This window comes from Neobacillus citreus (assembly GCF_018343545.2).
GTDB lineage: Bacteria > Bacillota > Bacilli > Bacillales > Cytobacillaceae > Neobacillus > Neobacillus citreus.
Map to the genome: position 1 here is coordinate 1 of NZ_JAGYPE020000020.1, position 57,671 is coordinate 57,671.

At 40.5% G+C, this 57,671-nt stretch carries 54 protein-coding genes and 1 pseudogene (1 of these 55 running past the window's edge); 41 read left to right on the top strand and 14 right to left on the bottom strand.

What is annotated here, in order from left to right; translation table 11 throughout:
* A partial coding sequence (locus tag KHB02_RS12635) for an amino acid permease (RefSeq protein WP_241113839.1) occupies nt 1-491 on the bottom strand: 491 nt, incomplete at its 3' end.
* A 348-nt stretch (nt 492-839) separates the two neighbouring features.
* Between KHB02_RS12635 and KHB02_RS12640 the strand changes: the two genes are divergently transcribed.
* Genes KHB02_RS12640 through KHB02_RS12655 form a run of 4 tightly spaced genes read left to right on the top strand, consistent with a single transcriptional unit; the run spans nt 840 to nt 4,032 of the window.
* A complete protein-coding gene (locus KHB02_RS12640; protein WP_213145524.1) occupies nt 840-1,514 on the top strand; it encodes a GntR family transcriptional regulator in 675 nt (224 codons plus the stop codon).
* A gap of 3 nt (nt 1,515-1,517) precedes the next feature.
* Nucleotides 1,518-2,360, top strand: a complete 843-nt coding sequence (locus KHB02_RS12645) for a fumarate hydratase (RefSeq protein ID WP_213145525.1) — start codon at nt 1,518-1,520, stop codon at nt 2,358-2,360.
* A gap of 15 nt (nt 2,361-2,375) precedes the next feature.
* Entirely contained in the window at nt 2,376-2,960 is a 585-nt protein-coding gene (locus KHB02_RS12650; protein WP_213145526.1) for a FumA C-terminus/TtdB family hydratase beta subunit, read from the top strand.
* Nucleotide 2,961: 1 nt separating this feature from the next.
* On the top strand, nt 2,962-4,032 hold the full coding sequence (locus tag KHB02_RS12655; RefSeq protein WP_213145527.1) for a tartrate dehydrogenase: 1,071 nt from the start codon (nt 2,962-2,964) through the stop codon (nt 4,030-4,032).
* Nucleotides 4,033-4,306: 274 nt separating this feature from the next.
* On the opposite strand, the gene KHB02_RS12660 is transcribed toward KHB02_RS12655, so the two are convergent.
* The 3 genes and pseudogenes from KHB02_RS12660 to KHB02_RS12670 form a co-directional block, all read right to left on the bottom strand.
* On the bottom strand, nt 4,307-5,365 hold the full coding sequence (locus KHB02_RS12660) for a DctP family TRAP transporter solute-binding subunit (protein WP_213145528.1): 1,059 nt from the start codon (nt 5,363-5,365) through the stop codon (nt 4,307-4,309).
* Complete coding sequence (locus KHB02_RS12665) at nt 5,310-6,263, bottom strand: NAD(P)-dependent oxidoreductase (protein ID WP_213145529.1); 954 nt, start codon at nt 6,261-6,263, stop codon at nt 5,310-5,312. The genes KHB02_RS12660 and KHB02_RS12665 overlap by 56 nt, the downstream gene beginning before the upstream one ends.
* Nucleotides 6,260-6,775, bottom strand: a pseudogene (locus tag KHB02_RS12670) (amino acid synthesis family protein); the annotation flags it as partial. The pseudogene KHB02_RS12670 and the gene KHB02_RS12665, both read right to left, overlap by 4 nt.
* A gap of 293 nt (nt 6,776-7,068) precedes the next feature.
* Between KHB02_RS12670 and KHB02_RS12675 the strand changes: the two are divergent.
* The 16 genes from KHB02_RS12675 to KHB02_RS12750 all read left to right on the top strand — a co-directional run bounded on the left by KHB02_RS12675 (nt 7,069) and on the right by KHB02_RS12750 (nt 24,240).
* Nucleotides 7,069-7,626, top strand: coding sequence for a TRAP transporter small permease (locus KHB02_RS12675; protein ID WP_213145530.1), 558 nt, complete (start codon nt 7,069-7,071; stop codon nt 7,624-7,626).
* A complete protein-coding gene (locus KHB02_RS12680) occupies nt 7,623-8,891 on the top strand; it encodes a TRAP transporter large permease (RefSeq protein WP_213145531.1) in 1,269 nt (422 codons plus the stop codon). The genes KHB02_RS12675 and KHB02_RS12680 overlap by 4 nt, the downstream gene beginning before the upstream one ends.
* A 91-nt stretch (nt 8,892-8,982) precedes the next feature.
* Nucleotides 8,983-9,843 (top strand): HpcH/HpaI aldolase/citrate lyase family protein, encoded by an 861-nt coding sequence (locus KHB02_RS12685; RefSeq protein WP_213145532.1) that lies wholly within the window; start codon nt 8,983-8,985, stop codon nt 9,841-9,843.
* A 25-nt stretch (nt 9,844-9,868) separates the two neighbouring features.
* Nucleotides 9,869-11,221 carry an MmgE/PrpD family protein gene (locus KHB02_RS12690; RefSeq protein ID WP_213145533.1) on the top strand — a complete coding sequence of 451 codons (1,353 nt, stop codon included), beginning with the start codon at nt 9,869-9,871 and terminating at the stop codon, nt 11,219-11,221.
* Nucleotides 11,222-11,292: 71 nt separating this feature from the next.
* Nucleotides 11,293-12,759, top strand: coding sequence for an SLC13 family permease (locus tag KHB02_RS12695; protein WP_213145534.1), 1,467 nt, complete (start codon nt 11,293-11,295; stop codon nt 12,757-12,759).
* A 91-nt stretch (nt 12,760-12,850) separates the two neighbouring features.
* Nucleotides 12,851-13,516, top strand: coding sequence for a GntR family transcriptional regulator (locus KHB02_RS12700; protein ID WP_213145535.1), 666 nt, complete (start codon nt 12,851-12,853; stop codon nt 13,514-13,516).
* 60 nt (nt 13,517-13,576) lie between these two features.
* Nucleotides 13,577-14,932: an MmgE/PrpD family protein gene (locus KHB02_RS12705; RefSeq protein ID WP_213145536.1), complete on the top strand. Its 1,356-nt coding sequence runs from the start codon at nt 13,577-13,579 to the stop codon at nt 14,930-14,932.
* 53 nt (nt 14,933-14,985) lie between these two features.
* Entirely contained in the window at nt 14,986-16,503 is a 1,518-nt protein-coding gene (locus tag KHB02_RS12710; RefSeq protein WP_213145537.1) for an FAD-binding protein, read from the top strand.
* A gap of 22 nt (nt 16,504-16,525) precedes the next feature.
* Nucleotides 16,526-17,377: a fumarate hydratase gene (locus tag KHB02_RS12715; RefSeq protein ID WP_277398243.1), complete on the top strand. Its 852-nt coding sequence runs from the start codon at nt 16,526-16,528 to the stop codon at nt 17,375-17,377.
* A gap of 12 nt (nt 17,378-17,389) precedes the next feature.
* Nucleotides 17,390-17,968, top strand: coding sequence for a Fe-S-containing hydro-lyase (locus KHB02_RS12720; RefSeq protein ID WP_241113840.1), 579 nt, complete (start codon nt 17,390-17,392; stop codon nt 17,966-17,968).
* 133 nt (nt 17,969-18,101) lie between these two features.
* Nucleotides 18,102-19,043 (top strand): hydroxymethylglutaryl-CoA lyase, encoded by a 942-nt coding sequence (locus KHB02_RS12725; protein ID WP_213145538.1) that lies wholly within the window; start codon nt 18,102-18,104, stop codon nt 19,041-19,043.
* A 14-nt stretch (nt 19,044-19,057) separates the two neighbouring features.
* The gene (locus KHB02_RS12730; protein WP_213145539.1) at nt 19,058-19,858 is read left to right on the top strand and encodes an enoyl-CoA hydratase/isomerase family protein; all 801 of its coding nucleotides are present in this window, start codon (nt 19,058-19,060) and stop codon (nt 19,856-19,858) included.
* Nucleotides 19,859-20,108: 250 nt separating this feature from the next.
* A complete protein-coding gene (locus KHB02_RS12735; protein WP_213145540.1) occupies nt 20,109-21,278 on the top strand; it encodes an acyl-CoA dehydrogenase family protein in 1,170 nt (389 codons plus the stop codon).
* Nucleotides 21,279-21,339: 61 nt separating this feature from the next.
* A complete protein-coding gene (locus KHB02_RS12740; RefSeq protein WP_213145541.1) occupies nt 21,340-22,557 on the top strand; it encodes a CaiB/BaiF CoA transferase family protein in 1,218 nt (405 codons plus the stop codon).
* 114 nt (nt 22,558-22,671) lie between these two features.
* The gene (locus KHB02_RS12745) at nt 22,672-23,655 is read left to right on the top strand and encodes a quinone oxidoreductase family protein (RefSeq protein WP_213145542.1); all 984 of its coding nucleotides are present in this window, start codon (nt 22,672-22,674) and stop codon (nt 23,653-23,655) included.
* A gap of 72 nt (nt 23,656-23,727) precedes the next feature.
* Nucleotides 23,728-24,240, top strand: a complete 513-nt coding sequence (locus tag KHB02_RS12750) for a DUF3189 family protein (protein ID WP_213145543.1) — start codon at nt 23,728-23,730, stop codon at nt 24,238-24,240.
* A gap of 213 nt (nt 24,241-24,453) precedes the next feature.
* Here the strand turns inward: KHB02_RS12750 and KHB02_RS12755 are convergent, their stop codons facing one another.
* The gene (locus KHB02_RS12755; RefSeq protein WP_213145544.1) at nt 24,454-24,825 is read right to left on the bottom strand and encodes a winged helix-turn-helix transcriptional regulator; all 372 of its coding nucleotides are present in this window, start codon (nt 24,823-24,825) and stop codon (nt 24,454-24,456) included.
* Between the two features lie 197 nt (nt 24,826-25,022).
* On the opposite strand from KHB02_RS12755, the gene KHB02_RS12760 reads away from it, so the two are divergent.
* The 3 genes from KHB02_RS12760 to KHB02_RS12770 all read left to right on the top strand — a co-directional run bounded on the left by KHB02_RS12760 (nt 25,023) and on the right by KHB02_RS12770 (nt 29,280).
* On the top strand, nt 25,023-26,246 hold the full coding sequence (locus KHB02_RS12760; protein ID WP_213145545.1) for an MFS transporter: 1,224 nt from the start codon (nt 25,023-25,025) through the stop codon (nt 26,244-26,246).
* Between the two features lie 12 nt (nt 26,247-26,258).
* Nucleotides 26,259-27,104 carry an aldo/keto reductase gene (locus tag KHB02_RS12765; RefSeq protein ID WP_213145546.1) on the top strand — a complete coding sequence of 282 codons (846 nt, stop codon included), beginning with the start codon at nt 26,259-26,261 and terminating at the stop codon, nt 27,102-27,104.
* A gap of 334 nt (nt 27,105-27,438) precedes the next feature.
* Nucleotides 27,439-29,280 (top strand): S9 family peptidase, encoded by a 1,842-nt coding sequence (locus tag KHB02_RS12770; protein WP_213145547.1) that lies wholly within the window; start codon nt 27,439-27,441, stop codon nt 29,278-29,280.
* Nucleotides 29,281-29,354: 74 nt separating this feature from the next.
* Here KHB02_RS12770 and KHB02_RS12775 read toward each other — a convergent pair whose 3' ends face one another.
* The 3 genes from KHB02_RS12775 to KHB02_RS12785 form a co-directional block, all read right to left on the bottom strand.
* The gene (locus KHB02_RS12775) at nt 29,355-29,888 is read right to left on the bottom strand and encodes a phosphatase PAP2 family protein (protein ID WP_213145548.1); all 534 of its coding nucleotides are present in this window, start codon (nt 29,886-29,888) and stop codon (nt 29,355-29,357) included.
* A gap of 104 nt (nt 29,889-29,992) precedes the next feature.
* Nucleotides 29,993-31,168, bottom strand: coding sequence for an MGDG synthase family glycosyltransferase (locus KHB02_RS12780; RefSeq protein ID WP_213145549.1), 1,176 nt, complete (start codon nt 31,166-31,168; stop codon nt 29,993-29,995).
* Nucleotides 31,169-31,307: 139 nt separating this feature from the next.
* Nucleotides 31,308-31,478: a hypothetical protein gene (locus KHB02_RS12785; RefSeq protein ID WP_213145550.1), complete on the bottom strand. Its 171-nt coding sequence runs from the start codon at nt 31,476-31,478 to the stop codon at nt 31,308-31,310.
* A gap of 298 nt (nt 31,479-31,776) precedes the next feature.
* Here KHB02_RS12785 and KHB02_RS12790 point away from each other — a divergent pair, with 298 nt between their 5' ends.
* The 4 genes from KHB02_RS12790 (at nt 31,777) to KHB02_RS12805 (ending at nt 36,318) form a co-directional block, all read left to right on the top strand.
* Nucleotides 31,777-32,550, top strand: coding sequence for a MurR/RpiR family transcriptional regulator (locus KHB02_RS12790; protein WP_213145551.1), 774 nt, complete (start codon nt 31,777-31,779; stop codon nt 32,548-32,550).
* 127 nt (nt 32,551-32,677) lie between these two features.
* Nucleotides 32,678-34,279: a PTS transporter subunit EIIC gene (locus KHB02_RS12795; protein ID WP_213145552.1), complete on the top strand. Its 1,602-nt coding sequence runs from the start codon at nt 32,678-32,680 to the stop codon at nt 34,277-34,279.
* Between the two features lie 69 nt (nt 34,280-34,348).
* Nucleotides 34,349-35,674 carry a 6-phospho-alpha-glucosidase gene (locus KHB02_RS12800; RefSeq protein WP_213145553.1) on the top strand — a complete coding sequence of 442 codons (1,326 nt, stop codon included), beginning with the start codon at nt 34,349-34,351 and terminating at the stop codon, nt 35,672-35,674.
* Between the two features lie 152 nt (nt 35,675-35,826).
* Nucleotides 35,827-36,318, top strand: coding sequence for a PTS sugar transporter subunit IIA (locus tag KHB02_RS12805; protein WP_213145554.1), 492 nt, complete (start codon nt 35,827-35,829; stop codon nt 36,316-36,318).
* Between the two features lie 229 nt (nt 36,319-36,547).
* On the opposite strand, the gene KHB02_RS12810 is transcribed toward KHB02_RS12805, so the two are convergent.
* The 4 genes from KHB02_RS12810 to KHB02_RS12825 all read right to left on the bottom strand — a co-directional run bounded on the left by KHB02_RS12810 (nt 36,548) and on the right by KHB02_RS12825 (nt 39,614).
* Nucleotides 36,548-37,084: an NAD(P)H-dependent oxidoreductase gene (locus KHB02_RS12810; RefSeq protein WP_213145555.1), complete on the bottom strand. Its 537-nt coding sequence runs from the start codon at nt 37,082-37,084 to the stop codon at nt 36,548-36,550.
* 81 nt (nt 37,085-37,165) lie between these two features.
* Nucleotides 37,166-37,813 (bottom strand): SDR family oxidoreductase, encoded by a 648-nt coding sequence (locus KHB02_RS12815; protein ID WP_213145556.1) that lies wholly within the window; start codon nt 37,811-37,813, stop codon nt 37,166-37,168.
* A gap of 50 nt (nt 37,814-37,863) precedes the next feature.
* Complete coding sequence (locus KHB02_RS12820; protein ID WP_213145557.1) at nt 37,864-38,298, bottom strand: MarR family winged helix-turn-helix transcriptional regulator; 435 nt, start codon at nt 38,296-38,298, stop codon at nt 37,864-37,866.
* A gap of 599 nt (nt 38,299-38,897) precedes the next feature.
* Entirely contained in the window at nt 38,898-39,614 is a 717-nt protein-coding gene (locus KHB02_RS12825) for an urease accessory protein UreH domain-containing protein (RefSeq protein ID WP_213145558.1), read from the bottom strand.
* 537 nt (nt 39,615-40,151) lie between these two features.
* Between KHB02_RS12825 and KHB02_RS12830 the strand changes: the two genes are divergently transcribed.
* Complete coding sequence (locus tag KHB02_RS12830; RefSeq protein ID WP_213145559.1) at nt 40,152-40,658, top strand: sugar O-acetyltransferase; 507 nt, start codon at nt 40,152-40,154, stop codon at nt 40,656-40,658.
* Nucleotides 40,659-40,771: 113 nt separating this feature from the next.
* On the opposite strand, the gene KHB02_RS12835 is transcribed toward KHB02_RS12830, so the two are convergent.
* Nucleotides 40,772-41,320: a TetR/AcrR family transcriptional regulator gene (locus KHB02_RS12835; protein WP_213145560.1), complete on the bottom strand. Its 549-nt coding sequence runs from the start codon at nt 41,318-41,320 to the stop codon at nt 40,772-40,774.
* A gap of 213 nt (nt 41,321-41,533) precedes the next feature.
* Between KHB02_RS12835 and KHB02_RS12840 the strand changes: the two genes are divergently transcribed.
* The 6 genes from KHB02_RS12840 to KHB02_RS12865 all read left to right on the top strand — a co-directional run bounded on the left by KHB02_RS12840 (nt 41,534) and on the right by KHB02_RS12865 (nt 47,817).
* Nucleotides 41,534-42,289 carry a carboxymuconolactone decarboxylase family protein gene (locus tag KHB02_RS12840; RefSeq protein WP_213145561.1) on the top strand — a complete coding sequence of 252 codons (756 nt, stop codon included), beginning with the start codon at nt 41,534-41,536 and terminating at the stop codon, nt 42,287-42,289.
* 116 nt (nt 42,290-42,405) lie between these two features.
* On the top strand, nt 42,406-43,269 hold the full coding sequence (locus KHB02_RS12845; protein ID WP_213145562.1) for an aldo/keto reductase: 864 nt from the start codon (nt 42,406-42,408) through the stop codon (nt 43,267-43,269).
* Nucleotides 43,270-43,283: 14 nt separating this feature from the next.
* Complete coding sequence (locus KHB02_RS12850; RefSeq protein ID WP_213145563.1) at nt 43,284-44,261, top strand: aldo/keto reductase; 978 nt, start codon at nt 43,284-43,286, stop codon at nt 44,259-44,261.
* A gap of 99 nt (nt 44,262-44,360) precedes the next feature.
* Nucleotides 44,361-45,494: an MBL fold metallo-hydrolase gene (locus KHB02_RS12855; RefSeq protein WP_213145564.1), complete on the top strand. Its 1,134-nt coding sequence runs from the start codon at nt 44,361-44,363 to the stop codon at nt 45,492-45,494.
* Nucleotides 45,495-45,796: 302 nt separating this feature from the next.
* Entirely contained in the window at nt 45,797-47,203 is a 1,407-nt protein-coding gene (locus tag KHB02_RS12860; protein WP_213145565.1) for a M28 family peptidase, read from the top strand.
* Nucleotides 47,204-47,442: 239 nt separating this feature from the next.
* On the top strand, nt 47,443-47,817 hold the full coding sequence (locus tag KHB02_RS12865; protein ID WP_213145566.1) for a nuclear transport factor 2 family protein: 375 nt from the start codon (nt 47,443-47,445) through the stop codon (nt 47,815-47,817).
* A gap of 136 nt (nt 47,818-47,953) precedes the next feature.
* On the opposite strand, the gene KHB02_RS12870 is transcribed toward KHB02_RS12865, so the two are convergent.
* The gene (locus KHB02_RS12870; RefSeq protein ID WP_213145567.1) at nt 47,954-49,435 is read right to left on the bottom strand and encodes an aldehyde dehydrogenase family protein; all 1,482 of its coding nucleotides are present in this window, start codon (nt 49,433-49,435) and stop codon (nt 47,954-47,956) included.
* Nucleotides 49,436-50,053: 618 nt separating this feature from the next.
* On the opposite strand from KHB02_RS12870, the gene KHB02_RS12875 reads away from it, so the two are divergent.
* The 7 genes from KHB02_RS12875 to KHB02_RS12905 form a co-directional block, all read left to right on the top strand.
* Nucleotides 50,054-51,664, top strand: a complete 1,611-nt coding sequence (locus tag KHB02_RS12875) for an ABC transporter substrate-binding protein (protein ID WP_213145568.1) — start codon at nt 50,054-50,056, stop codon at nt 51,662-51,664.
* A 95-nt stretch (nt 51,665-51,759) separates the two neighbouring features.
* Nucleotides 51,760-52,695 (top strand): ABC transporter permease, encoded by a 936-nt coding sequence (locus KHB02_RS12880; protein WP_213145569.1) that lies wholly within the window; start codon nt 51,760-51,762, stop codon nt 52,693-52,695.
* A gap of 36 nt (nt 52,696-52,731) precedes the next feature.
* Nucleotides 52,732-53,649, top strand: coding sequence for an ABC transporter permease (locus KHB02_RS12885; protein ID WP_213145570.1), 918 nt, complete (start codon nt 52,732-52,734; stop codon nt 53,647-53,649).
* Nucleotides 53,650-53,658: 9 nt separating this feature from the next.
* Entirely contained in the window at nt 53,659-54,621 is a 963-nt protein-coding gene (locus KHB02_RS12890; RefSeq protein ID WP_213145571.1) for an ABC transporter ATP-binding protein, read from the top strand.
* On the top strand, nt 54,603-55,595 hold the full coding sequence (locus KHB02_RS12895; RefSeq protein WP_213145572.1) for an ABC transporter ATP-binding protein: 993 nt from the start codon (nt 54,603-54,605) through the stop codon (nt 55,593-55,595). The genes KHB02_RS12890 and KHB02_RS12895 overlap by 19 nt, the downstream gene beginning before the upstream one ends.
* Before the next feature lie 247 nt (nt 55,596-55,842).
* The gene (locus tag KHB02_RS12900) at nt 55,843-56,610 is read left to right on the top strand and encodes a carboxymuconolactone decarboxylase family protein (RefSeq protein WP_213145573.1); all 768 of its coding nucleotides are present in this window, start codon (nt 55,843-55,845) and stop codon (nt 56,608-56,610) included.
* A gap of 24 nt (nt 56,611-56,634) precedes the next feature.
* Nucleotides 56,635-57,671, top strand: the 5' portion of a protein-coding gene (locus KHB02_RS12905) for a TRAP transporter substrate-binding protein (RefSeq protein WP_213145574.1). Its footprint extends 49 nt past the window's final position; only the first 1,037 of its 1,086 coding nucleotides appear in the window; its start codon is at nt 56,635-56,637; the stop codon falls past the right edge of the window.

The window sequence follows — 57,671 nt, forward strand, 5'->3', positions numbered from 1 at the left end:
ATCATAGCAATCAGGTCAACTTTATGGCCGGCGCCTGTTCCTGGAGCCCCCTGTGCCCACACAGGAACATGAATGCCGATTTGCTGTAATATTTCTTGCATATACCCTGACCATCCAATCGCCACTACTGCAATGACCAGGGTATATTCAAGCAATAAATCCCACCCAATCAGCCAAGCGGCTCCCTCACCCAAGACAGCGTAGCTATAGGTATAAGCACTTCCCGCAACCGGAATTAAGCCGGCAAATTCCGCATAGCATAATGCCGCAGCCGCACTGGCAAGCCCCGCGATCATAAATGATAGGATGACGGCAGGTCCTGCATGTTCTGCAGCTGCCACTCCAGTCAGAACGAAAATTCCTACACCAATGATTCCTCCTAACCCGATGGCTGTCAACTGCCATAATCCCAAGATACGTTGAAGTCCGGTACTATTTGTGCCTTCTTGCTGTAGTTCGTTAATGGACTTCTTTCTCATAAAAGATTTCATTGATTACCTCCATTTCTACCTTAAAAAGTAACAACCTATTATTTTGATTGAAGTTTTTAAGGTTAATAAAACAACTATGTTTTAAAAAATGGAGATATACAAAAGTTGCCTAATACTAATCTGTTTGAAAAAAATGAAGTGAACTTACAAAAATGTTTTCACGAATACGTAATACTTGTAAAACTTAAATTTGAACCGCCTGTTTTTTTGCTGAAAAAGCCTAAAATATGCCAGAAAATGAAAATTTAGATTTGAAATATCTGAATTTTTCAATTATAATAAAAATATAACACTCGACTGTCGACACAAAAATCAAAACGAATTTAAAAGTGGAAAAGAGGTGTGCAAATGTTGGAATGCAATCCATTGCAAAAGCCGTTACCTTACTATCAACAAATTCAACAATCGATAAAAGAAAGCATCTTCAATGGTACGTATAAACCTGGCGATCGCTTGTATGAAGCACAAATTGCGACGTTTTATAATACTAGCCGGAGTCCGGTTAGGGAAGCGATTCGGGCACTGGTAATTGAGGGGCTGCTGGTAATGGATCAAAAGTCACAAATATCCGTCTACAAACCAAATTTACAGGATGTACGGGATATTTACGAATGCAGGATTTCCCTTGAATCCACTGCTGTTGAACTGACAGCGGAACGAGCAACAGAGGAGCAGCTGCAGGAGTTGGAAAAAACGTTAGAAGAAACAGAGCAAGCAATAAATGAAGATAAGCCTGAAACTATAGTAGCGTATAATGCCCATTTCCACGAACAAATTATCCAGTATAGCGGGAATACAAGATTAAAGATGCTTGTAGAGGGTTTAAATGGCTTAATCCATTATTACCGTGTTTTAAACATCCAAGGGGAAGACCGCGCTTATGAGATTTTAAAAGGACATAAGGATATTTACCTGGCGATTAAAGAGAGAAATCCAAAAAGAGCAGTTGATAGATTGAGAGAGCATACGCAAGAGGATCTAAAAAACATCGTTCATGTAATTGAACAATTTGAGGAGAGATAATTTTTGCGAATCGTTCATGTTGATCAAGTCATTGAAACCGTTGCCAAGCTTTGCTGGGAGGCATGCTATTACCTTCCTGAAGATGTATTAGCAGGATTTAGAAGGGCTGAGAAGACGGAAGCATCGCCGATTGGGAAAACAATCTTGCAGCAGCTTCTGGAAAATGCTGAAGAAGCTAAGGTGAATCACATGCCTTATTGTCATGATACTGGGATGGCCGTTGTGTTTGTAGAGGTAGGCCAAGATGTCCATATAACAGGCGGGAACTATTTGGATGCGATTCAAGAAGGTGTGCGCACCGGATATCGGGAGGGGTATCTAAGAAAATCAGTTGTCGGGGACCCGCTCATTCGCGTGAACACAGGGGATAATACACCAGCAGTGGTACATACTGAAATCGTTCCAGGTGACCAGATTAAATTCACCGTCCTACCAAAAGGCGGGGGCAGTGAAAATATGAGTGCGATGAAATTCTTGCTTCCTGGTGAAGGGATGCAAGGGGTTAAAAATTTTGTTTTACAAACGATTAAGGAAGCAGGTGGGAAGGCCTGTCCGCCTGTCGTCGTCGGAGTGGGCATCGGTGGAAGCTTTGATAAAGTAACCTCTCTGGCGAAACATGCCGTTTTGAGGGAAATCGGTGTTCATCATCATGAACCGCATATTGCGCAGCTGGAAAAAGAACTCCTCGAGGAAATTAACAACACAGGTATAGGGCCGCAAGGGTTAGGCGGGACTAGTACGGCGCTATGGGTGCCAATTGAAACATATGCCTGTCATATAACTGCCCTGCCGGTTGCGGTAAATATTCAATGTCATGCTGCCCGTAAAAAGACCGCTGTACTCTAGGAGGGGAAGAGTGAAATGGCAGAATATCGGTTAAAAACACCTTTAACAGATGATGATATTCAAAAACTGCAAATAGGTGATCAAGTCTTCTTAACAGGGACCATCTATATGGCCCGTGACGCCGCCCATAAAAGAATGGTAGACCTGCTTGAAGCAGGCCAGTCTTTGCCAGTTGATTTAAGGGGCGAAGTCATTTTCTATGCCGGTCCGTGTCCGCCAAAACCGGGGCAAATCATAGGGCCGGTTGCTCCGACAACAGCCTATCGTATGGACCCTTATGCTCCTGCCATGTATGAATATGGGGTAAAAGGAACGATTGGTAAAGGGCCAAGGAGAGAAATGGTCAAAGAAGCGTGTAAGCAATATGGAGCCATTTCCTTTGCTGCCGTCGGCGGGCTCTCTACGATTTTAAGCAGACGGGTAACAGCAGTTGAGGTAGTGGCCTATGAGGATTTAGGGCCAGAAGCAATCAGACGGCTTGAGGTAGAAGATTTCCCGTTACTTGTTGCCTATGATGCGCACGGTCAAGATTTGTATGAACAGGAAATAGCCAAATATGAAAATTACAATAAAAATACGAATAAGGAAGTAGGTATATAATATGAAGAAACTAGAAATTGCTGTCATTCCAGGGGATGGTATTGGAAAAGAAGTAGTGCCAGTTGCCACAAAAGTTTTGGATACAGTAGCCGAAATACATGGCGGTTTAAAGTTTGAGTACAATGAGTTTCCATGGAGCTGTGATTACTACCTAGAGCATGGAAAAATGATGCCAGATAACGGACTAGATATCTTGAAAAACTTTGATGCTATTTTCCTGGGGGCAATTGGAAACCCTCAGGTTGTTGCAGATCATGTTTCTTTATGGGGGTTATTAATTAAGATTCGCAGAGAATTTGAGCAATCGATTAATATTCGCCCAGCTAAATTTTTTAAAGGATTGAAATCATCTTTAGTTAATCCAAATGACTTTGATTTAATCGTTGTCAGGGAAAATAGTGAGGGTGAATATAGTGAAGTGGGCGGAAGGATCCATCGAGGGGAAGATGAAGTCGCCATCCAAAATGCGGTTTTTACAAAAAAAGGTACGGAACGCGCCATGCGTTATGCATTTGAACTGGCGAAACAGAGAAGAGGCCATGTCACGTCAGCGACAAAGTCAAACGGGATTGTCCATTCGATGCCGTTTTGGGATGAGGTTTTTAATGAGGTAAAAGGAGATTATGCGGATATTCAAACTGCTTCCTATCATATCGATGCGCTCGCTGCCTTTTTCGTGACAAGACCGCAAATTTTTGACGTAATTGTCGCTAGTAACTTATTCGGGGATATTTTAACGGATATTGGCGGGGCCATCATGGGCAGTATCGGGATTGCGCCTGCAGCCAATATAAATTTAAATGGAAAGTACCCATCCATGTTCGAGCCTGTTCATGGCTCAGCGCCAGATATTTATGGTAAAGGAATTGCCAATCCAATCGGTCAGGTGTGGACTGCAAAGATGATGCTCGATCACTTTGGCGAGCAAGAACTGGGTCAAAAGCTTTTGGATGCTATCGAAGATGTTACCAACGAGGGAATTAAAACTCCGGATATTGGCGGCACATCCTCTACCAATGAGGTTGGGGAAGCTATTTGCAGCCGGTTGAAAGAGGTTTGTTCGGTATCTTAATATCATATTTTGAAAAGTGAGGCTGTCTCAATGGGCGTTATTCGTTAACGACATTGGGCAGCCTCATATTAATTTTTGCTCTAATGTCATGAGCATATCGGATAGGGAGCGCCAACTGTCGGAAAGGGTGGGCTAACTGTCGCATAAGGAGGTCCAACTGTCGTAAAGCACTCCAACTGTCGTATAGGTGCCACCAACTGTCGCAAAGCATCACATTACAAACAAAAACCCCTAATCTATAAAAACCACATAGATTGGGGGCTTGAACTAACTATTATTTATTCTTGCTTTCTGCATCCTTAATGATATCTTCGCCGATTTTCTTAGCCCATTCATCATAGACTGGCTGAAGTTCTTTCTTAAATGCTTCAATTTCTGCTGGTGAAAGCTCATTAATCTTGGTTTGGCCGCGGTCCTTTAGTTTTTTCAATGCATCTTCATTTAATTTTGCTGCAGAATCACGGGCAACCTTTGTTCCTGCTTCAACACCTTTTTGAACAATTTCCTTCGTTTTTTCATTCAGGCTATCCCAGAATTTCGTATTGGTTAATAAAGCGTAGTCCACTCGAGTATGACCCATTACAGTTGTATACTTCTGCACTTCGTCGAATTTCTTTGATTCGATATTACTAAAAGTGTTTTCTTCGCCATCAACTGTACCTTGCTGTAGGGCAGTGTAAAGCTCGTTGAATGGAATGGATACGGAACCAGCATTAAGCTTGCCGTAAATTTCTTCGAGCAACTGTCCGCCTTGAGTCCGAATCTTTAAGCCTTTTAAGTCTTCCGGTTTCGAAATGGCTTTCTTGTTATTTGTCATGTGTTTAGCACCGTTTGGCCACATGGCAAGACCATGCACGCCGTCCTTTTCTAAACGTTTAAAGATCTCTTGTCCTTTTTCGCCATCCCAGAAAGCTTCTGCAGCTGCATCATCTTTAAACAAGAAAGGCATCGCAGGGACGTTAAAGCCAGGGTCGTTACCAACCATCTTGGACATGTCTGGAATAATGAACTGGACGTTGTTGGCTACTAAGTTCTGATATTCATCTTTATCACCAAATAGCTGGCTGTTTGGATAAACTTGAACCTTGATTTTACCGCCGGATTCTTTTTCAATATATTCCTTCATTGCAATGGCACCGGCTTGTTTAGGTGTATTTTCTGCCACAACGTGGGAGATTTTGATTGTCAATTCTTGAATGTCATCACCAGATTTGCCTTTTTCACCGCCGGATGAGCTGCTGCTTGTTTCTTTTGAGGAAGACCCGCAGGCTGCAAGGCTAAATACCAACAGAAGTGTTACTGCTACTACTAATAGTTTCTGAATCTTTTTCATTTGATTTCCCCCTTAATAAATAACTTGATACAAATTGATAGATTTCAGTATGGTCCGCATCCTGATCTAGTGCAACACTTGCTTCATGGAATCTGTCAAACACGAGCTGCGGCAGATTTGTCGCCGCCTCCGCATTTAAAAATAGCCCATTCGCCATTTCTAGATCTTTTCTTAACAGCTCCAGACTAAACCCGGAATCAAAACTTTCCGTTAAGATAAAGGATGGGAATTTATACTCTGTTGAACCGCTCCGGCCTGTACTATGATTTAATACATGAATCGCTTTCTCCGGTTCCACATCAAATCTCTGGAGCAATTGAACGGCCTCACAGCTCGCTAATAGATGAGTAGCAGAAAGATAGTTATTAATGGCCTTGATTAAGTGACCGCTTCCAATTGGACCAACATGAAAGAGGTTAGTGCCCATTGAACCTAGCAAACGCTTACATCTAGTAAATGATTCCACCGGTCCACCAATCATGATAGTTAACTGAGCAGTGACTGCTTTCTTGACCCCGCCGCTGACTGGTGCGTCGATAAATTCAATATTTTTTTCTGTTAATTTTTTAAAATTCTTTCTCGTTTCATCAGGGTAGGAGCTGCTCATATCAATAATGACTAATGGTTCTTGGTGAGTGTGTTGATCTGAAGAGTAATGGTCAATAATTTGGTCTATGACTTGATTTACGATCTTAGATGAAGGAAGCATAAGAATGATACATTGTACGTTGTGAATCCAATCAGTAACATAATCCGGTTTCCCGCCATAGCTCTGGAATTCATGGATAGCGGCTTCGTTAACATCACTGCCGTAAACATTAAATCCCCTATTTAATAGGTTTTTTGCCATAGGCAAGCCCATTTTACCAAGCCCGATAAAACCTATTTTCTGAATCATGAAGGAAAAACTCCTTCAAGCCCTTTATGTAAAGAGCCAATCCGCGGTTGAGCACGTCCGCTCGTGGTAACGACAGCAGCAATGACAATTTTATCGTTCCGAGGTGCATCAGGGATCCTAGTTTCAAACGTCATGTAATGGCTGCGAATCTTTGCATCCATTTTGTGTTTAATCGCTAGGTCTAGACTGCTGCCAGCGGCACCTCTTTTCTCGGCAGAAGGAAGGAGGGTTTCGGCATTCCCACAAAGTGAACGAAATGGATTTCCAAACGTTAGGGTATGGATGATGGCAGAACCGTGTTCAATTTCACCATCAATTCCAACAAGTGCACCTTTTCCATAACCTTCAACTTCATCTCCTGTGACACCTAAAGCTTCCATTGCCTTCTTTGACAATAGTTCACCGAGCTGTTGAGAACAGGCTTTGATGAGCGGAAGAAGATCTTCTACATATTTGCCGGCATAAGGATTTTTTATGACGGCTAAAGCAGCAGCTACCCGAACGGGCTTATCTGCTTTTTTGAAACCTTATATAAAGGTCTCCTCCGAGATGGTTACAATTTTTCTTATTTCTAATTCCATCTTCAACCTCCTCATTATAATGGATTTTGGATACAATCTACGCCCGAGTTGTCTCAACAAATGCTGATATTTCCACTATAACAAAAACAATAAATGTTGTGAATACACAAAAAATAGAAAATAAATAAAATTTTCTGTTTATTTTTCGAAAATAATCTTGTATATTTTAAATTAAGGTCCAATTGTATATTGGATACAATCTACGAAATAAGGAGTTGATTTTTATGAAGAAACTCTTTAAATGGCTTGATCACATCGAAGAAGGTTTGGCAGGAGTGCTATTTATTGGAGGAGTAGTCGTAAGTTTGTACGGAGTTTTTACAAGGTATGTTCTCAATGCGCCAGAATCATGGATTACGGAAATATTTGAATTTCTGCTTACGTGGTCCATATTTATCGGTTTTGGGCTGGCGTTGAAGGATAACCGGCACATCCAAGTAGAATTATTATTTGACGTGCTTCCGAAGGGTCTAAAAAGAATAGTTGCAACGATTAGTAATCTAATCGGCGGTGGATTTTCCTTCTACCTTGCCTATTCTTCCATTGAATTAATAACTCTATCAAAAGAACAAGGAATTAAAACAATTGATGTCGGTATTCCAATATGGATTTCATATCTGGTTCTCCCAATCGGAATGGGTCTTCTCGGGTTCTACTTTTTTGTAAAGGCTTACAGAGCGGCGAAAGGCGATCATAGAGAGCTGATCGGCGAGATTGAACAGTTATATGAATCAATGCAAAATGGTGATGGAAAATCAGGTGAGAAAGGGGTAGGAGCATGAATCCAGTTTTAATGCTGTTTTTACTTTTTGCAGTACTGTGCTTATTACGCGTACCAATTGCTGTTAGTTTAGGCTTATCAAGTGTCATCGCTTTATCAATGGCCGATTTCACCCTTTACACCGTTATTCAGAAAATGTTTAACTCCTTAAACTCAGCCACCTTAATGGCCATTCCTGGTTTTGTATTCGCCGGAATTATTATGTCTAAAGGCGGCATCTCACACTATTTAATTGAGGCTTTAAAATCATGGGTTGGGCATATCCGGGGCGGACTTGCTGTCATCACCATCCTTGCTTGTATGATCTTTGCCGCCATTTCTGGTTCAAGTCCGGCCACAGCAGCAGCTGTCGGAAGTATTATGATTCCTGCAATGGTAGAAGCAGGTTATGGTAAAAGATATGCAATGGGGCTTGTAGCCGCATCAGGGACACTTGGAATTTTGATTCCACCTTCGATTCCATTAATCATTTATGGAACGGTTGCTGAAGAATCAATTGGAAAACTGTTCTCCGCTGGAATCGTCCCTGGATTAATGTTAGGCGGAATTCTATTAATCTCTGCAATTATTCATGCAAGAGTCCATAACTTTGGTAAATTGCCAAAACAGTCGATGGAGGAAAGATGGAGAAAGACTGCAAAAGCTTCTTGGGGCTTTTTCCTGCCAGTCCTTATTCTTGGTGGAATCTATTCAGGTGCTGTTACACCAACTGAGGCTGCCTTTGTATCATGTTTCTATGGATTATTCGTTTCTGTCTTTATCTACAGAGAACTGTCATTCCCTAAGTTTAGAGAAGTTCTGAAGGAATCTATTAACATTACGTCAATGATTTTTCTAGTCATTGCATCGGCGATGATCTTCGGTATGTTCCTAACAACGGAACAGGTACCACAGGCATTTGCGACATGGATTGAAACAAGTACATCAAATAAATGGATCTTTATGATTGGTGTCAACATTATGTTCTTTATTATGGGTATGTTCCTTGAATCCGTTGCTATCATTTTAATTACACTGCCAATTTTATTACCGGTACTGGCTTTATTTGATATTAATGTCATCCATTTTGCGATCATTATGACCATAAATATGGAGTTGGCGATGATTTCACCGCCAGTTGGGCTAAATCTATTCGTCGTCAGTGGGATCACGAGGGAAAAGGTCGGAGAGGTCGTCAGAGGGGTGTTGCCATTCTTTGCTCTGATGGTTCTAGCACTCGCCATTGTTATTATTTTCCCACAGGTAGCATTGGTTTTGGCGAAATAGCCTGATTTCCAAGATAAAAGGATCTGCTTACTCATATAACAGGGTAAGCTGTTCTTTTTCTGTGTATCCAATATCCTAAAGGAAGGAGTTCATGGAATTGATACGATCCTATTTATTTGTTCCTGCAACCTCCACCAAAATGTTTGAAAAAGCGCTGGTAAGTGCAGCTGATTGTGTCATTTTTGATTTGGAGGATGCCGTAGCGATCTCTGAAAAACAAGAGGCAAGAGAACGTGCGAAAAATTTTCTCTTAAACAACCAGCCGGAGAAAGATGTGTTGATTAGAATCAACGATATCACCACGCATTTTTGGCGGGAAGATTTAGAAGCAGCTATTGAAGCAGGGGCCAGTGGGGTCATGGTACCGAAGGCTGAAAGCGCCATTAGTATGAAGACGTTATGCGAAACAGCTCTAATTAGTCTCGAAAGACAGAAAAGAGATCTTCATTCCTTTGCGGTTATCCCGTTAATTGAAACCGCAAGAGGGATTCAATTTGCCTATGATATTGCATCCGCCCATTATTTGGTTAAAAGATTAGCATTTGGTTCCATTGATTATTCCTTGGATGTCGATTGCGAACTAACGGATGAGGGGACCGAATTGCTCTTTGCCAGGTCGCAGGTGGTAACTGCTTCAAAAGCGGCGGGGATTGGCAGTCCGATCGATTCGGTATACCCTGATCTAGCAAATGAGGCGGGGTTAATTAATGAGTCGCGCAGAGCGAGGCGGCTTGGGTTCAAGGCAAAGCTTGCCATTCACCCTAAGCAATTGCCGCCGATTCATGAAATTTTCTCCCCAAGCAAAAAGGAAATGGAAGCGGCTTTAGAAATTGTCAATGCCTTTGAAGCCGCAGAGCAGCAAGGGATTGCCTCGATTGCGGTCGGGAATAAGCTGGTGGATTATCCGGTTTATAAAAAAGCGAAAGCGTTATTAGAGTCAGTAATTTTATAAGAGAAAAATGATGGAGGAACCACAAATGGTAACCGAAAAACTAGCCTTACATATTACCAATACTTCTTACGAGGATTTTAATGAAAATGCGATCAGAGAAGCGAAAAGAAGTCTATTAAACTGGCTTGGAGTGGCGATTGGCGCGGCCAACCATGAATCGATGGATATGGTGCTTAACGTATCAAAACTAACAGACAGTCAGCCGCAAGCAACTGTGCTGGGAAGAAATGAAAAAGTCGATATCCTGTTTGCGAGCCTATTAAATGGGATGTCTTCGCATATCTTTGATTTTGACGATACCTTACTAGAAACTGTTTTACATCCGTCAGCACCTGTTTTTCCAGCGATCCTCGCATATGCCGAGCAGCAAAAGAAAACCGGGAAGGATGTTCTTGAAGCGTTTATCATTGGCTGCGAGGTCGAAGCAAGACTTGCCTTAAGTGTCTATCCATCTCATTACTGGCGCGGCTGGCATATTACCGGCAGTGTGGGCGGAATTGGGGCCGCTGCAGCGATTTGTAAGCTGATGGGCTTAGATATTGAAAAAACGATTTATGCTCTGGGAATTGCAGCAACCGATCCAACTGGGTTACGCGAAATGTTTGGCACTATGACAAAGCCTTATCACCCGGGAAAAGCGGCAATGAATGGGTTATTAGCAGCACTTGTGGGCGCTCAAGGCTTTACCGCCTCCAAAAAACCTCTTGAAGCCGAGCGTGGATTCCTGAATGTCTTATCTGAAGAGAATAAAGCAGAGCTAATTACGGAACAATGGGGCGAAAAATGGGAAGTAGAGAAAAACAGCTACAAGCCTTTTGCCAGCGGAATCGTTACCCATCCAGCCATTGATGCCATTATAACGATCCAAAAGGAGCATAAACTACAAGTAGAAGAAGTGGAGTCAATCGTTATCACGGCCCATCCACTTGTGAAAGAACTGACTGGCAAAACGGCCATCACGACAGGGCTGGAAGGAAAGTTCAGTGTCTATCATTGTGTCGCAGCCGGGTTCTTTAACCTGAAGGCAGGCGTCTATGAATTCACAGATGAATATGTCAACGACCCTTCTGTAAAAAATCTTCGTGACAAAATAACGCTTGTTATCGATGAGAAGATAAAAGAAGATCAGGTCCATTTAACTGTTAAGTTAACAAATGGCCGGGAAATCTCCCTTTTTGTTGAACATGCGATTGGAAGCGCAGATACTCCAATGACAGATGAACAAATCAAAGAGAAATTCCTGGATGTTACAGGAGAAGTCATCTGTTCGGTGGCAAAAAATGAACTCATTGACCTTATCGACCGCTTTGAAGAGGTTGAGGATTTGACTTCGTTCTTCCATCTCTGCCAGCCAAAAGAGACCGCCAATCAATACTAAACAAATCACCGAGGGAACAGCGTTCAGGTTCCTAAGGTGATTATGTATTTCTAAATAAAAAGGAGAGAATTATGGCTTTCCCAAATACAAGGGTGAAAGTAAATGTTGTAGCGAAGCCGAAGCAAAGGTCTTCCCTAGAAGTAAAAAAAATCATCCTATTGCTGCTTGGAATCGCGTTGATGGCGGGAGTCTATTTCATCCTTCCCGCCAACTATACAGGATCAGCCCGAATGATGCTATCATGTTTGGTACTAAGTGTGTTTTACTGGACGTTTGAGCCGATCCCGATTGGCTTAACGGCGGTTATTTTATTAATCATAATGCTCGTTTTCGGAGTAGTCACAACAGATGTCGTCTATAGTGGATTTGCTTCGCCTGCTGTATTTCTGATCATTGGCGGGATGATGCTGGCAAAAGGGGTCAATGATACGACACTGACCAAAAGAATTGCCTATATTTTCTTATCAAAATGGGGAGGTACAGCTAAGGGGCTCTTGGCAAGCATCCTAATGATTCCACAAATCCAATCCTTTTTTATCCCAGCCGCTGCAGTTCGGGCTCAGTTGATGCTTCCGATTGCAACAATGTCACTTGATACCATCGGGGAAAAGGCAAAAGGGAATCTTAGAAAAATGATTCTTCTTGGCGTGGCGTTTGGCGGGACAGTCAGCGGGACTGCGGTGATGACGGCTGCGATTGGGAATATTTTAACGGTTGAATTATTAAAAGAGTTTGTTGGGATTAAAATCACCTATATTCAGTGGTTTACCTATACCTTCCCAATTTGGCTCATTATGATCCCAATACTATGGATTACTTTATTGAAAAGCTTCCCCTTAACAGAAGAAGAGAAACACTTTCCGCATGTACAACAGGAATTGGAAAATAAGCTGGAGGAATTAGGAAGGTTAAATGTTGAGGAGAAAAAGTGTTTAGCCATCCTATTCATTATCGTGGCATTATGGTTTACCGAGCCCCTGCATGGGCTGCACCCCAGTGTTCCAGCACTGATTGGGGTGGTGTTAATGGCCTTACCGGGAATTGGCTTCACCAGTTGGGGTAATTTAGTAAAAATCAATTTTGATACGGTCCTGTTGATGGGGGTAACACTGTCTCTAGGCTACGCTTTCAATAAGTCGGGAGCCGCCAAGCTGATTGGAGACAGCTTAAGTTCAGAATGGATTCTCTACTTTCTCCATTCACCGGTGGTCGCCGTAATCACGATTCTCGTGATTACCCATATTCTTCATTTAGCAGTGGCAAATGTTTCAACGGCAGTTGTCACCCTTGTTCCGATTTTTATCGGATTATCAACGAAAGCAGGGGCAGACCCTGTGCTAATTTGTTTGACAGCCTCCATAGCTTGTTTACATGGCTATATTCTGGTGGTGGAAGCTACACCAAATATCATTGTCTATAGTTCTGGCCGGATTCAGCAAAAGGAGTTCCTCATGCCGGGATTGTGGTTAACGGGTCTAATGAGTGTCGTTGTGATTGTGATTGCGGTTACTTGGTGGAACTGGCTTGGACTACTTTAAGAAACATTTATAATAAATTTGCAAATCTATGGACAATTGAAAACGGATTCTGTATCCTATTCAAAAACAGGATAATAAGAGGTATTTAAATATGCTTGAAAAAAATCGACTTATGATAGAAAACAGAGATACCTTGCATTTAAAAGTATGTAATATTATTCGCGAAGCCATTTTAAAAGGAGAGTTAAAACCTGGCCAACGCCTTAAACAATCGGATCTTGCCGATGCGATGGGTGTCAGCCGGATGCCAATCCGGGAAGCGCTGCAAAAACTCGAAGCCGAAGGACTGATCAAGCTTGAGCCGCATAAAGGGGCAGTGGTAAAGTCGATTGAAGTAGGCGATATCGAAGAGATATATGCACTCCGAACGGAATTGGAAAAAATGGCTGTCTACCAAAGTGTGGAGCATTTAACGGATGAAGACCATCAGCAATTAACGACCTTGGTAGAGCAAATGGAAGCGAGCGAAGATGTGGATGAATTTATCCGTTACAATATTGAATTTCATCGTCTATTAATGAAGCGGAGCAGCTGGGAGCGGCTCAATTCCTTTATTAGCACCTTATGGAATGGTCTGCCGCAGCAAACTCCTCATATTTTAAAAGGCCAAAAAGAAACATCGAATGTGGAGCACAGAAGTATCTTAAATGCCGTGTTAAACAGAGATAAGGAAACGGCAGCGAATCTCGTTTCCAACCATATTTCGCGAACCGGCAATATGTTAGTAAAGAGATTAAAAGAAGAGGGAAAAAAATAGTTCTCTCTTTTTTGATAAAATTGTATCCAATATCCAAAATAAGAATGTGAGGGAAGTAAAATGACATTATCAAAAAGATTAGCTGAATATGTGTGCCAAACGAGTTTTGAAGATTTACCTGAACATGTCGTGGAGTTTACGAAAATCTGTATCCTTGATTGGTATGGCTCTGCCATCGCTGGAAAAGACATGCCGCCAATCCAAGCGGTGAAGGAACTTGTCGAAGAATGGGGCGGTCATGAACAAGCAAGTCTCGTCACGGGAGGAAAATCCTCACTAGGCAATGCAGTGTTGGTCAATGCTGCCTCCAGCCATATTGTGGAGCTCGACGATATTCATAAATCTTCGATTATTCATGCCGGTACCGTGGTCATTCCGGCCGCCGTTGCCGCAGCAGAAGCCTATGACCTTAGCGGCAAAGAATTGATTACGGCAGTGGCCGTTGGCTATGAAGTGTGTTACCGAATTGGCGAGGCTGTATCGCCATCGCACTATTATTTTTGGCATAATACCGCCACATGCGGCACATTTGGCTCTGCCGCTGCGGTAGCGAAGCTAGTAAACTTAAATGTGGAGCAAACGATGCATGCCCTCGGAAATGCCGGCAGCCAAGCGGCAGGACTGTGGGAATTTATCGAAGACGGGGCCAACACAAAACAATTGCACACCGCTAAAGCAGCCTACAACGGGACACTCGCCGCCCTGCTTGCCAAAAAGAACTTCACGGGAGCAACAAAAATTTTAGAGGGAAAAAGAGGGTTCTTTGAAGCGATGGCTGAATCGGCAGACCCATCGAAAATCACGAAGAATCTCGGACATGAATGGAAGATCATCGAGAACAGCTTTAAGATCCATGCATCATGTCGCCATACCCATCCAGCCATCGATTGTATCCTCGACATCATGAATGATCATTCCATTGCGTATCAACAGATTGATAGAATCACAATTAAGACTTATCAAACCGTCCTGAATATTACCGACAAACCAAACCCTGACAGTATCTACGCCTGTAAATTCAGCAGTCAGTTTTGCGCTGCCCTGGCTGCAGTAAAGGGCTCCGCTTCGTTACGGGATTTCACGACTGAAAGCTTACAAGATTCCGAGATTTTAAATCTTATGGAAAAAGTAGACGTAGTCGTCGATTCCTATTATGAGGAAGCCTATCCAGAAAAATGGGGAGCGAAAGTCGAAATTGCTCTTTCAAATGGGAAAATTTTTGAACAAGCAACCGATTATCCAAAGGGTGACCCTGAAAAAATGGCCACAAAAGAGGAACTAATCCAGAAGTTTATCATGATGACTGCTGAAAAATTAGAACATCCTGAAGCAGAGGTCGAAGCGATTTTCAAATTAGATTCAATCAGTACGAGAGAATGGCTGAGGAAACAAGAAATCAGCCGTTTACAACAGTAATGGAGGATATCGCTATTTCATATCGAACTAAATTATTGGGAGTGGTTTGAAAAATGCCCTTGAATGTTGATGTCATCGTGATTGGCGGGGGCCAGGCCGCGCTTGCAGCAGCGATAGCGGTTAGGGAAGAAGGGGCACGTGTTGCCATAATCACCAAAGGGAAAGCGGGATTTGGCGGTTCATCCGTTATTTCTGATGGCGTCCAATCAGCCATTTTTTCAACAGGGGATTCGCCTGAAACCTTTTTCGAAGATATTATCCGTGGCGGCCGAAATCTATCAAATCCAATGCTAGCTAGAATTCTAGCTGAGGAGTGTACCTTCAGGGTCAACGAGCTGGAGAGTAAATTCGGCATCCACTTGGAACGAGAGCTGAAAATCAGTACGCCCGGACACTCGTTCCCCCGCAGGGTTTATGCCGCAAACGGACTCGGGAAAAACACAACAAAAGTATTGAGACAATACGCGCTGGAAATCGGCGTAGAATTATTCGAGCACTCCACCTTGATTGATTTAATCAAGGTGGACCAGGCTGTGGTCGGTGTGGTCGTCGAAAAGGCAGCGGAATTACATGCTTTTTACGCGCCATCTACGATACTGGCAACAGGTGGATTCGGAGGGCTTTATGCGTCTACTGATAATCCAAAGGATGTATCAGGAGAGGGGATTGGTATGGCGTGGAGGCATGGTGCCGAGCTGGTCGGGATGGAATTTGTTCAGTTTTATCCGTATCGGCTGAAGCATCCTGCGAACGTAGATGTCATGACTAGGATTTTTGGAAAAGGGGCCGTCCTTTTAAATAACGCTTCGGAACGCTTTATGGCGGATTTTCCAAGAAAAGAGCTGGAAACACGAGATATTCTAAGCTACGAAATGTTCAAGCAAAACGATGTGTACCTTGACTTTTCTAATGTTTCTGATGAGGATTTAGCGAAGGACAGTCCATATGTATACCGGCTTGTTAAAAAAGGACATCAAGGGGAGTGGGAAATGTACCCTGTTCAGCATTATTGCATGGGCGGGATTAAAGTGGATGAATGGGGCAGAACGAGTTTACAAGGATTATATGCCTGTGGGGAAACAACCGGCGGACTCCACGGGGCGAATCGGCTTGGAGGAGGTTCTCTGACAGAAGCACTTGTGTTTGGGCATCGGACAGGGAAGATGGCGGCTCAAGAAGGTGTGACTGTTCCAAAAGCGGTCGAAATTCCTACTTTTGGGGAAAACACTTTACCTAATGGAAAAGAGTTGGAGGTAACACAGCGACTGAAAGAGATCATGTGGAACCTTGTTGGAATCGAAAGAACCACTAATTCCTTACAGCAGGCGGAAAAAGAACTAGACAGGCTGGCGGAGGAATTAAATGAGGAAAAAGGTGTCACGGCACTTCAGCTCCAAGATAAAGTCCGGGCAGCATGGGCAGCCGCGTTTGCCGGTGCGATGAGGAAAGAAAGCAGAGGGGCCCATATCCTTCAGGATGTAAAAGAGGAACAGAAACAATGGGAAGGAAACCTTGTTATTAAAGGGAAAACCATTGAATTCAGGAGAGAAACCGTGAGTGAAAGGACATAACTTTTTTAACAAAAAGGGGAAGATGGCTGTGCGAACGATTTTTTATGAAGAGATTGTCAATCAGGTGGCCAACATGTGCCAAGAGGCCAATTTTGAGCTGGGCCAGGATGTGATTCAAGCCTTTCAAGCTGCTTTGAAAAAAGAAACCTCCGAAACGGGGAAAGACATTTTAGAGCAATTGCTGCTGAATGCTGATATCGCTAGGTCCGAGCGTGTGCCAATGTGTCAGGATACAGGCGTTTCCGTTTTTATCGTCGAAGTCGGCCAGGATTGTCACATTAGCGGCGGCAGTCTTTACGATGCAATTAATGAAGGGGTTAAGAAAGGCTATGAAGAGGGTTATTTAAGACACTCAATTGTTGACCATCCGATCACTAGGGAGAAGAGTAAGGGCTATAATACCCCATCGATTATTCATATTGAATTGGTACCGGGTGAGGATCTGGTCATACATATGTCGGCAAAAGGCGGAGGCAGTGAAAATATGAGTGCCTTAAAAATGTTGAAGCCTGCAGACGGCTTAGACGGGATTAAGGACTATATTTTAAGCATCGTTGCCCAAGCAGGGCCGAATGCCTGTCCGCCGTTGGTGGTTGGAGTGGGAATCGGCGGGAATTTCGAGCGCTGTGCTTATTTAGCGAAGAAGTCGTTATTTAGGCCAATTGGTCATCGCAGTGAACGGCCGGAAATCGCGGAGCTGGAAAAGGAATTGATGGGAAGAATCAATGAGCTCGGTATTGGGCCGCAAGGAATGGGCGGGAATACAACGGCCCTTGATGTGAAAATTGAAATTGAACCTTGTCATATTGCCGCGCTGCCCGTCGCTGTGAATTTGAACTGCCATGCCAGCAGGCATAAAGAGGTCAGAATTTAGGGGGGAGCATCAGTGTCAGCTATTCACATCACCAATCCAATATCCGAACAAGAATTGCTGAAATTAAAAGCGGGCGATCGAGTATTCTTAAGCGGCACCATTTATACAGCCAGGGATGCTGCTCATAAAAGAATGTTTGAAACGCTGCAAAGAGGGGAAGAATTGCCCTTCGATGTTGCCGGACAAACGATTTATTATGTCGGTCCGACTCCTGCCAAGCCAGGAGCTGTGATTGGTTCAGCCGGTCCGACCACTAGTGGGCGGATGGACAAATATACTCCCGTCTTATTGGATCTCGGTTTAAAAGGAATGATTGGAAAAGGCTACCGCAGTGAAGAAGTCATTGAATCGATGAAGAAAAATAAAGCCGTTTATTTTGCTGCCATCGGCGGTTCGGGAGCACTGATTGCCAAAACCATTCAATCTGTTGAAGTGGTCGCTTACGAAGACCTGGGCCCAGAAGCGATTTATAAATTAACCATCAAAAACTTTCCTGCTGTGGTCATCATTGATCATGAGGGAAATGACTGGTACAAAATAGGGAAACAGCAATTTTTTGAGCAAAATCATGTACAAGGTGCTGACAGTTAAGGTCGGCAGCCTTGTTTTTTTGAGAAGAGAGAAATAAATTTATGAATATTCGAAAAACTATTGAAATTGTATTTTGGATACAGTATCCTATTTATAAAGAAAAACATCATTTTCCTGATGGAGGAATCATACGATGAAATTGCCTGAACAAGTCACGATTTACGAAGTAGGCTTACGGGATGGGCTTCAGTTAGAGTCAAAAGTATTAACGGTGGATGAGAAGGTTGAGATTTTCTCTTTATTGCAAAAGGCGAATGTATCCCAAATTGAATTTGGATCGTTCGTCCATCCAAAACTCGTCCCGCAAATGGCCAATACGGCTGCATTTCATGAGCATCTAAGGTCCTATCCTGAAATGAACCTCGTAGCTCTTGTACCTAATTTGAAGGGGCTCGAGTTGGCCAAACAAACGGGCGTAAAGTCCGTCAATTATGTTTTTTCAGCAAGTAATACCCATAACGAACAGAATGTTCGGCAGACCACCGAACAGTCATTGGAAAACTTCAAGCATTTATCGCAATTTGCATCAGATAACGAGATCAACCTTAACGTTACAGTTGCTACCTCATTTGGCTGTCCCTTTGAAGGTCCAGTTCCGCGACAACGCATCATGAATCTGATTGAACAACTTCTCTTACATAACATCAAAAGAATTACACTAGCAGATACAACAGGGATGGCCAATCCGAAGCAGGTCTATCAATTGACGAAGGAAGTCGTGAATGAATGGAACAATGTTGAATTTGGCTGCCACTTCCATAATACAAGGGGTATGGGTCTTTCCAATATCCTTGCCGGTTTAGAGGCAGGAATCACCGTTTTCGACGCATCCTTAGGCGGGATTGGCGGCTGTCCATTTGCTCCTGGTGCAACAGGTAATGTTTGCACCGAGGATGTGGTCCATATGTTAGAAGAAATGGGCGTCCGTACTTCCATCAATCTTGATGGTTTAATCGAAGCTTCCCATCGGCTAGGGGAATTACTGGAACATGACTTGCCAGGACAAGTCGCAAAAGCAGGGAAAAGCTCCCGCTTGTATCCTGTACCAAATAAAACTACAAGTTCTTTATGTTAAGGGGATGAGCAGATATGCTAGTCAAAACTTATGAAACTATCAAATTAGAACGGGCGGAGAGCCATCAAGGGATCGCCGTGTTAACCCTGAACCGTCCGGAATCCATGAACGCGATGAATACAAAAATGGCGTTGGAATTAGTCGAAGCTTTTGAGGAACTTAAATACGATGAATCGGTCCGCGTTTTGGTGCTTACTGGTTCAGGTACTAAGAGCTTTTGTGTGGGGGCCGACCTAAAAGAGCGGAATGGCATGTCCCAGAAGGACTGGAAGAAACAGCATGACTATTTTGAAAAAGTAACCGAGTGTATCCGCGAATTCCCGTATCCGGTGATTGTTGCCATTAATGGTTATGCACTAGGAGGCGGCCTTGAAATGTCTCTAAGCTGTGACCTTCGAACCGCTGCTGAGGGTGTTGGACTCGGACTGCCGGAGGCGAAATTGGGATTAATTCCTGGCATCGGCGGCTCTCAATTGCTTCCTCGCATTCTCCCAATTGGGTTAGCGAAGGAAATGTTGTATACCGGAAAACGGATTACAGCAGAAGAAGGTAAGCAGTGGGGACTAATTAATCATGTCTTTGAGAGTGAATCCCTATTGGCGGAAACTATTAAATTAGCTGAAACCATTGCAATAAACGCACCGCTTTCCCTAAAAGCATTGAAGAAGGCGGTTAATAAAGGGACTGAAACAGATTTGGCCACGGGTATTGTCTTAGAATTAGAAGCTTACTATAGATGTGCGAACTCAGAAGACCGGTTGGAAGGCATTTATGCCTTTAATGAAAAGCGGGCTCCGGAGTGGAAAGGGCGTTAACGGGTGGATTGATAAGGGTTATTTGCGGATAAGTGGGTGAAACTTGCGGAAAACCGAGTTTAATTTGCGGATAAGAGGCCCTTACTTGCGGATAATCGAGTCCAACTTGCGGATAAGGTTTTTACTTGCGGAAAACCGAGTCTAACTTGCGGGTAACAGGTCTTTACTTGCGGATAACCCAGTCCAACTTGCGGGTATACAAAACAGTACTATGCAAACCATTAAAAAATGATCGCGGAGGTATATAAAAATGTCAAATACAAAAATAGTAGAAAATACAGAACATGAAATGATTCGGAAAAGCGTTCGAGCTTTATGTGAGCGCTTTCCAGAAGATTACTGGCGGGAAACTGATGAAAAAGATGCCTATCCTACCGCCTTTGTCCAAGCGCTAACTGAAGAGGGATGGTTATCTGTATTAATTCCTGAAGAATACGGCGGTGCTGGACTAGGAATGACGGAAGCTTGCATCATTTTAGAAGAGATCAATCGCTCAGGAGGCAACTCCGGTGCCTGCCACGCCCAAATGTATACCATGGGCGCTCTTCTTCGCCATGGGAATGAGGACCAGAAACGAAGATATCTTCCTAAAATCGCAAGCGGCGAACTTCGACTGCAAGCATTCGGCATCACCGAACCTACCGCTGGAAGCGATACAACCAGCATCCAAACCTTTGCTGAAAGAGTCGGAGACAAATACGTGGTTCATGGTCAAAAAATCTGGACATCAAGAGCGGCACATTCCGACTTAATGTTGTTATTGGCTAGAACGACACCAAAAGACCAAGTAGCGAAAAAGACAGACGGGTTGAGCCTGTTTATTTTAGACATGAAGGAACAAGCGGATAAAATCGATATCCGCCCGATTGATACGATGATCAATCACGCAACGACAGAAGTATTTTTTGAAGGAGCGGAAATCCCGGTTGAGAATCGAATTGGGGAAGAAGGAAAAGGCTTCCGCTATGTGTTAGGCGGAATGAATGCAGAGAGAATTCTCATTGCATCTGAATCCATTGGTGATGGCATGTACTTTGTTGATAAAGCCGTCCAATATGCCAATGAGCGCGAAGTATTTGGCCGTCCAATTGGGAAAAACCAAGGGGTTCAATTCCCAATTTCTAAAGGCTATATGGATATCCAAGCTGCTAAATTGATGAGAGATAAGGCTGCAGAAATGTTTGATGCTGGAATGGATTGCGGGGCTGAGGCGAACATGTCAAAATATCTTGCATCCGAAGCTACATGGCGCGCAGCGAATGCCGCAATGGACACATTTGGCGGCTATGGTTTTGCAAAAGAATATCATATCGAACGAAAATTTAGGGAAGCCCGTCTGTTTATTGTAGCACCGATAACCAACAACCTGGTTGTAAGTTATGTTGGACAGCATGTCCTTGGATTACCACGTTCATTTTAAGACAACATCAGGAGGACCTTTTTTAAAAAAAGGGTCCTCTCTTTGAAAAGGGGGAGCCAAGATGCCAGGACCATTAAGCGGCATTCGAGTAGTGGATGTAACAACAAATGTTTCAGGGCCAAGTTTAACGATGATTCTTGCGGATTTAGGGGCAGAAATTATTAAAATTGAACGGCCTGATATTGGTGACGATTCGAGAGGAATGGGACCATTTTGGGAAGGAGAAGGCGTTTATTTCCTTCACATCAACCGTAATAAACAATCGGTCGTCATTGATTTAAAAAAGGAAAGCGGCCGAGAAATCGTCTATGACCTTGTCAAGACGGCAGACGTTTTTGTTGAAAACTTCCGCTTTCAAAAAGCGGAAAAAATGGGCCTTGGTTATGAGAGACTAAAAGAATTGAATCCTTCGTTGGTATATTGTTCTTTATCAGCCTACGGTCAAGATGGTCCACTTTGTGACCGGCCGGGTTATGATGCGATTGCCCAAGCAGATTCCGGGATTATTGGGATTAACGGTGCAGAAGGAGCGGAAATTGCCCGTGTTCCAGTTTCGGTCCTCGATCAAGGGAGTGCGATGTGGGGAGCCATCGGGGTCATTTCGGCACTTTTTCATAAACAAAAGACGGGAGAAGGACAGTTAGTCACTACATCCCTTTATGAAACGGGAGTATTCTGGGTCGGCTATCACATGCTGTCATGGCTTGCGACGGGAAATGAGCCAAAGAAAAACGGTGCCGGACACACAGCCTTTGCACCGTATGGAGCCTTCCACGCAAGTGATGCTCCTGTGATGATCGGAATCTCCAATAATTCCTTATTCAAACGTTTATGCAAGGTGCTTGGGAAGGAAGAATGGGTCGAGGATCCACGCTACAAAAATAACCCTGAGCGAGTGGAGCATCGTGAAAATTTAAGAGTGGCGATTGAAAACATTCTCCAAGCTAAAACGGCGGATGAGTGGGTACAGCTATTAGTAGATGCAGGAGTACCAAGCTCAAAGGTGAAGAAAATATCAGAAGTAGTCCAGGATCAGCAGACAGAAGCAATCCAGATGTGGACTGATGTTAAACACTCAACTATTAAAGACTTCAAACTGCCAAGACTTCCTTTTGAGCTTAGCAGTTCACCTGTGTCCATTCAAAAGGCTCCACCTAAACTGGGCGGGAATACAGAGGAGATATTAAACAAGCTTGGTTACAACAAAGAACAAATAGAACAGCTTTTAAATGACGGGACCATCCAAATAGAGGCTAAAAAGCTAGAATCGCATAAATAGTTTACAAGGAACCCACTGCCAAATTGTAGGCAGTGGGCGTTCGTTTTCCTGTTGACAACATTAACTGGCAGGAAATACAGTAAATGTAAAATGGAACAGAGAGGGGAAACCGTAATGAAAGCAATTGTCGTCACCGGCTTTGGCGGTACAGAAAACCTAAAATACAAAGATGTTGAAATGCCAGTTATAGCTGAAAACGAAGTACTAATTAGGGTCGTGAAAACTAGTGTAAACTTCGCTGATATTAAATCAAGATACGGCCAAAAGGGAGCAACACTACCGTTTATCCCAGGTTTAGATGCGGCAGGATTTATTGAAAAAATAGGCAGCAAGGTATCGGGGCTCGTAGAAGGACAAAGAGTCATCGTCTTCCCGAAAAATGGTTCGTATGCGGAATATGTGGTGGCATCGGATCAATTAGTCTTTCCCATTCCCGATGAATTGGATTTCAAGACAGCAGCCGCTTGTCCGATTGTGTCTTTTTTGTCGTACCGTTTATTGAAAAATATTGCCGCCATGGAAAAGGGAGAAACAGTATTAGTTCATTCTGCGGCTGGCGGGGTAGGGACCACCGCCATTCAAGTTGCCAAGATTTTGGGAGCAAAGACGGTCATCGGGACGGTTGGCAGCAGGGATAAAATGAAGGTGGCTGAAGAAAGTGGAGCCGACTTCGTTATTTGCTATGAGGAGGAGGATTTCGCCCCAATTGTAAATGAGATTACCAATGGGCAGGGTGTGGACATTGTCCTCGACTCCCTTTCCGGCGCCGTCACGGAAAATAGCTTCAATTGTTTAGCACCATATGGCAGGCTGGTCCACTTCGGTAATTCCAGCGGACATGTAGGAACCATCAAAACGGTTGATTTACATGCTAGCTGCAGAAATGTATTAGGGTTTAGTCTAGGGACCACAAGAAAGTTAAGGCCGCATTTATTAAAAGAAACGGCTGAAGAAGTTTTTCCACTTTTAGTGAATAATCAGCTAAAAATTAAAGTTGGACATGAATACATGTTGGAAGAGGCGGCAGCGGCCCATACCTTAATGGAAAATAGGCTGAATAAAGGGAAGATATTATTGAATGTGGACCCTAATTTTTAAAATAAAATTTTGGTTAAAAAGTGGAATAAATACCCATATTAAATATAAATAAAATATTTAAGGGGAATTCCCATGATTTATATTTATAATGACTATGGCGGAACACATACTACTTCTTTGGCTGCCGCCTATCATTTAAAACAATTACCTCAATCGGAAAGAAAGCTAACTACCGAAGAAATATTAAATGTGAAGTATTTTAACAAACTTACAAAAAAGGATTTTGGAAAGCTCATTTTTCATGGTACGGATGAGGATGGGAACAAAGTTTATTCGATTGGCCGGAAAAGAAACAAACTCGTTGTACCAGCGATGAAGGAGATAATTTTACTACTTCAAGAGAAATTTCAGTTTGAAGAAAAAATCGTTTTTTCCAATACCTCACCTACCGTTCCACTTTCGATGTCATTTGGAGGATTTTTTTCGAGAGGCTTGAAGATAGACTTTATTGGCGTACCGTTACTAGTGAGAGGTGCCAAGCAATGCTGTGATAATATTTATCGGTTGGTTGAAAACACCAAACAAGTTGGAAAAACCCCATTCAACGAAAATGTGATTATTTTAGACAATGAAATGTATAAGTAGTTACTTAAGTCAACATGAGAAATCCGGTAGCTTAGATGGGTCGTACGTAACACCGGATCTATCTAATTATGAAGTGAGAATGAATTTCAAGATTTAGGTAGACTATTTTTGGTAGTGGGCTTCAAGAAATCCCTTAACAATAAACGAAGGATTACTAAACAAAACGAAGGCTTGTATTGCAAGCCTTCGTTTTCATTAAAAAATACATAGATATTACTTCAGGTGATCATTAAGTACACTTTCCTCCAAAACAGCGAATTTGTCCCCATAAACCTTTGTAATATGCTTTTCTCCCCAAGAACATAAAGAATCAAGTATCCCTTTCAAACTCAATCCATATTCACTAAGTTCATATTCTACTTTTGGTGGAATTTGATTATGCACAATGCGGTTTATGACACCGTCATCCTCCAGTTCACGTAATTGCTGGGTCAACATTTTTTGTGTAATGTTTGGCATCAGCCGTTTCAATTCGCTTGTGCGTTTTTTGCCGTGTGTAAGATGGCAAAGGATGACACACTTCCATTTTCCTCCTATAACTTCCAATGTGGCTTCAACGGCAATATTATATTTCTTATTATTCATGATACCTCCAGATCCATAGGTACTAAAAAGTACCTATCGCACTATTTGGTGCCTATAGCACTTTAAAGTACGTACTTTTCTATTAGATTGATATGTTTCATAATAACATGTGCCGGTCAAACTTCAACATATTCAATATTTATCTGCTAGCAGATTGAATCATACTACAATACTTTGCTCAGGAGGGGAACCATTTTATGTCCTTTGATAAGAAAAAGAGTACATTGGCGCTCTTGGCATTGGCAGTGAGCGCATTTGCAATTGGAACAACAGAATTTATCAGTGTAGGTTTATTGCCACTTATAGCGAAAGATTTACAAATTTCAGTCACGACAGCTGGATTAACGGTTTCACTGTATGCATTAGGGGTAACCTTTGGGGCGCCTATCCTAACGTCTCTTACATCTAGTATGTCACGTAAGTCTTTATTACTTTGGATTATGATTGTTTTTATAATTGGCAACAGCATTGCAGCCAGTGCTGATAGTATCGGTGTTTTACTAGGTGCCCGTGTTATTTCTGCATTTTCACATGGGGTGTTCATGTCGATTGGATCTACTATTGCTGCTGATTTGGTACCGGAAAACCGCCGGGCAAGTGCGATTGCCATCATGTTTACAGGGCTTACGGTAGCCACTATTACAGGCGTTCCGTTTGGTACGTTCATCGGCCAAGAATTTGGGTGGAGAACATCCTTTATCGCAATAGTCGTAGTTGGAATCATTGCGTTCATTGCTACTAGCATCCTTGTTCCATCTCAATTGCGTAAAGGTGTTCGTACAGCATTACGCGACCAGTTCAAACTACTGTCGAATGGCCGATTATTACTTTTATTTGCGATTACAGCCTTGGGATATGGTGGGACGTTCGTTGTCTTTACGTATTTATCACCACTGCTTCAGGAAATAACAGGCTTTAAAGAAGGAACAGTTGCTGTCATTTTGCTGGTATACGGCGTTGCAATTGCAATCGGAAATGTGATTGGCGGGAAGGCCGCAAACCGAAAGCCGATTGCCGCATTATTCTATATGTTTATACTACAAACCATCGTACTTTTCGTCTTAACGTTTACTGCTCCATTTAAGGCCGCAGCCCTCATAACCATCATTTTTATGGGGCTATTAGCTTTTATGAATGTGCCTGGATTGCAGGTTTATGTCGTAATGTTGGCTGAACGTTTTGTACCGAGTGCAGTAGATTTTGCTTCTGCCATCAACATTGCAGCATTTAACGCTGGAATCGCCATCGGTTCCTACTTAGGGGGAGTTATAACGGATTCAATCGGGCTCATTCATACGCCTTGGATAGGGGCATTGATGGTGGCAGGAGCGGTGTTTTTAACAGGCTGGAGCCGAGCGCTGGAGCGAAAAGATGAAAAATCGGCTGACAGGAATCACGAACATATTTTTCAATACAATTAGGGGGTTATTTTTATGACAGTAAAAAATTTAAAAGATACAACAACATTAAATAACGGAGTACAAATGCCTTGGTTTGGCATCGGAGTGTTTAAAGTGGAAGAAGGTCCGGAACTGGTTGAGGCAGTAAAAACAGCGATTAAACATGGGTATCGCAGCATTGATACAGCAGCCATTTACGGAAATGAAGAAGGAGTCGGACAAGGTATAAGAGAAGGAATGAAGGAGGCAGGCATTTCCAGAGAAGAATTATTTGTAACCTCGAAGGTTTGGAATGCTGATTTAGGGTACGACTCGTCTATCGCAGCCTACGAAAAAAGCTTAAACAAACTCGAGTTGGAATACCTGGATTTATTCCTCATTCACTGGCCTGTAGAAGGTAAATACAAAGAGTCTTGGAGAGCTTTAGAGACTCTTTATAAAGAAGGTAGAGTCAAAGCAATTGGAGTAAGTAATTTTCAGATTCATCATCTTGAGGATTTAATGAAAGATGCGGAAATTGTTCCAATGGTGAACCAAGTAGAGTACCATCCGCGTTTGACTCAAAAAGGGCTTCAAACGTTTTGCATGGAACACGGCATTCAAATGGAGGCTTGGTCACCGCTCATGCAAGGCCAGTTACTAGATAATCAAGTGCTGCAAGAAATCGCGGATAAGTATTACAAATCGGTTGCTCAAGTGATTTTACGCTGGGACTTACAAAACGGCGTTGTAACAATTCCAAAATCCACAAAAGAACATCGCATTGTTGAAAACGCGGAAGTATTTGATTTTATGTTAACAGAAGAAGACATGAAACGAATTGATGGCTTGAACCAGAATCATCGTGTCGGTCCAGACCCAGACAATTTTGATTTTTAAATAAAACGATTTTGGACTCATCATTAAGTTGGGTCCTTGTTTAGTTTACAATTAATAAAATATCTTAATATGCAGCACAAACCGTTTTGTTGTCTACCATATTCAGCTTGATAACAGTAACGACAGTTATTTTTTCTGCTCATTTGTTATTTTCATAATTAGTCTATTTTATTTAATATTAGCAGGCAAAATAAAAACCCCGTCCAAAAAGAATAACTTAAATGATATTTAAATATAAATGATTCGATGGCATGAAAATGGGCCATTTTTTCAGCGCATATTTAAACAAAGTAAAGCGATTTTATAATCCCTTAATGGAACGGGAGGGATGTTCTTGTTTAAAGAGAGTATCGACCCTTATTTGCATGTTCGCTATGCCAAGAATCCTGTTTATACCCCTGATGGTCAAAAGCTTAGCTTTATTGCTGATTATACGGGCACTCCACAGGTTTGGGAGCTCAATCGTGGGGAAGAATGGCCTGCTCAAATTTCTTTTACAAAAGAAAGAATTACCTTTGTTGGACTTGTTAAGGGCACTTCTGACCGGATTATTGGGATGGATGTGGGCGGAAATGAAAATCAGCAGTTGTTCTTACTCAAGGAGGATGGGAAACTGATTGAACTGACAAAGTCACCCAATCATGTTCATCGATATGGTGGCAGCTCCCCGGATGGAAAATGGATTGTCTGGTCAAGCAATCGCCGGAATCCAGCATTTTTTGATATTTATATTCAAAGTTTAGTAACACTGGAATATCATCCTATGTTAACCGGAGATGGCCTTTTTACAGCAGTGGAATGGTCTCCTGATGGGAAATCATTATTAGTCCAAAAGACAAATTCTCCCCTGGATAATGATTTAGGCATACTCGATCTGGCAACGGGGTCTGTTGATTGGATAACAGAGCATAAAGGAGAAGCGAGTTTTAGAGAAGTCCATTTTAACAAGGATGGAGATCATATCTATGTATTAACGAACAAAGATAGTGAATTTTTTGGGCTTGCACTTATCCATATAAAAACCAAGCATTTCGTGTGGCTGGAGCAAGGAAATTGGGATTTTGAAGAACTCGAAATGAATTCTGATAAAAATTTGTTAGCCTTTTCCGTGAATGAGGGAGGAGTATCTAAGGGGGTACTTTTAGACATAAATCGAAGTTACCTTTATTCCTGGAAAACACCAACTGGAATCATAAAAGATTTAAAATTTTCCCCTGATAACAAAAAACTGGCTTATGTTTTCAATGGCCCGGCATATCCATCTGATATTTGGGAGCTCGATTTAGAAAGCATACAGTCAGAAAGACTTACCTATGTTTCCCGTTCCCCACTACTTCAAGATAAATTAGTTGAGCCAGAGCTTATAAGTTATCGCTCATTTGATCATCTTGAAATTCCAGCATTTTTTTATAAACCAAAGATTACAACTGAAAAATTTCCGTTAGTCATTGTCATTCACGGAGGTCCTGAGAGCCAGTCTCGTGCTGTATACAACCCAGTTGTACAGTATTTAATCGGTAAAGGGTATGCGGTGTGCACACCAAATATTCGTGGGAGTACAGGTTATGGAAAAACGTTCACGAAATTAGATGATGTCCGAAAAAGAATGGATGCCCTGAAGGATATAGTTTTTTTAGTTGAATGGCTAAAAGTGAATGGGAACATCGATTCTAATAGGATAGGAATAATGGGAGGCAGCTATGGAGGATTTATGGTCCTCGCAGCCATCAGCCACTATCCACAGCTATGGTCTGCCGCGATTGATATTGTGGGGATGTCGAGCCTTAGAACATTCTTGGAAACTACCCATCCTTGGCGCAAGAAGCTTAGGGAAGCTGAATACGGAACGATTGAAAGAGATGGAGACTTTTTTGATAAAATCGATCCATTGAATCACACAAGTCGCATTACCACTCCGTTATTGGTGATCCATGGGGAAGGTGACCCTCGTGTCCATATTAAAGAATCCGAGCAAATCGTTAATAAACTGAAGGGAAAACAACACCCTGTTGACTTTATTCGCTTCGACGATGAAGGCCATACGATTTCTAAGCTAAAAAACAAAGAAATTGCCTACAAGGCAATCGTAGATTTTCTTGAACGATGTTTTGGAATCGAAGACAAAAGAAGCAGGGGATTTAAAAGGAGTCGGGAATATCCTTTCTTCTTTGATTGAATCTCAGGCAAAAAGGACTGACCAATCTTGGTTAGTCCTTTTTGCTAAGCAATGTATGGCCCATGGAGCGTCTATTACAGTAATAGTAAAGAATAGGACAAACAGCCTGCCGATATTCCGAGGATTGCTCCGACAATCACGTCAGATGGATAGTGGAGGCCTAAATAAATTCTTGATACTCCTACACATACACCCACGAGAATCAGAACCAAAGAAAATGTCGGGATCGTTAAGATATAGGGAGTCAAAACGGCAAATATGGCGGTTGTATGACCCGAAGGGAAGGAATGGTCCTGTAAGGGATTCTCCAGTATATTCGTTTTTTCAATCGTCAAATAAGGTCTTTTTCTCGGAAAAAATTCTTTTGCGAGATGGACCGGGATGTGGCTCGCTGCCAAAGCAAGAGCACTAGAAATAGCAAGGAGCCGCGTTTCCCTGGACCATGCAGTTAGAAAAAGAAGAATCGAGCTGATAATCGTAAATCTCGCTCCTCCGAAATGTGTGATCGTTCGAAAAAAGAGGTTTAACAAATAAAGATGAAAATACCGGTTAATTCTCTGGAAGATTCGACAATCGAATCCGTAAAGGACATGAATGATTTTGCTCATGCTCGTCTCCCCTTATAAGTAAAATACACACTTTCAATCTAAAACCCAAACATTGGGTTTCCTCCATTATAAAGGGAAAACGGCTAGTTTTTATGAAACTGGTGTTAAGAATAAATTAAGAATTGTAAATTGTCTTCTTCGGTTGATTCTTCAGGTTTAAATGATGCATAAGAACCGTCCCCATGCCTCAATATCATTGTCAGGATGTCTTCGGCGGCGGTTGCATGGATAAATGTTCTTTGGGAGTTTATTATTTTGTTGAGTTTTTCACCATTATTTTCGAGTAGGTTCGTTACAGTCAGTCTAATTTCCTTTGGGTTTTTGCAGACCACTCCCAAATTGAAAATTTCGGCGAAGGCTGGATTATCCTCTTCTTGACCTGGCAAAGCCCCTGTAATGATAAGCGGTGTATTGGCAGCGATAGCTTCAAACATGACATTGGGGCTTCCCCTGGTAAAAGCGATATCAGATTGCAGCATCAAATCTTGAATATTTTTCGTGAACCCATAAATCTCAACTCGATTACCATATTGGGGCTTAAGTGCTCTCTCCAGCTTTGCTTTAAGTTTTTCATTTCTTCCCGCTACAATTTTTACCGTACAATTGAAGTGATTAAGGAGGCTTTTTGCTATTTTCTCCATGTTTCCTACACCTTCACCCCCGCTCATGATTAAACATTTTAAGGGCTTTTCTTTTCCATAGAGTTCAGGTTGTGGATGGCTCTTACGGAAAAAGCGCGATCGGACTGGAAATCCTAACACCTGTATCTTCTTAAGCGGAATCCCAAACTCAATACACTTAAATTGGGCTTCAAACGTGGGACAAATAATGGTTTCTGCTCGCTTATCCAGCCATAGGGGGGAAATGTTTACAAGGTCAGCGATTAAGGTAATGAAAGGGATTTTTACCTTTTGCTTCTCTAGGATGTTCAAGATGGAGCCATTAAAATTGGGATGAACCGATAAAATCATATCGGGCTTTAAATCGTCAATAAGTTGAAGAAAATGATCTTTAATAAGTCCTTCAAAAAAATGGTTTACGATGGAAGGTTTTTCAGCTGATAGTTTCCAGATCATTTTCCAAAGTGTTTCGGATTTTCTTGTGAGGGGACCATAAGCTTCACCGATTTTTGACAGTAATGGCTTACCAAGCGAAAACCCATCCACAACATGAATTTTTACCCCATTGAAAGATTTGACTTTTTCACACAGCGCTTCTGTTATGCTTTTATGACCATGGCCTGTATGGTCGGATGAAATAATCAATAATGTCTTATCCATAGTATCAGCCCTTTTTAAGTTTTTTTATTGTTCGTACTATGAGTTCTGACACCTACGTAAAGAAATATGAAAAGAAAGAAGATATGAAAATAGCAAACAAGACGGTAATACCCGTCTTGTTCCAACTTTTTCTTCCTGCTTATTGACCAGAATTGCCATCTTCGTTTTGCGATCCATCATCTTGGGAACCATCGTCGGTTTGTTCAGTGTTCGTATCATCTGTTTTTGAACTGGTATCTGAGCATGCAGTTGCAACTCCGAGTAACATCAATGCTGACATCAAAGCAAATAACCATTTTTTGAATTTCATCTTTCTTCCTCCTTGAATGTTGCATTTTTTATTACAGTCTTATCATACAAGCTTTTGAGGAAAAAAAGAGGCGATTTTCCAATTCTTAACATGAATTAACCGTATCTATAAACGGCTTTAATAGTTTCTATTTAAAATTTACTTATAATTTACGAAACTGGATTTTTGGTTAATTTTCTTTTTTATAATTTCTTACTATAAAAGTTTTTCCTCGACATAAGTTTGTAGTAAAACTCCTATTCCGATATAATGAAAACTATTGATAGCAAGGGCTTCATCGAGTGAGAGTGGGTAAAATATGATTGATATCAGTAAAATTGTTCAAGGGAAAAATTTAACTGAAATAGATGTCCAGATTGTTCAATTTATCATTGAAAATATCGACACTGTTTTGCAAATGGGCGTACGGAAAATAGCAAAAGAAAATTTCACTTCTCCGGCAACTGTCATCCGCTTGTCCAAAAAATTAGGCTATACCGGATTTGTTGATATGTATTATCAGCTTCTGCCGCTTGTTAAAAAAGCAGATTTACCGCAAAGCGGCGTGATGGAGGATTTTTTGGAAATTAGTGAGAAGGATTTTCTAGACCATAATTCACTGGGGGATTTCCAATCCTTTATACACAATGTACTAAACCTTAAGCAAAGCTATATTTTTATTTATGCCACTGGTTTTTCCGCGATTGCTGCAGAATACTTGTATAAAAAATTATTGGTATTGGGCAGAAAAACAATTTTTGCAAGCGGAACTGATTCGGTTGGCGTATTCGAAAATAATTTGGAAGATATCGGGGCTTTGGTTGTCATTTCCAAATCAGGCGAAACACAGCTAATCATCGATAAAATACAAGCAGCCAAAGAGCATCAGATTTTTACAGTGTCATTCACAAAAGAAACAGACAATCGGATCGCTCAGCTTTCCGATTTGAATTTTAAAATCATTGACCACAGCAAACTGGACGACCGAAATATGCTGCCGAACAGCTTTTTTCCGAGTCTTATGCTGATGTTTGAATTTATTATCAAGCAGTATCTTGAAACGATATTGACTAAAAAAGACAGCAACGAGTGAAACGTGTTTCAATGTGTGAAACACGTTTTTTATCTTGTTGATTCTATCGACTATGAAACGGTTACATTGTATTCTAAACCTGTCGACGAAAACGAATACAAAAACACATACAGGAGGGGAAGGCAAAATGAAAGCGAAAGTCATGGATGGCATGCAGCGCTTTTCAAAAGCGATGTTCATTCCGGTACTTATTTTGCCGATTGCGGGTATTTTAATTGCCCTGGGAAACTTATTAACGAATGTAAGATTATTGGAAGTTATCCCATTTTTAAATAATCCGATCACAACAGGATTCGGGACCATCTTAACAGGATCATTGGTTTCGATTCTTGGTAACTTGGGACTCATCTTTTGTGTCGGGATCACGGTCGGTTTAGCGAATAAAGAAAAAGCGGTAGCTGGATTTACCGCATTGTTAGGCTATCTGGTGTTTGTCAATGCGATGAATAAATTTATGCAGCTGAGCGGGGTTCTTTATGAAGGAGAAACCTTGCAAGGGACTGGACAAACTCTTGTATTAGGTGTGCAAATCCTGGACATGGGTGTGTTCCTGGGACTAATCCTCGGTATCATCACTGCTATGGTCCATAACAAATTTATTGATACAGAATTCAATGGCGCTTTTCAGATTTACGGCGGTTCACGATTTGTCTTTATCGTTCTAATTCCAGTCGTTGTGCTATTATCTATCGCTCTTACATTTATTTGGCCATATTTCCAAACTGGCATTAATAAGCTTGGAACACTGATCAACCATAGCGGAAGCTTCGGAATTTTCTTATACGGAGCATTAGAACGTTTGTTAATTCCAACCGGATTACATCACCTTATCTATACACCATTTTTATACACAGAATTGGGCGGTACTGCTGAAGTTGGCGGCAAAGTATTCGAAGGGGCAAGAAATATTTATTATGCGGAAATTGCCGATCCAAGCGTAAAAGAGCTTTCCCCAAGCGTCGTATGGGATGCCCGCGGTATTTCCAAAATGTTTGGTTTAATCGGTGCTTGTTTAGCCATGTACCATACTGCGAAGCCTGAAAACAAAGCCAAGGTTAAAGCTATTTTGATTCCTGCTGCGGTTACATCTTTTATCGCAGGTGTTACAGAACCAATTGAATTTTCATTTATGTTTGTTGCACCATTACTATTTGTGGTTCACGCATGCTTAAGCGGTTTAGCAATGGTAACATTCCATCTATTTGATGTACGTGCGATTGGACCAAATGGAATGATTGACTTCTTACTATTCAATCTACCGCTCGGAATTCAAAAGACACACTGGCCAATGTACATTTTAATCGGATTAATCTTCTTTGTGATCTATTACGTGGTCTTCCGCTTCTTGATTGTAAAATTCAACTTCAAAACAATCGGTAGAGAAGATGAAGGTAATGAGACGAAATTGTATTCAAAGAAAGATTACAAAGCAAAGAAAAGTGCAGGAACAGCTGGGGATCCTGTGCCGCAAGGAAATGACGGAATTGCCCCTGTAATCGTCGATGCCTTGGGTGGAGCAAGCAATATTAATACTGTCACAAATTGTTATACACGACTTCGCTTAACTCTGGAGCATCCTGAAAGGGTAAATGAAGATGTGTTGAAAAAAGAAACAGGTGCTAGCGGAGTTATTATTAAAGACAAAAATGTACAGGTTGTTTATGGCTTACAGGTAACAAACATCCGTAAAGCGGTAGACAGCTACTTGGGATTAAGCACAAACGAATAGATATTTTTACAGATAAAAACATGTAACAACTAGAGAAAACAGATTAGTAAAGTAGAAGGGATGGAGAACATGAAGAAATTTTCAGTAGTAATTGCAGGCGGAGGCAGCACCTATACACCGGGGATTGTGATGATGCTATTGGATAATCTGGACCGTTTCCCGCTTCGAAAATTAAAATTATATGATAACGACGAACAAAGACAAGCAGTCTTAGGGGAAGCACTTGAGATTGTCATGAAGGAAAATGCACCAGATATCGAGTACTCTTTCACAACCGACCCGGAAGAAGCATTCACCGATATCGACTTCTGTTTTGCCCATATTCGTACGGGAAAATATGAAATGCGCGAAAAAGACGAAAAGATTCCATTAAAGCATGGGGTCGTCGGCCAAGAAACCTGCGGACCTGGCGGCATCGCGTATGGAATGAGAAGCATCGGTGACATGATCGAGTTGATTGACATTATGGAAAAATATTCACCGGATGCTTGGATGTTAAACTATTCCAATCCTGCAGCAATCGTAGCGGAAGCTTGCCGCGTGCTTCGCCCAAATTCCAAGGTATTGAACATTTGTGATATGCCTGTTGGAACGCTGCGCCGAATATCGCATATCATTGGCAAAGAGCCAAAGGACTTGGAAGTACGTTATTTCGGATTAAATCACTTTGGCTGGTGGACAAGCGTAAAAGATAAAGAAGGACATGAATATCTTCCTGAAATTCGCGACTATGTGGCAGAAAACGGCTATTTGACACAAAAAGAAGTGGATACCCAGCACACAGATGCAAGCTGGCAGGAAACACATAAGAAAGCGAAGGATTTGTTGGCGGTCGATCCAAGATTCTTGCCTAACACCTATTTAAAATATTATTTCTACCCTGATTATGTGGTGGAACATTCCAATCCTGACTTCACGCGGGCTAATGAAGTCATCGCCGGCAGGGAAAAGACGGTCTTTTCAACAGCAAGAAACATCGTTGAAAGAGGAACTGCGGAGGGCTGTGAATTTGAAATGGGCGCTCATGCTGTCTTTATCGTCGACCTTGCTCGTGCCATTGCCTTCAACACGCACGAAAGAATGCTGTTAATCGTCGAAAACAATGGCGCCATTGCCAACTTTGACGACGATGCCATGGTTGAAGTTCCATGTATTGTAGGCAGCGACGGTCCAGAACCATTAAGCCAAGGAAAGATTCCTGAATTCCAAAGAGCATTAATGTACCAGCAGGTAACAGTCGAAAAATTAGTCGTCCAAGCCTATATCGAAGGCAGCTACCAAAAACTATGGCAGGCGCTGACACTATCAAAAACAGTACCAAGCGCCAAAGTAGCAAAAGAAATCTTAGACGATCTAATTGAAGCCAATAAAGCATACTGGCCAGAATTGCACTAAAATGATGCATGGGGACGGTTCTTATGCATCATCTGTAAGAATCGTTTCGATGGGTTTTCATAGTAATTTAATATAAGATGAATGAAAGGCGAAAGAAGCGGAGAGCTTTTTCGCCTTTTCATACGGGCATCTTGCGATAGGAGGATAATAGAATGTTTAAAAAGCTATTTGGAAAAAAAGAGACAACAATGACACTTGTTTCTCCGATTACAGGAAAAGTGGTCAAAATTGAAGATGTTCCTGATCAGGTGTTCAGCCAAAAAATGATTGGTGACGGGATTGCAGTTGAGCCAACTGAAGGAGTAGTCGTAGCGCCGATGGACGGTGAGATTGCGCAAATTTTTCCAACCAATCATGCTGTTGGAATTCGCAGCAAAGATGGCTTGGAAATCCTCATTCATATCGGAATGGAAACGGTCGCGATGGGTGGAGAAGGCTTTGAAGGTCATGTAAAACAAGGTGATCAAGTTAAAGCGGGTGACAAGCTTGTTACCTTTGACGTGGAGTTGGTCAAGGAAAAAGCAGAAAGCATTATTTCGCCAGTTGTGATTACAAACTTTGATGCAGTCGACACTTTAACTAAAACGGAGGAAACCTCAGTTACACGTGGGGGATCTGTTTTGTTGCAGGTGAAAATGAAGTAGAAATAAGACTCGTTGTTGGGTTAGAAAGTTGTGTTACAAGAGAACTCTACAAAATATTGCAAAAAGACCAAACGTATATACGTTGGTCTTTTTTTATTACTTTTTCATATCACATCGTATAATTCATAGGATTTCCCTTATGGTGTTTACCAGGGAAAAATCCCATTTATATTAAGGATTTTTCATTAATATTTGTTTCGCTTAAGGCGAATTAAAATGGGCAAGAAAATTATGCTTCTACTTTTGATGGCTGAAGAACGAAATCAACATATGCTTTAGCATTTTCGGCAAGTTCTCGATCTGAGACATGCATAACACCATTTAACACAAACAATGGTAGAAACTTCGTGCCAATGAGATTGCTAGTTTGCTGTAAAGGAGTTGTTAAGGTCTCCATGCTAAAATGATTATAGCCTTTAGGCTGATAAGATTCTTCCGGTCCAAAGGTTGAAATCGCAAGACCTAGTTCTTTACCGTGAAGCTTGTCGCCGCCTGGGCCATAGGCCCAGCCGTAAGAGAGCACTTCATCCTGCCATTTTTTTAACAAAGAGGGCGTGCTGTACCAGTAGAATGGAAACTGAAGAATAATACGATTATGTGATTCTAATAGGCTTTGTTCGTGTGCTACATTAATTTTCCCGTCTGGATAAGTCTGATAAAGAGTATGAATCGTAATGTTTTCGTGTTTTTTCAACTCCTGCATCCAAGTGCGGTTAATTCGAGATTGTTCCAAATTTGGGTGGGTGATAATTACAAGAGTTTTCATTTGTAAGTCTCCTTTTTGATTTCAATTATTGTTTCATCGGGATTTTTTTATTTGTATATGCAAATGAAAGCTTAAAAAATTTTACTTTTCTTCAAATATAATTTCTGTTTCCGTTTGATTTTCGTACATGCTATAAAATGTATTCGCAATATTTTCAGGTGAGAAATAGGTTCCTTCTTGAACAAACCCTTTAATCGTTAACGTTCCAACATAAATTCCTTTTAGACTCAATTCTTGGTGCAAGCTGTATGCTAAATTTCTAATACCTGCTTTTCCAATTGCTAATGAAGCATAATCAGGATAGGGGTGAAGAGCTAATCCGCCGCCCGTTAACAAAATAGTTCCATTTTCCATATGGGGAATTACTTCTTTAACGCTGGTAAGAGCTCCTGCTACACTGATTTTAAAATCTTCCACTAATTGATCCACGCTTAATGTTGTTGGTTTGCCTGGTCTTCCTGCGGCAGCATTGTATAAGAGTACATCAATTTTTCCGTAAGTCTTAATGACTGTCTCAATGGCGGTTTTTAAAGATTCTTCTGAGGAGACATCCCCTGGGAATCCTGTTGCTTCAATCCCATCATTTTTAAGTTCATTTTCATATTTTTGTAATGACTCCATGCTGCGGGAAATAAGAGCAACTTTAAAGCCTTCTTTTCCGAATTTTCTTGCTGTATTTAAGCTAATCCCAGGTCCAACACCGACAATTAGCAATATCTTATCTGACATAACAACAGCCTCCTAGTTTATTTGTATATGCAAATGAGAGGATAAAAAAATTATTGTTCTTTTTCTAGCTTATTGCTTGATTCATGAAGCATTTTACTTAAATCCTTACTGAACTCGCGTCCTAAGACTTCGGAATAGCTGTTAAACAATTCTTTTAAAGACACCCGAAATTGATGGTACACTTTTTCTCCTTCTTCAGTTAAAGAGATAAATGTTTGTTTTCCATCCATTTTTTTGGTCACCAGTTTTAATTTTTCAAGTTTCTCAATAAACCTCGTACTGGTCGAAGGTGCAATGGATAACTTGTGGCATAGTTCCTTCTGCGTGATTTCCGGATGGAAATTTACAATCATAATCATGTAAAGATATGAAGGTGCTAGGTCACCAAAATCAAATGTTTTTTCGGCTAATTTTGTAATGTTACGAGCAAACCGGCTGGCTGTAAAGTAAAGACAATGAATTAATACCTGTTCTTCTTCATTCATTTGATCAAATCCTTATATTCATTTGCATATACAAATTAACACGAAATTACGTTAAGGTCAACTAAATTATGATACATGGGGACGGTTCTTATGCATCATTTTCAAGAATCGCTCGATGAGTCTTCACAGAAATTTAATTTCATTATTATTGAATGAAAGGCGAATAAATCGGAAAGCATTATTTCGCCAATTGGATTACAAATATTGGTGCAGCCATCCATCCATTTCAAACTTGAAATTGTCAAAAAAACGATTAATCTCGATGGATTTATAAAGATAATAGTTTTTATCAAGGAAAACTTTTTGCATTAAGGAAACTTTTTAGGGGAATTAAATAATATAAGAATAAAGGGAGTGATAATGGTGTTTCCATCTAAACGAATTAAGAAAAAAATCCTATTACATTCCTACTTATGTAAAGTGTTAGGGATTATTAGTGACCAAGAATATAATACAATTGTAAACAATATCAGTTCTCACGAACATTAACTATAGATGAAAAAGATGTTAAGAACACTATGACAGCTTCTTATTCAGCGTACAATTCAGAAGAGATAAAGAAGAGAGAGATGGAAAATCCATCTCTCTCTTCAATGAAACTACTGTATCCAAAGTTTAAATAACCCTTCAGTTACCCCTAGGTCGTACATATAAAATATCCCAAACACGATACTAATCAAGCCAGTTATTTGAGTAAGTGATTTATTTAGCCCAACTTTTTTGGAGCTAAAAACGAAAGGAATTCCGATAATGGTGGTAAAGAAAAGCATTCCAATTATGGTTCCTACACCGAATATAAGGATATAAAGGGCCGCTTCCCAAACACTATGAACGGTACTCATGGTTAAAAGAACCATAGCACCAGATCCTGCAAGACCATGAATTAAGCCAATCACCATGGACTTTAAGTATGAGACATTTTGATGTTTATGTTTATGTCCGTGTTTTCCCATATGAGTATGAGAGTGAACATGTTTATGTTCTTCTCCATGGTGTTCATGCTGATGTATGTGGATACTCTTAAATGAAAGGACAGTTGAAACTCCGAGATAAACAAGCATGATACCAACTAAAAATTCTAATGACATCGCCCATTTTTCAGGTATTTCGCCTTTCATAAGAATAATGATAATCCCGATAATAAATAATGTAGCAGTATGACCAATTCCCCAGAATACTCCTGCTAAAGACGAACGTAATAATTTTTTACTTTGACTAGCAATGGTAGATACAGCAATCACATGGTCTGGTTCTATTGCGTGCTTGATACCCAGCACAAATCCTAAAGCAAGAATGGATAGAAAACCTACCTCCATTAAATAACCTCCTTAAAAATAGTAAAAAGCAAACACCATATATTTGTTTGTTGGATGGAATTTCAAAAGAATTTAGAATGGTTATAAGCATTAATCAATAATATCATAGAATGGATTATCTTTATTGATAAAATTGTTAAATGATAATCAACAATTTTTATAGATTTGTTGAGTAAACAACGAAATGAGTTTTTTTAACCATTGAAAGCATCTTGGTTCTATTTATAATGATAAACAGACGTTGATTAATCTTGCTAAGAGAGAGCCTAGTATTAATGAATAGAACACACTAATTAATTTTACTATATCGGTGTGCCTCTTTTATTAATGATATGTTAACTTCAGGCATTCCCTATATTAGCGAGAATCTTAAATAATAAATTTAAACAAACGGGGACAATAAATTAGGCAGACGTCGGCGCCCTTGTAGAAAGGATTAACTAAATAGAAAGATTTGTCTATAGGAGGAAACCAATAGATATTCATGATTTCTTAGCACACTTAAACCAAGGTAAAGCAGTTGAGGGCGGTTCGGAAATGCACCAGATGATGCACAATCTTTCGCAGGAAGCATTGAAGTTAACCGCCGAGCTGAACGGACATTATCATACTCCGGAAGAAATTCGAGAATTGTTTTCTCAGTTGACAGGTAAACCGGTAGATAAAGCATTTGCAATGTTTCCTCCTTTTTATACAGATTGCGGGAAGAACATCACTGTCGGCAAAAATGTCTTTATAAACTCGGGCTGCCGGTTTCAGGATCAGGGCGGCATTACGATTGGTGATGGTGTTCTCATCGGACATAATGTCGTGTTGGCTACTCTCAATCACGACATTGATCCGAAAAAGCGCAGTACTTTGCAACCTGCACCAATTGTGATTGGTAACAATGTCTGGGTGGGAGCAAATGCCACTGTGGTCCCTGGTGTGACCATTGGTGATGGTACCATCATCGCCGCAGGTGCAGTTGTGACCAAAGATGTACCTGAAAATGTCATTGTAGGCGGTGTGCCTGCAAAAAAGATCAAAATCAACGAAACCTAATAGAAGCAATTCTGTTTTTTAATAAATTAAAAAAACATATGAGAATGAGATAAAAGAGGGCGTCTAAAAGCTTTGACCTGCTTTTTGGACACCCTCATTTTTTTTATTGACCCCTATTCCAGGTTTCTGTCCAACAATGCCCCCGTCTGCTCTGCCATTACACGAGCTGACAAAGGCATTCCATTCTTGAACCACCATTCCACTGCCCCAACGACCGCTGAACCAAAAAATTGAAGAATAACATCTTCACTTAATCCTTGATTTTTCCCTTCGGTTGTCTCCACTTCAGCTCTAAACTCTTGAATAACTAAATCGAGAAAACGACTTCGGAAATAGGGTGCACCTTTACTGGCTAACATCGTTGAAAAAAATAAATAATGACGCTCAAAGTATTCGTACCAGACATAATTTCCTTCTTGAAACGTCATCTCAGCCGCCAATTGGCATAGTTCTCGGAGATTGTCCATATGTTCTTCAATCATCTTATCCAAGAGGTCGTATTTATCGGTGTAATGAAGATAGATGGTTCCTCTATTAACATCTGCTCTGTCAGCAATATCCTGAATGGTAATGTCGTCAAAGCTTTTTTCAGCCATCAGTTCGGTTACAGCATTTTTGATTGCTACTTGGCTTTTGGCTATTCTTCTATCTACTTTAGGCATTTCATTCACCAGTCTTTCTAAGATAATCAACAATTTTAATTGATTTGTTGAGTAATCAACGAATTGCGTTATTTTAACCATTGAAAGTATGAAGGACTTTTTTATAATTATAAACAGTTGTTGATTAATCAATCAATATTAATTTTTTAAGCAGCATGTTTTATATGTCTTGGAATATTAAAAGTAAACTTTCTTCAAACTGGAGGCTTAGTTATGGACCGCATTGAAAAGAGCAAAGAAAAATATAAACAGCTATTCGGAAATGGAGTACCAGTCGCATACGCTACTGATCCTGATTTTCAGGACATCCTTAGCCGCTTCATTTTTGGGGAAGTGTTCTATCAAGGAAATCTGGATGACAAGCAACGTGAACTTATCACTTTAGTAGTTCTTACTACTAACCAAACGCTGCCTCAGCTCAAGGCACATGTAGCTGCCACACTGAATGTCGGTCTCACACCTGTAGAAATCAAAGAGGCCGTTTACCAGTGTGCTCCATACATTGGATTTCCAAAAACATTAAACGCCATCAATGAAGTCAATGAGGTTTTCCGAGCAAAGAATATTGCATTACCAATCGAAAGCCAAAAGCAGGTGGATGAAGAAAATCGCTTTGACAAGGGACTATCCGTACAAGTAGAGATTTTTGGTGAGATAATCGCAAAAATGCGAGAGGCTGCCCCCGTAAATCAAAAACATATGCAGGATTATCTTTCGGCTTTCTGCTTTGGAGACTTTTATACCCGTGGTGGACTCGATTTGAAAACGCGGGAATTGCTGACACTGTGCATCGTAAGTAGCCTGGGCGGTGCTGAAGGCCAAGTAAAGTCACATGTGCTTGGTAACAAAAATGTAGGCAATGACAAGGAAACGTTGATCACTGCCATCATTCAATGCCTCCCATATATGGGCTTTCCGAGAACACTGAACGCATTAGCTTGCATCAATGAAATGATTCCAGAAAGTTAAGAAAGTAGAATAGGGGATTCCGCATATTATTTGCAAAACTTTTATCCGGCATGACTGAAGAGTTTTATTTGATGACAAGGTACAAAAAAATATAACAACTCAAAGGAGACAAAAGCATGTTTAATGAAACTTATAAATTATCAAATGGTGTAGAAATTCCGAAATTAGGTCTTGGTACCTGGCTGCTTGACGATGCACAAACAGCACAGGCAGTGCGTGATGCGGTATCTATCGGATATCGTCATATTGATACTGCTCAGGCTTATATGAATGAGGCTGGTGTAGGTGAAGGAATTCGTTCCTGTGGTGTTGCAAGAGAAGAACTTTTCATCACGACAAAGGTTGCAGCAGAAGCAAAGACCTATGATGCAGTAACAAATTCCCTTGATGAGTCTTTAGCAAAGATGGGACTGGATTACGTTGACCTTCTGATTATCCACAGCCCACAGCCTTGGAAGGAGTTCCGTGAGGAGAACCGTTACTTCGAGGAAAACAAAGAAGTATGGAAATCTTTGGAGGATGCTTATAAGACAGGCAAGGTAAAGGCAATCGGTCTTTCCAACTTTCTTCAGGATGATGTAGAGAATCTTCTTGCAAGCTGTGAGATCAAGCCTATGGTAAATCAGGTATTGGCACATGTGAGCAATACTCCTTTTGAACTAATTGATTTCTGCCAGAAGAATGACATCCTGGTAGAGGCATATTCACCTATTGCACACGGTGCCGTTCTGGATAATGCAGAAATTAAAGTAATTGCAGATAAGTATGGAGTATCTGTTGCTCAGCTTTGCCTGCGTTATTGCTTACAGCTTGGTCTTGTAGTCATTCCTAAGACGGCAAATCCGGATCACATGAGAAACAATGCGGAGCTTGATTTTGCTATCAGCGATGCAGATATGGAGACTTTGAAGAAAGTGGAGCACATCCAGAATTATGGTGAGCATAGCTTCTTCCCTGTATTTGGCGGGAAATTGAAATAAAAAGGAGATTTATAATGGAATACCGTACAGTAGGAAAAACAGGAATTAAAGTTTCAAATTTATGTTTTGGTGCCATGTCTTTTGGCGGGGACGCTGATGAAGAAAAATCTAAAGCAATGTATAAACGTTGTCGGGAAGCTGGTATCAACTTTTTCGATACTGCCGATGTTTATGGGCGTTCCGAGGAAATTTTAGGAGAGTGTATTGCACATGAAAGAGACGAAATTGTTTTAACGTCAAAAGTGTTCTGGAACACGGGTGCTGATGTGAATGCTAGAGGTTTGTCCCGAAAACATATCATGCAAGGTATTGAAAATAGCCTGCGTCGGTTAAAGACGGATTTTATTGATTTTTATTTCGTCCATGATTTTGATGAACAAACTCCAATGGAGGAAACGATGCGGACACTCGACGACTTACAGCGTCAAGGGAAGATTCTTTACCCGGCAGTAAGCAATTGGGCTGCTTGGCAAATTACAAAGGCATTAGGAATTTCTGCAAAAGAACAACTTGCTCGTTTTGAATTAATCCAACCGATGTATAACCTGGTTAAACGCCAAGCAGAGGTGGAAATTTTACCAATGGCTGCTTCCGAACAAATGGGTGTTATTACTTACAGCCCGCTTGGTGCTGGACTACTATCAGGAAAATATGGAGTGAATAAACGTCCTGAGCAGGGCCGCCTTGTCCAAAATGCCCGATACAGTGACCGTTACGGTGCTGATGAAGATTATATTACGGCTGAACAGTTCACCAAATATGCACAAGAACATAATGTGAAACCTGCAACTCTAGCCGTTGCTTGGGTAAAAGCAAATCCTGCTGTAACTGCTCCAATCATTGGTGCACGCAATTTGGATCAATTGGAAGATTCTTTAGCAGCTGCCGATTTTAAAATGACAGAAGACATGTACGTTGAAATCTCCAATTTATCAAGAACACCTTCACCTGCAACGGATCGAACAGAGGTATTAACAGGTAAATGGAGGTAAGAGTTATAAACTCTTGATGAAGTGGATAAAGAAGGGTGTATAATGTATACACCCTTTTTTTAACGTTAAAGGGCTAGGGGAGGGGATTAGAAAAAGGTTATGGTTTATTTATTACTTATTTTATTTGTATTACTAATTTTCATCTTATTGTTTATCAACATAAGTCCAGCTTTCGGTAGCAACCCAAGTAAAAAACAAAAAGAGCAATTTAGTAAGTTGGCCAATTATGTGGATGGTAAATTTATCAATCCAGAACGAACAAAGTTAAATATGGGCGCAGCGGATTATTTCTCCATGCTTGAGGAAAATATTTCCGGTGCTAAAGACCGTAATCCTCAAGGTCAAATTCCTGTTTCCGAGATCGATTGGAACCAAATTAAAAGTGAGAAAGATAGTTTAACTTGGTTTGGTCATTCGGCTTTTTTAGTTAGTATTGATAATAAAAAAATACTTGTAGATCCCATGCTAGGTCCAGTTGCTTCACCTGTTTCGTTCGTAGGAAGCAAACGTTACAGCGAAGATATGCTGCATCTTATTGATGAAATGCCGCCAATTGATGCTGTTTTTATTACTCATGATCATTACGACCACTTAGATTATCCATCTATTAAAAAATTAAAGAACAAGGTCAATCATTTCTACGTTCCTCTTGGTGTAGGTGCACACTTGATTAATTGGGGAGTTAAAAAAGAAAAAATAACAGAATTAAATTGGTGGGATGAATCAAAGTTTCAAGGCTTAACGGTGGCATTCACCCCTTCCAAACACTTCTCTGGCAGAGGACCATTAAATAGAAATTCCACTCTTTGGGGCGGATGGGTCATTCTTGGAGAGAAGACACGTTTCTATACTAGCGGAGATGGCGGTTATGACACACATTTTAAAGAAATTGGGAAGAAATATGGACCTTTTGATCTTACGTTAATCGAAGGCGGACAATATGACCGGCGTTGGTCTTGGGTTCATATGACACCTGAACAATCGGTTCAGGCTCATTTAGACGTAAATGGCAAGAATATGATGTTAATTCACTGGGGAGCCTTTACCCTTGCTTATCATGGTTGGACAGAACCGATAGAACGAGCAATAAAAGAAGCCAAAAAATCAGGAGTTAATATAATTGCTCCTAAAATTGGCGAAACAGTTCCATTAGATGGGGAGTTCTCCATTCCTAGCTCCTCTTGGTGGACAAAATTAAATGAAGTAGGTAAAAAAGATGAAAAGAACAATTAAAAATGGCACAATCCTTTATCATTAAGGAAAAAAATTGACTATTTCTAAGATGAAAGACGTTACTGGACTCGCATTTTATAGACGAGTCCTATTTTTATTGTGATAAGGATTGTAGACCTATCTTTTTTCGTTATTTATATACTTCTCGACATAAATAGATTTATTCTCAGCCGCTATCTAGTAAAAAGGTTTGTCATAATGGATGAATCTGTAGATTTTTGTAAAACTATTGAAGTTTACTAAACTATTAAATTAAATGATAATTTACTGGAAATCGCTTACAAATATTAAGGGGGAGTACGATGAAACGGAAAAAAACGATGGCTGCTTTGTTAACGGCGGGATTAATTTTGAGTGTCAATGGTGCCTATGCCAAAGGACCGGAGGCAGGTGTACCAAACACCAATGCGGCATCCGCATTTGATAACAAGATTATCAAAAAAATAAGTGCTGACAACATGTATAACCACATTGCCTATTTATCAGAAGTTCCTCGCCAGGCAGGGACTCCTGGAGAACTTAGAGGTGTTCAGTACATAGAGAGCCATTTTAAACAATATGGCTATGAGACAGAGGTGCAGCCTTTCCCCATCTATACTGTTGTTAGAAATAACGTCAGCGGCTTATTGGAAATTGGCGGGGAGAATTTGAAGCCCTATGTGTTTTCTGGTTCGTACAGTGGAGAGGTAACAGCAGAATTGGTGGATGTGGGTAAGGCGCTAGCGGGTACGGTGCCTGACAGCGTAAAAGGGAAAATCGCCCTGATTGAACGAGGCGACATCACCTTCGTCCAAAAGGTACAAAATGTTTTTGATAAAGGTGCAGTTGGGGTTGTGATGTACAACAATACCGGTACATCGAACGCGTTTGGCCAAGCTACTTATGGTCAAAATATTCCTGCCGTTGCGATTACTAGAGCCCAAGGTTTGGCACTGGTAGAGAAATTGAAAAACGGCACACTAACAGCCCATATTAAAGTCACAGGATCTGGTGTGGAAGAAAAAACCTCCTATAATGTAATCGCCAAAATGAAGCCAAATAAAAACAAAGACACCGGACAAGTTGTTATGATTGGCGCACACCATGATTCTGTTCAAAACGGACCGGGAGCGAACGATGATGCCTCCGGTGTATCAGCTGTCCTGGAGCTTGCAAGAGTCATGGCCGATGCACCGACTGATACAGAGCTTCGCTTTGTGACATTCGGCTCTGAGGAACTGGGGCTGTTAGGTTCCTACCATTATGCAGGGACATTAAGTGCTGATGAAGCTGACCGCATCGTGGCCCACTTCCAAATGGATATGATCGGAAGCAAAGATGCTGGCGGCGACAATAAGGCGAACGGTTTAATCATGTATACCATTGATGGCAAGAAAAACTTGGTTACTGATCTTGCTTCCGCTGCAGGTGACAGAACGGCATTGGGCGAAGTCGTTCCGTATGGCCAATTGGGACGAAGTGACCATCAGCCATTCCATGAACTAGGCATACCGGCAGCTTTATTCATTCACTCCCCGCTCGAGCCATGGTATCACACACCTGCTGATACGTTAGACAAAATTGACAAAAACAAACTGCAAGAAACAGCTGAAATTGTCGGTGCTTCCGTCTATCAAATTGCTCGACCGGACACCCCGGCCCTACAACATTCAAGAGTAGCACCGCAACCGGTCGACTACGACTTTGAAAACCGCCCACCGGGAGCATAAATCGAATAGAAGAAGTGGTTCTTTCAATGGTGCCTGACATCGCCCGCAGACAAACCTGGTGCTCATCTCCATTGGAAGTATCACAGCGAGAACCCCGATTAATGTCGGGGTTTTTTTCAGATTTATTAAAAAACACGAATAATTTTTTAAAAACGATAAATTTTTCGTTAGAATTAAATCAAAGTATAATTACAAAGAGTTAGTCTAAGAGTAACACTTTAAAGAAAGGAAGATTTGCAATGAAGAACTCTTTAAAAGAAAATGCTGTGTCGTTTTTGCAACTGGTTGCGTCGGGGGAAGTGCGCGAAGCATACAGTAGGTACATTAGTCCGGATTTTCGCCATCATAATCCTTTTTTCCGTGGAGATGCTGACTCTCTAATGCTCGCAATGGAAGAGAATGCTGCCCAGAATCCTAACAAAAGCCTTGAAGTAAAACGTGTCATTGAAGATGAGGAAATGGTTGTAGTTTACTCCCATATAAAACAAAAACCTGATGACCTTGGGGTGGCAGTGGTCCATATATTCCGCTTCCATAACGAATCCATCGTCGAATTGTGGGATGTAGGTCAGCCTATACCGGAGAATTCTCCCAATGAAAATGGCGTGTTTTGAGCTAGGATTCCTTCCCTAACTGTACACATATAAGAAAGACCATCCAAATGGATGGTCTTTCGGCCGTAGGAAACCTTATCGCACTGTTGCCAAAGTAAAACCTATTCTTATTAAGTTTACTTCAAGCAACCTAACCTTAATCCATATTAACAAAAACACTTTTCACTTCAGTATAGGCATCAAGCGCATAAGATCCCATTTCACGCCCAATTCCGGACTGCTTGAAACCACCAAATGGCGCGGCTGCATCTACAGCATTATAACTATTGACCCAGACCGTCCCGGCTTGTAGTTTACTAGCTACATAGTGAGCATTGCGAACATTCTCAGTCCAAACGGCTGCAGCAAGGCCATAAGCAGTGTTATTGGCACGTTTTATTACTTCATCTAAATCATCAAACGGCATAGCAACAAGGACCGGGCCAAAAATTTCTTCCCTTGCAATTGTCATATTGTCCTCTACGGCTGAGAATATCGTCGGCTCAACAAAATACCCGCTATCAAATGGATTTCTTCCACCTGTTAACATTTCAGCCCCCTCTTGCTGCCCTTTTTCAATATAGCTCATCACGCGATTTTGCTGTTTTTCTGTAACAAGTGGTCCCATTTGCGTATTCGAATCTAGCCCCGGTCCCTGTTTGATACTTTTTGAATAAGAGACAAGGTCAGCTACGACATTATCATACGCTTTCTTTTGGACAAACAGACGAGAGCCGGCAGTGCAAACTTGCCCTTGATTAAACATGATCCCCATCAGTGAGCCAGGGATAGCTTTTGTCAAATCTGCATCTGGAAGAATAATATTCGGTGATTTTCCTCCAAGCTCTAATGTCACTCTTTTGAGAGAATCAGAGGCAAGGCGCATAATCTGTTTTCCCACTACTGTTGATCCAGTAAAGGCGACTTTGTTAACCATTTCATGCCTTACCAGCGGTTCGCCTGCTGTCGTTCCAAATCCCGGAACAATATTAACCACTCCATCAGGGAAACCGGCTTCCTGTATCAACTTAGCTAAATACAAGGCTGACAGCGGCGTTTGCTCTGCTGGCTTCAAAACGACTGTACAACCTGTTGCAAGTGCAGCCCCTAATTTCCAAGCGGCCATTAAAAGAGGAAAATTCCAAGGAATAATTTGGCCAACTACACCTACAGGTTCATGTCTAGTATAGGTAAAGAAATTACCGTTTACCGGGATGGTCTGCCCGACGATTTTAGTTGACCAGCCGCCATAATATCGAAAGTGTTCAATGGCTGTCGGAACATCAAAAAATTTAGATTCATTAATCGGTTTTCCATTATCTAATGTTTCAAGTTGTGCTAGTTCCTCTAAATTCTCTTCCATTAAGTCGGCTAATTTATAGATAAGACGGCTTCGATCAGAAGCAGTTAGTTTAGACCAGGGACCAATATCAAATGCCTCCCGTGCAGCTTTTACAGCACGATCAATATCTGCTTCTTGGGCTTCATATACGGTGGTAATGACTTCGCCGGTTGCAGGATTTTTGGTTTCAAATGTCTTTCCGCTTACAGATTCAACCCATTTCCCGTTGATAAACAGTTTTTTAGTACCTTTTAGAAATTCAGCCACCTTTTGGTTTAATTCCAATGTTTGTACCATTTACATTCCTCCATATATGCAAAATATTTGTCACACAGAAATATTTCCTCAATTAATAAAATCATGACCTTCCGATTTACACCCGACAAATTCGGTTTATTCTAATAATCCTTACTGAATCCACCTCCTTGATTGTTAATGATGCAAAAACCATGCCAAAATGATTTATTAGATATTTAACGAAAAATAATTTTTAAAAAATCACTTTTACTTAAGCTGTTTCCTTTATTTGAAAGTCATTCTGCATACAAAACTGTTAATATCAAGTAATTTTGGAAACATCAATTTCAATCATTTTCTGTTTTAGTTTTAAGACATGTAGTTTTATAAGTGAAACAGAAATTCAGAAAACTAGGATAAAAATGGTGTTTTTATATATTGGTAATTACCATTATGAGATTGGCATGATTATTGCATGGTTAATAAATAGAACGTGAGTAGCTAGGCAAAAAGAAAGGGTGATTTAATAGATTTCTTTTGAGAATGTTGGATAGAAGCTTTAGAAATGAAAGGGTTTTCTTGCATTGGCGAAACGAGACATTATAATGGGCTTTTTTAAATCTCTTAAAATGATGGAAACAGAATTCTTTTTTGAGGTAGAAGGGGGAGACGTGAAAGGTGAAAAGAAAATGGTTAAATATAGGATTTTTGGTATTGTTAAGTATGATTTTAGCTCTTACAGGATGCTCTTCCAATCAAACAGCAAAGAAGTCCACAGGGACAACCCAAAATAAATCGAGCGGAGAAAAAGTATTAAAAGTTGCACTGACTAGTGACGCGACACGGTTGGATCCTCATTTCAACTCAACAGCATCAGACCTCACAGTAACCCAGCCAATATTCAATGGACTAATTCGCTTTAAACCAGGTACAGTTTCAGGAGAGGAAATTGAAGGAGATTTAGCGGAGTCATGGGAAACGAATCAGGAAGGAACAATTTGGACTTTTCATCTTCGTAAAGGTGTCCAGTGGCATAACGGATACGGGGAATTTACGTCGTCCGATGTAAAGTGGACTTTTGAAAGATTACTAGATCCTAAAACAGGCTCTCCATTTAATTCAGAGTTATCAGTAATAGAAAAAGTTGAAGCACCTGATCCTTATACTGCAGTATTTTATTTAAAAAACCCAGATTCTGCATTTCTTCTTCGAATTCTAATGGATGGTTCTGCAGGGGCAATTGTCAAAAAAGAAGCAATAGAAGCTGCAGGAAAAGATTCGATGGTAAAACCGGTAGGTACTGGACCTTTTATGTTAAAAGAATATAAACAAGGCCAAAAAGTAGTCTTAGAGAAAAATCCTAAATACTTTCGCGGGGAACCTAAATTGGATCGAATTGAGTACCTAATCATGAGTGACCGAAATGCTATTGATGTGGCATTAGAAAAAGGCGAAATTCAAATGGCATTAGGTGAGGGTGACCATCTTTGGCTGCAACAAATGGAGAAAAAAACAAATATGGTTTTAGATTTTCCTGAGCCTAATATTTTTTGGGGACTTTTCTTGAACACAGCAATGAAGCCATTTGACGACATTCAAGTAAGAAAGGCTATTGCACATGCGATTGATATTAAGAAATATGTAAAAGAAGTATATGGGTCAAGTTCCGCAGGACAGTTAGCTTCGGGCCCAATTCCAAGCAAAATATTCGGGCACACTGATTTGGGGATTTATAAATACGACCCTGAATTATCGAAAGAATTATTAGCAAAAGCAGGATATACGAATGGACTCACACTCCCTCCTCAATTTCTGAGCTCTCGGGACACCTATGTTAAATTGATGACTTTTATTCAAGAAGAACTTAGAAAAGTGGGAATAAATATGGAGTTAAATAAAGTAGATGTTCCAACATATGGAGCTAATATTCGAAAAGATTTAAATGGTCTTGTGCTTTATGGTAGATCACCAAAGCCTCATGCTGCTTTCGCGTTGGTAGACCATTATTACGGGCCTTCAACCGTTGGTATGCAAACAGCAAAACTTAATTTTTCGCACTTTAATAAATCAGACCAATTAATTGAGGCAGCAGGAAAAGAATTAGATACCAATAAAGCGAAGGAAATGTACAAAGAGATTCAAAAACAGATCATGGACGACTATGTTGTTGTTCCTTTAGCCCAAACAAAAAGTGTACTTGTACGAAGTAAAAATGTGGTATTAGGATATGACTTTAAAGGTACGATGAGCTATTTTTATCCAATTACCGAGACGACAAGCATAAAGTAACAACGCTCTTACAATAAAAAAGAAGTAGATTTTTTCCTTAACAGAGTTTTAAAATGTAGTAATTTCTTAGAAATAGATAATTGGAGGGAGCCTATATGGTTAAATACCTCATCCGAAGAATTTTAGTCGCCATTCCCACTATGTTTATAACGATTAGTATCATATTTTTCGCTCTCCGGGTTCTCCCCGGAGATCCCGCTTTAGCGATTTTGGGAGAAAGTGCCGGTGAAGAAGCACTTCAAAATTTACGTGAACAATTAGGACTAAATGTTCCGATCTGGCAGCAATATGTTGTATTTTTATGGGATACCTTGAAGGGGGATTTGGGTGTATCCATTGCTTCAGGTACACCTGTGATGAATCTAATCTTTGATAATTTTTGGCACACAATGGTGTTAAGTGTAGTTAGTATTTTTATAGGATGTGTAATTGGTATACCTAGCGGGATTTTATCTGCCCTAAAACCCAACTCTCTCATAGACAATTTAGTTCGAGTAATATCAATGACTTGGGTCTCAATCCCTCCGTTTTTGTTGGGGATTATCCTCATATTTACACTTTCATTAAAGGTAGATTTGTTTCCCTCAATGGGTGAAGGGGAGGGTTTTTGGGGAGTGCTTTCTCATTTGTTTCTTCCTTCCTTAACACTTGGCTTAATTCTTTCGGGTGTATTAATGAGGTTTTCTAGGGCTAGCATGCTCGAGCAAATCAATCAAGACTATATACGGACCGCAAGAGCAAAAGGAATACCGAAAAGAATCGTAATCTTTAAGCATGCAATGAGAAACAGTTTAATTCCCGTCATTACAGTCATTGGGTTGGACATAACTGCTCTAATAAGCGGGGCTGTCATTACTGAAACGATTTTCAGTCGTCCAGGATTGGGCAGCTTAGCAGTTGGGGCAATATCAACAAGGGATTTTCCAATACTTCAAGGCTGTTTAATATTATTTGCCGTATTGGTCATAGTTGTTAATTTAATTGTTGACATAAGTTATTCCATTGCAAATCCCAAAATTAGACCTAACTAAATTTTAGTAAAAGGAATGAAGAGAGGAGCTGATTACATGCCCCATTCCTTGGAGAATGATCCAAATCTTCTGGAAAACCCATCTCAATATAAAAAAATAAAAGCTACTAAATCAAAATCAATGGAATGGAAAACCTTTAGAAAAAACAAACTTGGGATCGTAAGTTTTATTATTCTAATAACGATGTTATTAATTGCCATTGCTGCTCCCATCATAATGCCATATGATCCCATTGCCCAGAATGTGGTAAACCGTGCACAAGGACCTTCGTCTTCCCATTGGCTGGGAACAGACCCCTTTGGAAGGGATATTCTAAGCCGCATCATCTTAGGTTCACAGACTTCTCTTTTCGTTGGCTTTTTATCTGTAGCCATAAGCTCTATTGCTGGCGGTTTCATTGGAATGGTCGCCGCTTATAAAGGTGGATGGATTGATGATATTTTAATGAGAATTTTAGAGTCTATTATGATCATTCCAATGCTTTTATTTGGACTTATGGTGCTAGTAGCGCTGGGATCCAGTATGACCACATTAATTGTAGTAATTAGTATTGGATTAATCCCTAGTATCGCACGGGTGGCTCGTGGTTCAACAATGGAAGTGAAGGAAAAGGAATATATTAAAGCAGCCATTTCCCTTGGCGGCGGGAACTTAAGAATCATGTTGCTGCACATTTTTCCGAATATCTTAGGGCCGCTTCTTGTTATGACCACTTTGAACATGTCAACTTCTATTCGGATTGAAGCTAGTTTGAGTTTTATCGGGGTCGGTGTTCAACCACCTACACCTGCTTGGGGAAATATGATTCAAGAGGGATTTCAATATATTACGTCTACACCTGGATTGGTCATTTTCCCTGGTTTAGCACTATTAATTGTGTCAATCGCGTTTAACATATTGGGGGATGCGATTCGTGATGCCTTCGATCCCCACATAAAGGTTCAACGCAAATAGGGGGTTAAGATGAGCAAGTTATTAGATGTACAAAGTTTAAGTGTAGGCAGACATGATAAAGGTACTTTTAGCCCTATTTTAAAGGATGTTAGCTTTTCCATAAACGAAGGAGAATTTGTTGCCATAGTAGGTGAAAGTGGTTGTGGAAAGAGTATGACATCATTGGCCATTATGGGGCTTATTCCAAAAACACTAAACATAAATTCAGGGAGCATTTATTATAAGGGTAAAGATTTAACAAAAATGTGTGAAAAAGAGATGAATAGAGTTCGTGGAAAAGATATTACGATGATCTTCCAAGAACCAATGACATCACTTAATCCCTCCTTTACGATAGGAAATCAAATTGCCGAAGTGTATAAATATCATACTGATTTGAGTAATAGTGAAATAATGGCAAAATCCATAGATGTTCTAGAACAAGTAAAAATCCCGAATGCTAAAGAGAAATTAAAGCTTTACCCCCATGAGTTGTCCGGCGGAATGCGCCAACGTGTAATGATTTCGATGGCTTTAGCTTGCAATCCAAAGGTGTTAATAGCTGATGAGCCTACTACTGCATTAGATGTTACCATCCAGGCGCAAATTCTAAGTCTATTATCCGACCTTCAGCGAGATTTGAATATGTCCATCATCATGATTACTCATGATTTAGGAGTAGTAGCGGAAACATGCCAAAAAGTGATTGTCATGTATGCGGGGCAGGTTATTGAAGAGGCGAGTGTAGAAGACATTTTTGACAAACCTGTTCACCCCTATACGAGAGATTTAATACAATCTGTTCCTAAAATAGGACAACGCTCTCAAGAGTTTTATACCATAAAGGGCAGTGTTCCTAATATTGACAACATGCCTAAAGGATGCAGATTCCATCCACGCTGCAATGAAGTAATGAAGATTTGTTCCGAAAAAGAACCAGTATTAGAGGGGGTTGGAGAAGGAAGGAGTGTTCGATGTTGGAACAAAATGTAGTAAAAACGGATGTACTTCTAGAAGTAAACGGATTAAAAAAATATTACCCTGTAAAAAAGGGGATGTTTGGTAACTCTGAAAAACAATTAAAAGCAGTAGATGAAGTATCATTCGATGTAAAACGAGGAGAAACCTTTAGCATCGTTGGTGAATCAGGTTGTGGAAAAAGTACAACGGGAATGTGTCTTCTCCGTTTAATAGATCCCACATCTGGAGAAGTGCTATTTAATAATGAAAATATTTTAATGAAAAACAAAACTGCAATGAAAGAATTTCGTAAGGAAATTCAAGTAGTTTTTCAAGATCCCTATAGTTCTTTAAATCCAAAACATACGGTAAAAAAGATACTGAGTGAACCTTTTATTATTAATAAAACTGTTCCAAGATATGAAATTGAAAATGAGGTAATAAATCTCCTTAAGCTAGTGGGCTTAGACGAGTACCATATGGAGCGATACCCCCATGAGTTTTCAGGGGGGCAGCGCCAACGAATTGGAATTGCAAGAGCCTTAGCGCTAAAACCACAGCTTATTGTCTGTGATGAACCCGTTTCAGCATTGGACGTATCGATACAATCCCAAATTTTAAATTTGCTAAAAAAATTACAAGAACAATTTAATTTAACTTATATCTTCATTTCTCACGATTTAAGTGTTGTAGAGCAAATCAGTGATCGTGTAGCCGTAATGTATTTAGGAAAAATAGTAGAAATCGGGACTCGTGATGAGATATTTAACACTCCTAAGCATCCATATACACAGGCTTTATTATCTTCCGTTCCTGTCCCGGATCCTAAAGTTAAAAGGTTGAAACAAAAAATCATTCTGGAGGGAGATCTTCCGAGCCCAGAAAATCCACCTGCTGGATGTTATTTTTACTCAAGATGTCCAGTTAAAACGGAAAAATGTAAAGAAGTATATCCGGATTTGAAGGAAGTCTCTAATCACCACCAAGTTTCGTGCCATTTAATATAGGGCCTTCCGTGTAACAATAATGAAACGGCATGTTTCATTAATAATACATTCCGATATAAAAATTTCACGATTCCATGGTTAAATTAGCCTTCATTTAATTTTTAAATAACAACAATATAGGTAATATAGCTAGGTTTTAACTACTATGAGAACATTATCCTAATTAAATAAAGAGGGTTGGCACAATAGTTGCATATTTAAAAGTTACAAAGGAATGACCTTGAAAAAACAAAGGAGGATTAAAATTTTGGTAAATCAAGAAACAACAAAAACCAGCGAGTTAGTGAATGATCTTGAGGCAGCTTACAAAAAAGACTTGGGATATTGGAACTCTACTTTAAGTTATTTAGCGGAAAAAGACCCGGAATTCTTTGAGATTTATAAAAAATTAGTAGCTACTCCCTACAAAAACAACATTCTCGATGCAAAGTCCAGAGAGTTAATTAATGTGGCATTAAGCTCGGCACCTACTAATTTAAGTAAGGACACATTAAGAATTCACATTGAAAACGCTATTAACCAAGGGGCTACGGAACAAGAAATTTTAGAAGTTTTTAAACTTGTCAGTGTACTAGGTATGCATACTTGTGCTGTCGGGGTTCCTATTCTAGTTGAAGAAACAGGCGCATTTGCAGACGTGAAATTGGATGCACATCAGGAGGAGTTAAAAGAAAAGTTTATTCAAAAGATGGGCTACTGGCATTCATTCCGAGACACGCTCTTATTAAATGATGAGCAGTTTTTTGAAGGTTATTATCAATTTCTGACAAACCCTTGGGAAAATGACATTCTAAGTCCGAAATTAAAGGAATTTATTTATATTGCCGTTGATATTGCCACTACACATTTATTCGCTGTTGGAACTAGGGTCCATATTCAAAGTGCGTTAAGACAAGGGGCGACATTTGAAGAAATTATGGAAGTTTTAAAAATAACAAGTGCTCAAGGTGTTGATACTTTTTATGCGGGAATTCCGATTTTAAGATCGGTGCTAGCTGAAAAGGGGAATAAATAAAACTATTTTATAGGGGGAAAGCAGATGAAAAAAAGAAATTTGATAATCTCCATTATGTTAATGACAATGCTTGTTTTAGCTGCATGCGGCCAGGCAAAAGAATCCTCAACATCATCAAAAGACTCCACAAAACAAAGTAAAGAAGTAATAGAAATAAACTACAATGACCTTGCTCCACCTACTCACCCTTATACGAAACAAGTTGCAGAACCTTGGGCAAAATTTGTTGAAGAGGAGACAAATGGAAGGGTGAGAGTTCATGTTTTTCCAAGCTCAGCATTAGGAAAACCTGATACTGGTTATGATGATATAAGCGGTGACGTGTTTGATGTGGGGCTATTATATGCAAGTTCTGACAAGAACGATATCTTGTTCCCTTTATCAATTGGAGACTTACCTTTTGCCATTCCTAACTCTGAAGTTGCGGTAAAAGTTATGAATAAATTTTACGCGAAATTTATGAAAGATACATTTAAAGATGCTGTATGGCTCGGTGCTTCATCTACTGATACAGCCCAGCTATATACCTCGGATCCTATCGAAACCGTTAAAGATATAAAGAATCGGAAAATAGTCAATAGCCTTTATTCTAGAAATGAATTAATCAAATTGTGGGGTGCTGCCCCTGTATCAATTGATAATTCACAGTTATATGAATCTGTTGAAAAAGGTATGGCTGATGATATTATCTACAATACAACGGGAGCGATTGGGTTTAATTTAAATGAAGTTGCCCCATACATGACAAGGATCGATTTAGGGGTTTCTTCCAATGGATTATTCCTAAATGCAAACGTATTCAATAAGATGCCAAAAGATCTTCAAAAACTATTCGTGGAAAAATTAGGGCCAAAACATCAAGAATTGATGTCAGAACTTTATATGAGCTCAATGCAAAATTCTATTAAAGAATTTGAAAAACGAGTACAAGATAAGGGAGGAAAAGTGATTACTCCAAGTTCTGACGAATTAAATAAATTTAAAGCCCCAGCTAAAAAGTTGTGGGATAACTGGGTAACTGAAGCAAATAAAAAGGGCTATCCTGGTGATGAAATGATGAA

Bases quoted from the DNA above. Each gene is read 5' to 3' on its own strand.
- KHB02_RS12775 (WP_213145548.1), bottom strand. From the start codon at position 29,888: ATGAGCAAAATCATTCATGTCCTTTACGGATTCGATTGTCGAATCTTC.
- KHB02_RS12750 (WP_213145543.1), top strand. From the start codon at position 23,728: ATGATTTATATTTATAATGACTATGGCGGAACACATACTACTTCTTTG.
- KHB02_RS12825 (WP_213145558.1), bottom strand. From the start codon at position 39,614: ATGGAGGTAGGTTTTCTATCCATTCTTGCTTTAGGATTTGTGCTGGGT.
- KHB02_RS12855 (WP_213145564.1), top strand. From the start codon at position 44,361: ATGGTTTATTTATTACTTATTTTATTTGTATTACTAATTTTCATCTTA.
- KHB02_RS12835 (WP_213145560.1), bottom strand. From the start codon at position 41,320: ATGCCTAAAGTAGATAGAAGAATAGCCAAAAGCCAAGTAGCAATCAAA.
- KHB02_RS12795 (WP_213145552.1), top strand. From the start codon at position 32,678: ATGAAAGCGAAAGTCATGGATGGCATGCAGCGCTTTTCAAAAGCGATG.
- KHB02_RS12820 (WP_213145557.1), bottom strand. From the start codon at position 38,298: ATGAATGAAGAAGAACAGGTATTAATTCATTGTCTTTACTTTACAGCC.
- KHB02_RS12715 (WP_277398243.1), top strand. From the start codon at position 16,526: ATGGCTGTGCGAACGATTTTTTATGAAGAGATTGTCAATCAGGTGGCC.
- KHB02_RS12800 (WP_213145553.1), top strand. From the start codon at position 34,349: ATGAAGAAATTTTCAGTAGTAATTGCAGGCGGAGGCAGCACCTATACA.
- KHB02_RS12815 (WP_213145556.1), bottom strand. From the start codon at position 37,813: ATGTCAGATAAGATATTGCTAATTGTCGGTGTTGGACCTGGGATTAGC.
- KHB02_RS12680 (WP_213145531.1), top strand. From the start codon at position 7,623: ATGAATCCAGTTTTAATGCTGTTTTTACTTTTTGCAGTACTGTGCTTA.
- KHB02_RS12760 (WP_213145545.1), top strand. From the start codon at position 25,023: ATGTCCTTTGATAAGAAAAAGAGTACATTGGCGCTCTTGGCATTGGCA.
- KHB02_RS12735 (WP_213145540.1), top strand. From the start codon at position 20,109: ATGTCAAATACAAAAATAGTAGAAAATACAGAACATGAAATGATTCGG.
- KHB02_RS12660 (WP_213145528.1), bottom strand. From the start codon at position 5,365: ATGAAAAAGATTCAGAAACTATTAGTAGTAGCAGTAACACTTCTGTTG.
- KHB02_RS12850 (WP_213145563.1), top strand. From the start codon at position 43,284: ATGGAATACCGTACAGTAGGAAAAACAGGAATTAAAGTTTCAAATTTA.
- KHB02_RS12805 (WP_213145554.1), top strand. From the start codon at position 35,827: ATGTTTAAAAAGCTATTTGGAAAAAAAGAGACAACAATGACACTTGTT.
- KHB02_RS12705 (WP_213145536.1), top strand. From the start codon at position 13,577: ATGACATTATCAAAAAGATTAGCTGAATATGTGTGCCAAACGAGTTTT.
- KHB02_RS12685 (WP_213145532.1), top strand. From the start codon at position 8,983: ATGGAATTGATACGATCCTATTTATTTGTTCCTGCAACCTCCACCAAA.
- KHB02_RS12650 (WP_213145526.1), top strand. From the start codon at position 2,376: ATGGCAGAATATCGGTTAAAAACACCTTTAACAGATGATGATATTCAA.
- KHB02_RS12845 (WP_213145562.1), top strand. From the start codon at position 42,406: ATGTTTAATGAAACTTATAAATTATCAAATGGTGTAGAAATTCCGAAA.
- KHB02_RS12780 (WP_213145549.1), bottom strand. From the start codon at position 31,168: ATGGATAAGACATTATTGATTATTTCATCCGACCATACAGGCCATGGT.
- KHB02_RS12885 (WP_213145570.1), top strand. From the start codon at position 52,732: ATGCCCCATTCCTTGGAGAATGATCCAAATCTTCTGGAAAACCCATCT.
- KHB02_RS12755 (WP_213145544.1), bottom strand. From the start codon at position 24,825: ATGAATAATAAGAAATATAATATTGCCGTTGAAGCCACATTGGAAGTT.
- KHB02_RS12740 (WP_213145541.1), top strand. From the start codon at position 21,340: ATGCCAGGACCATTAAGCGGCATTCGAGTAGTGGATGTAACAACAAAT.
- KHB02_RS12840 (WP_213145561.1), top strand. From the start codon at position 41,534: ATGGACCGCATTGAAAAGAGCAAAGAAAAATATAAACAGCTATTCGGA.
- KHB02_RS12690 (WP_213145533.1), top strand. From the start codon at position 9,869: ATGGTAACCGAAAAACTAGCCTTACATATTACCAATACTTCTTACGAG.
- KHB02_RS12880 (WP_213145569.1), top strand. From the start codon at position 51,760: ATGGTTAAATACCTCATCCGAAGAATTTTAGTCGCCATTCCCACTATG.
- KHB02_RS12695 (WP_213145534.1), top strand. From the start codon at position 11,293: ATGGCTTTCCCAAATACAAGGGTGAAAGTAAATGTTGTAGCGAAGCCG.
- KHB02_RS12675 (WP_213145530.1), top strand. From the start codon at position 7,069: ATGAAGAAACTCTTTAAATGGCTTGATCACATCGAAGAAGGTTTGGCA.
- KHB02_RS12765 (WP_213145546.1), top strand. From the start codon at position 26,259: ATGACAGTAAAAAATTTAAAAGATACAACAACATTAAATAACGGAGTA.
- KHB02_RS12785 (WP_213145550.1), bottom strand. From the start codon at position 31,478: ATGAAATTCAAAAAATGGTTATTTGCTTTGATGTCAGCATTGATGTTA.
- KHB02_RS12665 (WP_213145529.1), bottom strand. From the start codon at position 6,263: ATGATTCAGAAAATAGGTTTTATCGGGCTTGGTAAAATGGGCTTGCCT.
- KHB02_RS12860 (WP_213145565.1), top strand. From the start codon at position 45,797: ATGAAACGGAAAAAAACGATGGCTGCTTTGTTAACGGCGGGATTAATT.
- KHB02_RS12745 (WP_213145542.1), top strand. From the start codon at position 22,672: ATGAAAGCAATTGTCGTCACCGGCTTTGGCGGTACAGAAAACCTAAAA.
- KHB02_RS12700 (WP_213145535.1), top strand. From the start codon at position 12,851: ATGCTTGAAAAAAATCGACTTATGATAGAAAACAGAGATACCTTGCAT.
- KHB02_RS12865 (WP_213145566.1), top strand. From the start codon at position 47,443: ATGAAGAACTCTTTAAAAGAAAATGCTGTGTCGTTTTTGCAACTGGTT.
- KHB02_RS12730 (WP_213145539.1), top strand. From the start codon at position 19,058: ATGCTAGTCAAAACTTATGAAACTATCAAATTAGAACGGGCGGAGAGC.
- KHB02_RS12890 (WP_213145571.1), top strand. From the start codon at position 53,659: ATGAGCAAGTTATTAGATGTACAAAGTTTAAGTGTAGGCAGACATGAT.
- KHB02_RS12810 (WP_213145555.1), bottom strand. From the start codon at position 37,084: ATGAAAACTCTTGTAATTATCACCCACCCAAATTTGGAACAATCTCGA.
- KHB02_RS12895 (WP_213145572.1), top strand. From the start codon at position 54,603: ATGTTGGAACAAAATGTAGTAAAAACGGATGTACTTCTAGAAGTAAAC.
- KHB02_RS12710 (WP_213145537.1), top strand. From the start codon at position 14,986: ATGCCCTTGAATGTTGATGTCATCGTGATTGGCGGGGGCCAGGCCGCG.
- KHB02_RS12870 (WP_213145567.1), bottom strand. From the start codon at position 49,435: ATGGTACAAACATTGGAATTAAACCAAAAGGTGGCTGAATTTCTAAAA.
- KHB02_RS12655 (WP_213145527.1), top strand. From the start codon at position 2,962: ATGAAGAAACTAGAAATTGCTGTCATTCCAGGGGATGGTATTGGAAAA.
- KHB02_RS12830 (WP_213145559.1), top strand. From the start codon at position 40,152: ATGCACCAGATGATGCACAATCTTTCGCAGGAAGCATTGAAGTTAACC.
- KHB02_RS12790 (WP_213145551.1), top strand. From the start codon at position 31,777: ATGATTGATATCAGTAAAATTGTTCAAGGGAAAAATTTAACTGAAATA.
- KHB02_RS12725 (WP_213145538.1), top strand. From the start codon at position 18,102: ATGAAATTGCCTGAACAAGTCACGATTTACGAAGTAGGCTTACGGGAT.
- KHB02_RS12640 (WP_213145524.1), top strand. From the start codon at position 840: ATGTTGGAATGCAATCCATTGCAAAAGCCGTTACCTTACTATCAACAA.